Raw genomic sequence first — 57,671 nt, 5'->3', positions numbered from 1 at the left:
TATTGCAACTCAACTTTTTGAATGGAACTAAATTCATTGGTCGTAAAATCTGAATTGCAATAATCCTGCGCAGAGAGGAATAAAGGAGCCAGGATAATAATCAGTATTAATTGAAGGTCAAATTTGAAATGCATCTGAGGTATGTTTTAATAATTTGTTTTCGGTTCCATGTTTCTTTACCCTAACCATACTCGTAGCAGGGTCCAGGGCATACTTAATTTCGAGTCCCCTCGATGAACTGCGATTCTTGTTACCACCGGGGAAACCCTACAAGATATTTTTTCGAAGGTACTACCCCTGTCCGATTTATACGTATAGATGATTTGACATCTGGAACCCTCCCAGCGATCAAACCCAATTCAAATCAGTATATACCACATCGGTCAGTTTGCGCACATTTTCTTCAGCAGGGGAGCGCTCGCCAACCCAAAGGCTGGCTGCAAGTAACACACGCCGCACATCAGCAAATTACAACTTTTTCTCAGGATTCCGGATATAATTTCACCGTATCTCGCAAAGCTGGAATTTCAATGGGGCCAAACCCCCGTTTTTCAAGAAAAGCCTGCCAGGCCACCTGCACATCGTAATCTCCATGTACCAGGTAAAGGCCTTTCAGCGTTTGTTGGTTTTTCAGGAAGGACAACATCTCCCACCGGTCACCGTGAGCAGATAAGGCGTCGATCCGTTCTACCCGGGCTTTGACCTGCAACCACTGACCAAACAGCTTCAGTCTGTCCACGCCATTGATCAGCATCCCGGCCGGCGTGGAGGGAGTGGCATATCCCACCAGCAGGATGGTATTATCCGGATCTTCCAGGTTATTGGCAATGTGGTGTCGGACCCGCCCCGCGTTGGCCATGCCGGCTGCACTGATAATCACACAAGGGTCTTTTTTATCATTTAAGGATTTTGAAAATTCCACACTGCGTACATAGGTCAGACTATTGAATCCAAATGGATCATCATCCTCCAACAAATATTCATTGAGCTCATCATCATAGCATTCCGGGTGCGTGCCGTATACCTGCGTAGCATTGATGGCCAGCGGGCTGTCCACATAGATTGGAATATCTTTGGGCAACAATCCTTCGTTGAACAACTGATCCAGAATATATACGATATCTTGAGTTCGTCCGACGCTAAACGAAGGGATAATTACCTTCCCGCCTTTTTCCACGCAGGTTTCCCGAATAATTTTCAAAAACAATTCATCTTCGATGGGCTTACTGATGTGGTCCCGATCACCATATGTGGATTCACATATCAGATAATCGAGTGGCGGCATTGGCTCCGGATCCCGCAATATCGGTCGATCAGGTCGTCCTATATCACCGGAGAAACCGATGTATTTGTCACCATCCACACGCAATGTTACCGATGCAGACCCCAGAATGTGTCCGGCATCTTTATACATTACTTCCACGCCATCATGAATGGTAAACCATTGATCGTAGCCGACCGACCGGAATAGCTTCATGGTTTCGGTCACATGCTTGGTTTCATACAATGGTGTGATGGTGGTCGTGTCTCCTCGTGATTTTGCCCGTTCATTTTGATATCTGGCATCATATTCCTGAATTTTGGCACTGTCCAATAACATGATTGCGCAAAGACTCCGGGTCGCGTGTGTACAATAAATACTCCCTCTAAACCCACTTTTGACCAAAAACGGCAACCGGCCGGAATGATCGATGTGGGCATGCGACAGAACGACACAATCGATTTCCGAAGGATTGAAATACCAGTTTCTGTTGAAATCTTCCATGTCATCCTCATTCCCTTGATATAAACCGCAATCCAATAAAATCGTATAGCCATCATCCAATGTCACCAAGTGAGCGCTGCCCGTTACTTCCCGTGCTGCTCCACAAAATTTAATTTCCATATATTACGCCGTGTTTAGAATTCCAATATTACTAAAAATATGACAGGGGAAATAAAAATAATAATTATCTACATGGTTGTTTTATTTGTGACAAATAAATAGTAGTTTTGCGAGCAGTTTGGAAAAAGGTGAATGGATTTTTACACGACACTCACACCCCACACTCACACTCACACCCACACCCACACCTGTATGGGGGATTAGCTCAGTTGGCTAGAGCGCTACACTGGCAGTGTAGAGGTCATCGGTTCGAATCCGATATCCTCCACTTTTTTGATTTCAGATTTTATTTTTGTCCGCCGTAGTATTTGCGAAGAAAGATTACAGACCTAAGATGAATTCTGAAGCTTTCCTTTCTTCTCAGCGCCAGCCCGCGTTAGCACACCCATCTCTATTTTGATTCTCTACCTAAAAACCCCATCAACCTTACAAACCCCATCAACCCCATCAACCTTATCAACCCCATAAACCAGTATAAGCGACCGGCCGTTCGTCTCAAACAACAAAAAATTAGCGAATACTTTCCTTTCAAAATAAAGATAATTTCCCTTATTTTGCACTAGTTTAGTTTTTGTCTAAATAAAAATAACTATGTCGCTCACCACGCTTAATCACATTGCCTGCCACAAACCAGTCACCATAAAACGCATAGAAAACGCCTCGTGTTCGGCCCGGTTAACCGAACTGGGCTTTCTGCCCGGTACCACGACAACCGTCATACGGAAATCCCCTTTCGGAAGCACCTTGTATGTCAAACTTAACACAAGCCACATTGCTTTGCGTAAAAAAGAAGCCGCGCAGGTAATCATCCAGGAAAATTAAGCGGATGATGACAGAAAAAGCCATCCAGGTCCCGACGCGCCAGGTCGTTCTGGCGGGCAATCCCAACAGCGGAAAGAGTTCACTCTTCAACCGGCTGACCGGCATGCGGCAAAAAACCGGTAACTACCCCGGTGTCACGGTCGATAAAAAGACCGGCCGGATGATCCTGTCGAATAGGAAATCGTACAAAATTACCGATCTGCCGGGTTCGTACTCCATATTCCCGACTACGACAGACGAAAAAATTGCCGCCCGTGAAATCATTAACTCTGCAGATGGGCAAGACACTTTGTTCGTATATGTAGCAGACGTCACCAGACTGGACAAACAGCTTCTGCTCTTCACCCAGATGCTGAGTATGGGCAAACCCATGATTCTATGTCTTAACATGGCTGATCTGATCCAGACTGACCCGGTCGAACTAGAGCGAATTTTCAGCAAAAAATATGGCGTACCCGTCGTAAGCATTTCATCGAAAAAAGGTCTCGGTGTTGATCGGCTAAAAAAGAAAATAGAAACATATCATTTCAACCTGCCGTCACACCGTGATGACCCATTTTTCAATAGTCAGGATTTATCTTTCCGATCGGGTGCTTTCACGGCCAAAAGCTACGATTACATCACTTTTGTAAAAGATATTCATGCCACGAAAGAAGTTACATCCAAAAAAGAAGATCGAAACACAGCGAATGGAACTACCCGTAAACAGCAGATATTAAATGCACAAGTGCAGGATACGATGAAGCGCTATGCGTTGATCGAACCTTTCCTGCACAAGCTACAGCCTCTGATAACTTCAGACCCTTCCAGAACAGATCTTCTGGATCGGATTTTGACACACCGCTGGTGGGGTCCGGCGGTTTTTTTTGGATTAATGCTCCTCATATTCCAGGCCATATTCGCCTGGGCCCAATACCCCATGGCATGGATTGAAAATGGTTTTGCAGCGCTAAACAATATAATCTATGCCACATTTCCATCTGGATGGATGACCAACTTATTGACGGAGGGCATCCTGGCGGGCATTGGTGGCATTCTCGTGTTTATTCCTCAAATAGCCATATTGTTTTTCCTGATCGGCATTTTGGAACAGACGGGGTATATGGCACGCGTGGTTTTCATGATGGACAGTACACTACAAAAGTTTGGCATGAATGGGAGAAGTGTCGTAGCTCTGGTGTCGGGTGGAGCTTGTGCCATACCGGCAATCATGAGCACCCGGAATATTGCCGGATGGAAAGAACGCATGATCACCATCATGGTCACGCCCCTGATTAGTTGTTCTGCCCGAATCCCGGTATATGCTCTGTTGATTGCTATGGTCGTTCCCTATCAAAAAATTGGGGGTATATTTAATTTGCAGGGATTGGCCTTCGGACTGATGTATTTTCTGGGTGGCTTTATGGCACTGGCTGTAGCATGGGTTCTCAAAAAAATATTGAGAGCACCTTCAGAAAGCTTTTTAATGATGGAGCTTCCGGATTATCAATGGCCGGACTGGAGCACGATCATCTTCAATGTCTACAACAAGGTCAAAACCTTTGTCATAGAAGCGGGGAAAGTAATTTTTGTAATCAGTATTGTATTGTGGTTTCTGGCTTCTTATGGTCCTTCCGACCGCATGGCCGAAGCCACACAACAGGCAGAGCAGGAATCCATCAGTCAGAATCTTTCTCCGGAGGAAACAGCGAATCTCAAGGCGACCTATCAAATCGAAAACTCCTACGCCGGTATTTTGGGCCATGCCATCGAACCGGTCATCCGGCCAATTGGATTTGACTGGAAAATAGGTATTTCACTGATCACTTCTTTTGCCGCGCGGGAGGTGTTCGTGGGTACCATGGCAACCATCTACAGCATTGGTTCAGAAGAAAACATCAAAGGCATTCAGGAAAGCATGGAAAAATCCACGTTTTCAGACACCGGTGAAAAGGTGTACACACCGGCCACCATCTGGTCCCTATTGCTATTCTATGCCTTTGCCATGCAGTGCATGAGCACCCTGGCTGTGGTCAAAAAAGAAACCGGGAGCTGGAAATGGCCAGTGATCCAGTTTGTATATCTTACTCTTTTAGCTTATTTTTCGAGTTTTCTGATTTACCAGATATTGAGTTAGCAAATAAAATTCTGAAAATAAATCGTCATTGTCCAGAATCGCAACCCATTTTATAGCCGGATTGAAACTCACATTATTTTTTGGAGTATTGGTGGTTTCCATTGTGGTATTAAGTATCCGATTGATTTTTGCAGCGGAAAAGAACAAGCAAAAAATTAAATTCCTCGCTCGCCGGCGGTTTTGCAAACACGCCAACTGGATTTTGGGTGTCCGACTGATCGTTTTGGCCAAACGCCCACCGGAAGGGTGTTATTTATACATCAGCAATCACCGTTCTTTTTATGATCCGGTGGCATTTCTTTCCCATTTAGTGGCCAATCCGGTGTCCAAAGCCGAAGTGTCCCGGTATCCTATTATTGGCTGGGGAACCCGCCTGACCGAAGTGCTGATGCTGGACCGAGGCAAAAAAGAAGATCGGCAAAAAATGAAATTTCGCATTTTTGAAAGCCTGCGTGACGGAACCGACATACTACTTTATCCGGAAGGAACCACCCATACAGGGCCGGGCACGGGATCGTTTAAAAAAGGAGCTTTTGAATCCGCGGTTCGGGCACAGCGATCTGTCATTCCGGTAGCTATGGAATATCCCAATGAGACCTATTACTGGTCAGATCGTCCCCTGTATGACCAGTTTTTGTATCAGTTTATCACCGCCCGGAATCGATCCATTTATCTATCTGTGGGTGAACCGATTTCAGACCCGGATCCCATCACCCTGATGAACCGAACGAAAGAATCGATCAATCAGCAAATTATGAAGCTGCGACAGGTGCGTGCGCAAGATCAAGATGTAGATTAACCCTGAGCACCAATGCTACAGATCAATGTAATCCGCTTTATTCACCACGTCAATCTATTGCGATACATAATATACAGTGGATCAATTGCTTAAACTCCAAAATTGGCCCTATTACATCCCCCACTTTTGGATGACGTGTGACTTTTGCGGAATAAGTCCATGCACCCCCTTCGGAGATATCAGGTTCCTGCATAATCGCCCCGGATAATCGCTCGACTAAAAGAAGAACAACATTGCAAATTCAATAGTTGATTGAATGGTACCCAAAGACAGTACCTGTTTGGGTTCTTATCCTGCTTGCAAAAATAGATTGGAAATTGTCGGAAGACCTCCGGATGGGCTTTCGCGGTTCTTACCGCTTACTCAACCGAACGGTCTTGATCACCTGCTCTTTATCATCGATCAGTCTGATAAGATACAAACCCCGTATTAATTCAGAAACGTTGTACTTCGCTTTGTGTGAAGCTTTGAATCGCTTTACCTCCTGCCCCACGAGATTGATCACTATTACTTCTTTCAATTTATCAACACCATCCACGGAGAAATATTCCGTGGCCGGATTCGGATAAATCCGCACTTCTTCCTGGCCTGCCATGGGAGCTAAAGTCGTTGCCGCATCATTGATCGTAAAAGTCATTTCAGCTTTGTTATCCAGCTGGTCAACCTCTGCAACCGAGATCTTATACACAGCACTTCCAGCTTGTCCATTGGGATAATAATGAAAATCAAAATTACTGGAATCACGTGCTGCGATGGAGAATTCACTTTCAAACTTTGAAGGATTCCAGCAGACCACATTATCACAGATGGCAGCCTCAGCCATTTCAGGCTTTGACTGAGCTTTTTTGACCCACTTCAAGGTCAGTTCTGCATCGCTTTCATTGACCACATACCCCTGGGTTACGTATTCGCTATCCGGGTTTTCAACATCGATTGATGCATCCATTGGATACACGGAAAACCCTGTTTGTGAAAACAACACAGTAATCATCAGCGTAAAGAATGTGATAAGTAAAGTTTTCTTCATGAAATTGCCTTAATTGAATTAAATGTACTAATTTTTACCCGCACGACCCGGAATTTTGAGAATTTTAACGGTTTCATGACAATAAGGACGCATATATTTCCTTGTCATCACGACAAATATATTAATATTTTCCATAATATGATCGCTAAACGGAGAAAATGCAAAAAATAGTCATTATCGGGAATGGAATCAGCGGTATTACTGCTGCGCGACATATACGTAAGCGGTCACAATCCACCATCATTGTTATCTCCAAGGAAACGGATTATTTCTTTTCCCGTACGGCACTGATGTATATCTACATGGGACATATGCGGTATCAGGATACAAAGCCTTATGAGGATTGGTTTTGGAAAAAAAACAACATAGAGCTCCGCCGGGCCGAAGTAACCCATATAGATTTTGATAAAAAATCGCTTCATCTGATACCGGCAGGGCCACACACCACGAACGAAGAGTCGACTCGGATGAGGTATGATGAACTTGTCATTGCAACAGGGTCATGCCCCAATAAATTTGGCTGGCCCGGCCAAGACCTATCAAACGTATTTGGGCTGTATTCCTATCAGGACCTCGAACGCCTGGAAGCCATCAGTGAAGAAATAGAACAGGCCGTCATTGTAGGTGGCGGGCTCATCGGGATAGAGTTGGCAGAAATGTTGCACAGCCGGGACAAAGAGGTAACTATGTTGGTGCGTGAAGAAAATTATTGGGACAATGTTCTGCCGCCGGATGAAGCGCAGATGGTCAATGATCAAATCCAGCGCATCGGCATAAAATTACACTTAAACACCGAACTCGGTGAAATCGGAGGAAACGCATCGGGCAAAGTGACTGAAGTACGCACCACCTCCGGGCTGGTTCTACCGTGTCAATTTGTGGGTTTGACAGCAGGTGTACACCCCAATATAAAGTGGCTGGATTCGAATACTCCACTGGAGACCGACCGGGGCATTTTAGTGGATGAATACCTGGCGACCAATGTCCCACATGTTTATGCAATAGGAGATTGTGCACAACTGCGCAACCCACCGCCGGGACGCCAACCCATTGAAGCGGTCTGGTACGTTGGTCGGATTATGGGAGAAACCATAGCGCATACACTGACAGGGCACCGGGTCAAATATCAACCCGGCACCTGGTTTAATTCCGCAAAGTTCATCAATCTCGAGTACCAGGTCTACGGGGAAGTACCCCCGGTCATCGGTCCACCATTCGAGAGTTTTTTTTGGCAACACGCCACCAAAGATGCCGCTCTGAGAATGGTTTATCATACTGAGACTCGTCAAATTATCGGTTTGAATGTTTTGGGTATTCGCTGGAAAATGGATGTCTGCACCCAATGGATTGAACGAGGTGCGACCATCGATCATGTGGTACAGGAAATGAGACACGCCCATTTTGATCCTGAACTTCATAAAAAATATTACCCCGAAATCAAGCAGCAATTCGCTAAACGCCAAAATAGCCGCATCGCATGAAATATTCGAACATTTCTCTAGCCAACCCAAATCCTCATTTTGTCACCTGGCAGCAAAAAACCGCCGTTGCACTGGGAGGAGTAGGTTTACTGTTTATGGTTATTTCTTTGTTCAACCTTACCCAGGCTCTATACCAACCATTGTACTTGTATGGTTCGCTGACCTTGATGGCCATCGGTGTGACCTGGTATTCTGTAGAATTGTATAAGAATACCGAACCCGGTATAAAAAACGATGGGGTCTGGTTCGATTCACTGGTCAATCGGGGGCTTTTAGGCTGGGTACTGGGGGTAGTTCTCACCGCTTTTTATGTTCTTTTATATTGGTATCCCCAGGTGTTGGGACTGCACGAGGATGGACCAAATACAGGAATTGTCCACTTTTTTGATCCACTGAGTCAGGCGCTCAAAGGTCAGCCTTCTTCTCAATGGTTCGTATATGGGGTGCTATACACTTTTGCTATTTTGTTTTTTGGAATAAAATTTTTACTAAAATACCGACACAGTCGCTATCATACGATTCGCACGCTGTCGGTCATGTTTTTCCAATTGGTTTTTGCTTTTCTTCTTCCGGAAATACTGGAGGGGCTCAATGCTTCCACGCCGTACTACAACAAAGATTTTAAAAACATCTGGCCCCTACATTATTCTTTTTATTATGAATGGAACTTGAATGGCATGTTGGAGGGTGGAAAGCTCGGTATGTTTACGCTGGTGTGGGGAATCATGTTGACTTTTGTGATCACACCCATATTGACCTACTATTACGGAAAACGATGGTATTGTTCGTGGGTATGTGGTTGCGGCGGACTCGCTGAGACGGCCGGAGATCCATTTCGACATCTCTCCGATAAGTCCCTTAAAGCCTGGCAGATCGAACGTTACCTGATTCATTCGGTGTTGGTCTTTGTAGTCATTATGACGGGTTTGGTTCTATATACTTTTTTTAGCGGCAAGAGCCAGATTTTATTTCTCGATACATATCAGATCAGAGCCTGGTATGGATTTCTGATCGGTGCCACCTTCAGCGGTGTGATTGGCGTCGGTTTTTATCCGTTGCTGGGCAATCGCGTATGGTGTCGGTACGGCTGTCCAATGGCGGCCATCTTGGGCATCCAGCAAAAATATTTTTCCAGATTCCGTATTACATCCAACAGCGGCCAATGCATCTCTTGCGGGAATTGTTCCACGTATTGTGAAATGGGAATTGATGTCCGATGGTATGCACAGCGTGGTCAGGATGTGGTTCGTGCCTCCTGTGTGGGGTGTGGGGTATGTGCAGCTGTATGTCCGCGTGGCGTACTCCGGCTGGAAAATAAAAAAGACATATTTGGACGGGCGCAAAGATTGCGCGCAGAGGTGGTGACGGAAGATGTACATTATTCAGAGTAGCAATGATTTCTTTGTCACGGGCCGGATAAATATCATTCGAAAGTCTTGTGTATACTCCGGAAGTCTTTAGAAAGCTGTTTTGTCCCCGTGCTTTAGCCCAGAGTGTTAGATATCCTCCCAATATGGGTTTAGCCGATAAGAAAAGAAACACACTAAGAGCAAAACGCCTTACAATATACTTTCTGGAGCTGATTCAAACCTCCATTTCTAGCCCGCTTTATTCACTACGTCAATCTATTATGATCCATGATATGCAGTGCATCAATTGCTTAAATTCCAAAATTGGGCATATTTCATAGCCCAATGTTGGGTGACGTTTGACTTTTGCGGGCTAGGTGAAGAAGATTTACCCCAAAGAGCAAGTAGAGCAGCTGTTATCGACCCTGTAAATAAAAGATTAAATGTGATGTAGAATAAGTTCGGGTTAGTGGATATTATTCTTAATAAACTGGACAAAGTCTGGTTCGAGTTTGGGGCGGTCGAGCTTGTTTCGGATTAAAGACCGAAAGTGTTTTTCTTTTTCCACAGCTTTGCTCAGGGCAGGATCCTCTTGAATCTGATGTTGAAATTCTTGTTTTTGGTCCGGATCAAGCGCATTATCCAAATAAAGAGAAATTTGTTCCTGAACCTTGCTTTTCGGAAGGTTGCCATTATCCATTATTCAATTGTTTTATTTCTTTCTTTTAACCATGATTCTCACTCTTCCTCGGTAGACACCTCATCACCTGCCCGGTGTTCTCTTTCCAGGGCATTCTCGATCTTCCGTTGGCCCCGCTTATCCTCATACCCCATCCGACGGGCGTAGGACGCCAATTTTTCTTTGAGCATATTCCGTGCCCGATGTAGCCTGCTCCGCACTGTACCAATGGGAATATCAATAATTCTTGATATCTCTTCGTAGGTAAATCCTTCCACATCGCACAGGAGGATAACCGCTCGAAAATCCACCGGCAGTGAATTTACAGCCGAAGTAACTTCATCACCGATCAGATTGTCGAAGATCTCTTCCCGCAAATCCAGAAACTCAATGCTTGCCTGATCTTCCCGATCCTGATACCCGATGTAATCCTCATAATCAACTTTTGTGGGCCGCCGAACTTTTTTACGGTACTCGTTGATATAAGCGTTCTTCAGAATTTTGAACAACCAGGCCTTCGCATTAGTTCCAGGTTCGTAGGAATCTAGTGCGCGATAGGCTTTTAAAAACGATTCCTGAACCAAATCTTTCGCATCATCATCATTAAAAGACAGATGATAGGCAAACGTATGAAGTGCATCAATATTCGGCAAAAGTTCTTCTTCGAATATTTTATCTTTTTTACGCTTTGACAATTCAGGCATCGGATCCGTATAATTTTGGCAGGTGAAGATAAAAATTATAGTTTATAATATATAACACTCAGGGGCTGATTCCATAAGTTATTGACTGATGAATCAGCAGCCGGTCCGGCATCCAGGCACAAAAAAAGAAAGCCGGACATCTGACGACATCCGGCTTACCCATCTTTTTGTTAATTTCAGTGCTAATATACCACTTAATTATTTACTCAGGCTGCTTCACCCAGTTTTTTTATTTTTGATTTGTCAAATTCACGTTCAGCATATGCCCGGTCAATGACCAACTTATCAACATCTTCCTGGGATGGCATTTCATACATGGCGTCGGTTATGATCGCTTCACATATACTCCGCAAACCACGCGCCCCCAATTTATAATCCAGGGCTTTTTCTGCGATGAACTGAACCGCATCTTCCGTGACAACCAGTTCCACGCCTTCCAATTCAAATAATTTCTGATATTGTTTGATCAATGCATTTTTAGGCTCTGTGAGAATAGCAACTAATGCATCAAGATCCAGTGGGTTCAGATAGGTCAGTACCGGAATTCGCCCCAGCAACTCCGGGATTAACCCAAATTGCTTCAAGTCGTGGTGGTTTACATATTCCAGGATATTTTCGTTATTTCTCATGGCTTGATCTTTGGACTTGTATCCGATCACAGATGTATTCATACGCCGTGATATAATCTTTTCGACCCCATCAAAAGCACCACCACAGATAAATAAAATTTTCTCCGTATTGATCGTAATCATTCGCTGTTCCGGATGCTTTCGTCCTCCATAGGGTGGCACATTCACTTCAGCACCTTCCAGAAGCTTAAGCATGCCCTGTTGGACGCCTTCGCCTGATACATCTCTCGTAATGGACGGGTTGTCGTTTTTCCGGGCAATTTTATCAAGTTCATCGATATAAACAATCCCTTTTTCAGCCGCTTCCACATCGTAGTCACAGACCTGCAGTAATCGAGATAAAATGCTTTCCACATCTTCCCCGACATACCCCGATTCTGTAAACACGGTAGCATCGACGATCGTAAAAGGTACATTCAGTAATTTGGCGATGGTCTTGGCCATCAGTGTCTTTCCGGTACCCGTTCGTCCGACAAAGAGGATATTGCTTTTTTCGATTTCAATATCATCTTTGTTTATCATTTTTTGAGAGATCCGTTTGTAGTGATTGTAAACGGCGACGGACAAATATTTTTTAGCACTATCCTGACCGATGACATAATCATCCAGGAATGATTTGATCGATTTGGGTGTCATCCCAGCCGGAAGTTGGCCGTATGATTTTACGGAGGTGTCGTCCGACTTGGAGTCTTCCAGTTCGGAATGGATGATATCGTGCGCCTGTTCTACACACAACTCACATATATGTCCGTTGATTCCAGCGATAAGTACCAGAGCATCCTTTTTAGTACGTCCGCAAAATGAACATTTTACTTGATCTTCCATCGGAATTGATTATTGATTATCGAATACTATATTAATGGTCTTCGGGCCCATTCGTCCCGTTTACCGCACAGCTAAATGGTCGCTGTATCCTTTCTATGCATCCGGCAATGTGCGGCCGGATGCATCCGCATGCTGGAAATCCTTAAGACTGGGATCGCTCCAACACTTCATCCACCAATCCATACTCTTTGGCCTCCTTGGCAGTCATCCAGTTATCCCGGTCACTGTCTGCCTCGATTTCTTCAAAAGTTTTTTCGGTGTGTTTTGCCATGATCGTATAGAGCTCTTTACGCAACTGCTTGATCAGGTTGTACGAGATCTCCATGTCAGAAAACTGTCCTTGCATCCCTCCGGATGGCTGGTGAATCATCACACGGCTGTGCGGCAAACAGGTCCGCTTTCCTTTGTTTCCGGCACAAAGCAATACGGCACCCATCGATGCAGCGAGTCCTGTGCAAATGGTCGCAATATCAGGATTCACATATTGCATGGTATCGTATATCCCCATACCGTCGATCACGGATCCACCCGGACTATTGATAAACATCTGTATATCCCGGCTCGCATCAGTACTTTCCAAAAAAAGCAACTGTGCCTGCACCACATTGGACACATAATCATTAACCGGAACGCCGAGAAAAATAATACGATCCATCATCAGTCGTGAGAAGACATCCATCCCCACTATATTCATTTTTCTTTCTTCGATCACTTGTGGTGTAAAACCATGTATATTGGGAGCCAGAACACCCATTGCTTTGTCCAAATGTGCGGAATTAATACCTTGATCTTTGACCGCAAATTTTTTAAATTCTTCTCCGTAATTCATCAATATGATTTTAAATGGATAAAAACTGAGTGGCGAAATTGTTTATTCGTCCAGCGCCATACCCAGTCATTGTAGATACGAAACGAGTGGTCTCGTGAATGGTTTAGATTCCGTGTTAATTATTCTTCTTCCCCGATCTCCAGATCGTCCTGACTGGCTTGGGAGGCTTCCGCTTCCCGCTGTCTCGCTTCAGCGATATCTTTTAATTTGGCCTCAAAATCGTCCTGAGAAATCTCCTCTTTATCCAAATTGAGGTCTACTTTCAAAGCCTTGAACATTTTTGTTGTTCGGATCTGACCGTGCGCATCCTGAACTTGTTTTTCATCATTAGCCAACGACTGCAATATTTGATTGTAAACTTCTTGATTGAGTTGTTGTCCGGGCATATACTGCTGAATCCGTCGTCCCAACTCTTCCAATATCTCTTCTTTTTCTACGGTGACCTCATATTTCTTTAAGATCTTATCTGAGATCAGCTGCCACCGAAGTGACTCCCTGAATTGATCATCATACCGTTGTTCAATGTCTTCTGCTGTCATCGGTTCTGATCCATCCTCATTCTGATTATGCAGCATCCATCGTTTCAAAAACGCATCCGGCATATCGATTTCCGTTTCCTCCATCAATTTATCATGGACCTCCTGAAACAACAGTGAATCCGCCTGTTCATCCAGGTATTGTTTAAGATCTTTTTTTATAAATTCGCGGGCTTCTTCTTCTGTTTTGACCTCTTCTCCGAAGGCCGTGGTCAGGAATTCTTCATCCAGATCCGCTTTAATCAAGCGGGTTGCGTCCACAATTTCACCTCGAAATTCCGGATTGACTTCCTGGTCTGCTTCCTCTTCGTCCAGGTTCATCAGATATTTTCGCACCTTTTCGTCCGACATATCTTTTTCAACTTTGAATATATCAAACTCGATGGCATCCCCCACTTTCGCCGCCAGGACCTTTTCCTTAAATTCATCTTCCATCATACTTACCATCACCTCGAAGGTGGTTTCCAGTCCATTGTCTTTCACTTCACCCGCTTCCATCTCGCGCGCATTGAATGAAATCAAATCGTCTTCTTCAAAATCTGACTCCACGCTTTCCCGCGTACCTCCCCGACGACGCAGGGTATCGATCTGTTGATCTATAACCTCGTCAGAAATAACTGCATCGTAATAATGGTATGAATCATCGATTCCTGCCAGCTCAAAATCAGGAACCAGACCGAGATCAAATTTAAAGGAGTACGACAAGTCTTCTCCAACCTTAAAATCCAAAGGTTCCTGATCCTCGGAAGGAATGGGTTGCCCCAATACATCCACTTTTTCACTGTCAAGATATTCGAACAGGGCATCTTGAAGTTTTTTAGTCACAATCTCCGTCAGGACAGAAGAACCATACATTTTCCGTATCATGGATTTGGGCGTTTTCCCTTTTCGAAATCCTTTCAGATTTACTTTCTTCTGGTAACTTTTAATTTCCGATTCAAAGTCCTCTTTATAATCCTGAGGTTCAACCGTTACTTCGATCAAAGCCGTCTGATCATCGTTGTTTGTGAAGTCAATATTCATTAATGAAATTTTGTTTAGATGTTATTTTATTGAGAAGATCCGCAGGGTGTAGGCTTGTCGCTTGAAGTATACGTCTTCTGGTTTGAAACTTGTTGTATTCAAAAAAACATCTGATAAGCACATTTCTTTTAATCCAGAAGTGAAGAGTCCTAACCCCAAAAACAAAGCGTCCCAACTCCTCAAAGCGAAGCGCTCTAATATCAAAAAAGTGCGGGTGGAGGGACTTGAACCCCCAAGCCTCGCGGCACTAGATCCTAAGTCTAGCGCGTCTACCAATTCCGCCACACCCGCATACTATTTTTCAAAACAGAGCGCAAATATAAGATGATATTGCCGAATATAAAATCAAACGGCGAATTATTTTCACATCAACACACCGAAAAGTGAATGAATGGCTTGCAACATGGATCCTGCCGAGCACCAATGGCATAAATCGCAGCGAACATCTTCTACAAAAGTTGTTTTCCGGATACCGACCAAAATCTTACTCTGAAACGCTAGCAATTCTAATAATGGTTAATACCTTCGCCATCTTACCTACGTTTGATTTTATTTCTTTACTTTCAATCATACAAGTGAATCGGTTATTCTGGTGACGAATGAACTATTGCAAGCGGGTGGAGGTTTCACATGTAAGGATAAATGACTTAGAATTAATTTTATGGCTGTAAAGGTCACATATCAGGACAAAGAGTTATTGGAAGTTCAGGCTGCGTTTGACGGGCTGATGCAATCCCTCGAAGGCAAGATGGATGGCGAGGATGAGGTATTGATCCGAAAAGCTTTTGAAATTGCAAGTGAATCTCACGCGGATCAAAAACGCAAATCGGGGGAACTTTTTATCTTCCACCCCATCGAAGTGGCTCGGATATGCGTCGACGAAATGGGATTGGGCCCTACGGCCATCATGGCAGCACTCTTGCATGATACGGTCGAGGACACATCGGTCACCCTGGAAGACCTGGAAGCTGTTTTTGGTAAAAAAGTCAGCTTATTGGTAGATGGTCTGACCAAACTGGCTAAATCATACCAGACCGACACCCCACAAGCTGAAAATTTCCGAAAAGTACTCAGTACCCTTCTGTTTGATGTTCGGGTGGTACTGATCAAAATGGCAGACCGTTTGCACAATATGCGAACGATCAAAAGCATGCCTCGTGAAAAACAACTAAAAATAGCGGCGGAAACCAGTTATATTTATGCGCCTGTCGCTCACCGGCTTGGATTTTACAACCTCCGGACCGAGTTCCAGGACATCTCCCTAAAGGTAGTGGAACCGGACACTTATAAAGAAATCGCCAAAAAACTCAACCAGACCAAAACTGAACGGGACGAATACATCGAAGCTTTTATCGACCCCCTCCGTTCAAGCATTGATGGTCTGAATGTTCCCTACCGCATTACAGGCCGGCCCAAGTCCATCTCCTCTATTTACAATAAAATAAAAAAGAAGAATGTTCCTTTTGAGGAAATCTATGATTTATTTGCGGTACGGATTATTGTAGATGTTCCGCATGAACTTGAAAAACAAACATGTTGGCAGATATACTCGATCGTCACTGATGTTCACACCCCGATACCAGAGCGGTTAAAGGACTTTATATCCACGCCAAAATCCAACGGATACGAATCCCTACACACCACGGTGATCGGTCCGAAAGGCCGGTACGTCGAAGTCCAGATCCGGTCAGAACGTATGGACGAAGTGGCCGAAAGAGGGTTTGCTGCCCACTGGAAATACAAAGGAATCAGCAACCACAACCATTTCGATCCCTGGCTCGACAGCATCCGCGAAATATTGGAGGACAAAGAAAAAGATGCGATTGAGTTTATCAATGATTTTAAAAACAACTTATTCAGCGAGGAGGTTTTTGTCTACACCCCTATGGGTGAAGTAAAAGTCCTGCCCAAAGGAGCCACGGCACTGGATTTTGCTTTTAGTATTCATACCGACATCGGCTACCACTGTATCGCAGTCAAGGTCAATAAAAAGCTGGTTCCCATGGGCTATGAGCTTCAGAATGGTGATCAAATTCATGTCACCACCTCCAAAAATCAAAAACCGACAGAGGACTGGCTTAAATTGGTGGTCACCCCCAGAGCCCGGAGCCGGATCAAATCAGCCATCAAAGAAGAAAAGAAACGCATTGGGGAGCTGGGAAAAGAAGCTTTGCAAAGAAAACTCAGAAATCTGAAATTAGATTTTGAGAAAAACATTGATATCGTTGTTGAAGAAGCCGGCTACGACACCCGGGCCGATCTGTATTATGACATCGCACAGGACAACATTTCTATACCTCACATCTTTAAGAAAATAGAAGTAGAAGATGGCGAGATTCTGGAACAAGAATCGAAAGAGGAGTCAAAAGTCCATTCACCGCCGTTGACAAAAAAGTCCAGAAAAAAACGGGCTGAACCCGTAATTTTGCTGAACGACGAACCTGGGGAAAAATTTCAGTATTCGTTTGCCAACTGTTGCAATCCGGTGAATGGCGATAAAATATTTGGCTTCATTACCACCAAAGAAGGGATTAAAATCCACCGATACAATTGTCCCAATGCCCAACATTTACTCTCCAACTATGGATACCGGATTATGAAAGCCGATTGGGCAAACAATATGGACAAAGAGTTTGTTGCAGATCTAAAGATCGTAGGAATCGATCAAGGGGTGGGCGTGATTCAAAACCTGACCAAATTGATTTCCAATAAATTTAACCTCAACATCCGGTCCTTTCACATCGAGGGAGAGGAGGGTTATTTTGAAGCAAAAATCAGCCTTTTGGTTCACAACACACATCAACTGCAGCTTATTATGCAATCACTTAAAAGCATGGATGGGATATCCAACGTGAGTAGAATCGAATAAATGAATTAATATGGTATCAGAAGAAAAGAACAGAGAAATATACGAACAGGTTAAGCAAATCTTCACTACACACCTGGAAAAGAACAAACTCCGTAAAACTCCGGAGCGCTATGCCATCCTCAAGGAAATATACAACCGTGATGATCATTTTGATGCAGAAGCCTTGTATATTCAGATGAAAAATCAAAACTACCGGGTCAGTCGCGCTACGGTGTACAACACCCTGGAGCTCCTGGTGAGCTCCGACCTGATCAAGCGTCACCAATTTGGTAAAAATCTCGCTCAATACGAAAAATCATTTGGTTTTAAGCAGCACGATCACATTATATGTGTGGATTGCGGGAAGGTCATGGAGTTTTGCGATCCTCGTATTCAGGAAATAAAAAACATGATGGGCAACCTGATGGATTTCAAAATTACCCACCACAACCTCAATTTATACGGTCGTTGTAAAAATGGCTGTGATGAAAAACCTTCATAAAAACCATTTTTAAGCGGTATTCTGGTTTATATATCTTAAATTTGCGCTTTGATTTTTTTAATCAACTACTAATTCAATACCATATGTCGGTAGATGTGATATTAGGCCTCCAGTGGGGCGATGAAGGCAAAGGGAAAATCGTGGACAGTCTGGCCACGAATTATGATTTTATATGTCGGTTTCAGGGCGGGCCTAATGCTGGCCACACCCTGATATTTGATAATAAAAAATACGTTCTCCATACGATTCCATCTGGAATTTTTCGGGAAAATATCAAAAACATCATCGGCGCAGGGGTCGTCATCGACCCGGTCATCCTTGGTAAAGAAATCGCCAATGTGGAGCAGGAAGGCGTACAAGTGCGCAAACAGCTGCAGATATCGAACCGGGCACACTTTATCTTACCGACCCATCGACTGCTCGATAAAGCTTCTGAAGCCGACAAAGGGAAGGCTAAAATAGGATCCACACTCAAAGGAATTGGTCCCACTTACATGGACAAAACAGGACGGAATGGGCTGCGCTATGGAGATCTATTTGCGCCTGGATTTCGGGAAAAGTACACCAAACTGAAAGAAAAACATCTGCGACTCTACAAAATGTATGATGAAGTAGATTTTGATCTTAAAGGCGAAGAAGATCGGTGGTTCGAAAGCCTTGAGAACATCAAGGATATACCACACATTGACGCTGAGTATATTCTAAACCGCGCTTTGAAAGATCAAAAAGATATCCTGGCAGAAGGAGCTCAGGGAACCATGCTGGACATTGAATACGGCACGTATCCATTCGTCACCTCTTCAAATACGACAACCAGTGGTGTGTGCAGCGGGCTCGGAATCGCGCCTTCTCAAATCAAAGAAGTCATAGGCATTACCAAAGCCTATTGTACCCGGGTAGGCAGTGGCCCATTTCCCACAGAGTTGTTTGATGAGAATGGTCAGAAACTTCAGGAAATTGGCCATGAGTTTGGTGCGACCACAGGTCGTTCCAGAAGATGCGGCTGGCTAGATCTTCCACAGTTAAACTACAGCATCATGATCAACGGGGTCACACAGCTGGTTATTACCAAACTGGATGTGTTGAGCGAATTTGATCCATTTATGGTTGGGGAAGAGTACATCATCGACGGCCAAAAAACAACTGATCTCCCTTACGATCTGGAGGCACAGGATATTGAAGTCCAATACCGTGCCATGGAAGGATGGAATAAAGACATCACTGGCGTCAAGAAGTTTGAAGATCTACCAGAAAATGCCCGGAATTACGTTGAGCTTATCGAAGAACAAACAGGGGTTAAAGCATCTATAGTCTCCAATGGACCAGGCCGTGATCAAGTGATCCAAAAGGAAGCTTTGGTGGAATCGTAATTGTTTGAAATATTCGTGATGCCTAGATCGATATAGGCATCAGCATGGCCATGTAAAATGGCCGCCGTCCATAAAAGAGTACAAACAACGTATTTTAGTGCATCGCTAATCGTCCATCTTTTTATTCATTATGAACGGTAACATTAAGAATACTACTACTGCCAAAGATCTCGCACAGACGATGCAAAATTTGCAATAACCCCTTTAGCGGCTCCATATAAACAGTACAAGTCGGTTTTAACCGTCGTACCTTAAAGATTACAGATTCATTGGGCCCGATCAAAAACAGCCCGCTGGGTTCCCTGGCCTACTCCTTCAAAAACCCAAGCAAAAAACGTTCAATTCGCTGCCGCATTTTGGTTGACGAACACCCATAGTTATCCAGCATGACACAAAAGGCCAAGTGTCGTCCACTTTCGGTCACCATGTATCCGGCATAACTGCGCTGTCGGCCGATATAGCCACTTTTAGCATGGATTTTTCCAGCTCCCGTATAACCCCGTAGCATGTATCGCAAGGTACCCTCCTGCCCCATCACGGGCAACGTGGTTAAAAACGCGTCATACCATGCCTTGTCCTGATAGATGGATTCCAGTGCAGAAGTGAAGGCCATCGCAGATGCCGTATTGCGAGGACTTAAACCGCTACCATCTCGAAAAAACAGTTGGTCCCCTTCCACTTCCTGGCTGACCCATAATTTTCGCAGCGTCTTCAAGCCACACCCGAACTGCGAAGCCGACTTATCGGAATCTTTGCAGAGCAGTTTAAGCAGTGCTTCAGCATACAGGTTGACGGAATGATAGTTGGTGATCTGCGCAATGTCCAATAATCGCGGTGAAGAAATGACAAATAAAGGGGTCACTGTCTTCGAAGGATTAGCGTTTACCATTGGAGACCGGCCCGGAAGCACCCCCGATTCTTCCAGGGCTTTGTGTAGTTCGTCTCCCAATGCAAGTGGCGGGTTCGTCAGGCTCCCTCGAATTGAAAAACTGCCGTTTCCCGGAGGTATGGTTCCACGGATCGTCGCTTGCTCTGAGTACGGTGCGGCATACACATATGCCTGGTCGCCGCTCCCCGGCGGACCGGTCAGCACTTCATTCTTAATCTTCAGGCTTCCTTCAGGAACCACACGCAAGATCTCGGTCTCCTGACCGGGCTTTGCGTTTTGCTTAAAATAAATCTTATACTCGTTATCGTTGATATTGATCGCAAAGTGTCCCGCTCCGTAATAATTTCCCAGGTCCGACCAGGGCCATCCACCCGGCACATGCTGACCAGGGGATGCGTGTGTTTCCAGGATAATTCCGCCGGTAATAGCTTCAATGCCCAAATCTTTTAATACACGACACAAGCTGTCTGCTACCTGAGCGACCTGCCACGAATCCTCAAAGTAAGAAGAACCCAGTGTCGGATCTCCTGCTCCTACCACCACAACATCACCGTCCAATACACCATTCACTATAGATCCCGTGTAGCCCACAGTGGTGTGATACCGAAAGTCTTCTCCCCGCTGATGCAATGCCGCCGCAGTCGTCAAAAGCTTCATAATCGATGCTGTCGGCAAGGCGCGTTGGGCGTCGAAACTGTACACTTCTTCTTGCTCGTCCAGGTCATAAACAACTATACTCGCTGAACCCGCTTCCATGCAATCCGGGTTCAAAAGTTCGACTGCCGGATCCTCCTGTGCGTAACATCCGATCCGAACAATCAGACAGCTGGCTAAAAAAATTATTCTATTCATCTATTTTAGTTGTTGATTTTTGATTGTTGGAACGCTGCACTTTGGAGATCCCCCTTTCCCCTTTCCCCTTTCCCCTTTCCCCTTAATAAGCCAAGTTAAACAATGCATCTCCTATATTGACCACCGGAATATTATTGTGTGCGATTAAAAATCCAGGTTTGTGAGCTACAACAGTGGTCTTCTCCGTTCCGTTGGGATTATAGATTGATCCTAAAATATCGCCTTTTTTCACCGGTCTGCCAGACCCTTCGGACCATACGAATATACCAGACTGATGTGCCCGGATCCAGGTTGATCGCTTAAAGTCATGAAACCTGGCACCATAAGCAAATCCGGGATCGAGCATCGATTTGGCTTGGAGGATTTGCTTGATGCCATCCAGCCCAACCTCGATGCTGTGTCCATCCAACCGCAGTGATTCGCCTCCTTCATATACGATAACCGGAATTTTCCGGGATCGGGCTTCTGCGCGCAATGTCTTGGCAATCGTCGATTTTTCGAGCAAAACGGGTGCATTGAAAATGGTGGCTAGTTCACGGGATGCTTCGGACCGGATGGTATAACGCACCTGGGGATAATTGAAACGGCTATCCCCACCGGTGTGAAAATCAATTCCAAAATCGACCAGAGGTAATATCTTCTTCGTCATCATATGTGCCACCCTGGAAGCCAAGGAGCCGTTTGCACTTCCCGGAAAACTTCTATTGACATCTTTCCCATCGGGGACATAACGGGAAAAATTCATAAATCCATAAATGTTGAGGACGGGAATAGCAATCACAGTTCCTGCAATCAGATCATCGAACAAGCCTGAAAATATGGCTTGTCGAACAATTTCGATTCCGTTGATTTCATCACCGTGCATTCCAGCCAATACGAGCATGGTAGGTCCCGGTTTTTGAGACCTAAAAATGTGGGACTTGACATAAACACCGGTTCCGGTCGGCAATGCACCGACATATAGATTGATTTCTTTGTTTTCACCAGGGTTTATTTTATACTGACCGATTTGCATAGTTTGCTTTGTTTTTTAAGCGATAACCCTTTTCCACATAATCCACGATCCGCGCTGCTACATTGACGCCCGTAGCTCCTTCGATCCCTTCCAAACCAGGAGAAGCATTGACCTCCAGTACATAGGACTTGTCATTCCCTCGCAAGATATCTACCCCGGCGATGCCGAGCCCAAGGACTTCACACGCCCGCAAGGCAATACTTTGTTCCTGCGGTGTCAACCGGATCATGCGGGCTGTTCCTCCTCTGTGCAGATTGGACCGAAATTCTCCTTCCACCCCCTGGCGTTGCATAGCGGCTACGATTCGACCATCAACCACCAGCACGCGAATATCAGAACCAGCGGACTCTCGGATAAATTGTTGTAAAAGTGCTTTTTGTTTGAGATGATACAGTGTTTCCAGGATAGTTTCTGTACTCTTGGAGCTATTGGCTATCATCACCCCCAAACCATGGGTGCTATCCAGCAACTTGACAATTACGGGCAATTTCATATGTGCCTTGAAGAAGTGTTCATTGAACTGGAGGTAATTCATGACCATGGTATCAGGAATGGATATGTGTTGCGAGGCCAGGTACTGTAAGCAACTCAATTTATCCCGCGAACGTGTTAATGCATCCGAGGAGGTCGCGGAAAAAACCCCCATCATCTCAAACTGACGTATAACGGACGTACCTAGGCTCGTTACTGAACTACCTATTCGAGGGATAATTGCATCAATATGGCCGATCGGTAATCCATTGGACTTAATCTGTAATTTGCCTTCACAAATCAACAAATCGATGGACATATGATCGATGATCTCCACCTCATGTCCTTTTCTAAGACAGGCGCGGACCAAACTTTGAGTAGAATATAATGCACTACTTCTGGAAAGAATTGCTATTTTCATTCGCTGAAATTAATCAAATACCACAGCGCAGAGCTATTGCGGCATCTTAATTGATTATAAATAAATGACCCTGTCGTTGCCAGAGCGCTGTTCAATCAATTGAACTTTTCTCGTCCGCCAAAGCGCTCAATCCGTTTTGAGCGAGGGAGGATTAAAACGGAAAGGAAAATATAAATAAATTTTTGAATATAAAATTAAACGATAAAAGAATCATTCGTGCCTGGGCATTTTTTGACTGGGCCAACTCGGCATTTGCGCTGGTCATATCTGTGGCGATCTTTCCGGCGTACTTCTTACAAACCACCCCCGATGTCATTCCGATGTTCGGGATGCACATCAACAACAGTGCCTTATTTTCCTACACCATCTCCTTTGCTTATTTGATCATTGTTATTGCGCTGCCCTTTTTATCCGGGCTCGCAGATTATAGTGGCCGACGCAAAGCCTTTCTCAGAACATTCACCTGGTTGGGGTCAATATCGTGCATGTTACTGTTTTTTTTTACCGGTGTCCATACTTTGTGGATCGGTATATTGGCGTTTATGGGTGCCCAGATCGGTTTTGACGGGGGAAAAGTATTTTACAATTCGTATTTACCTATCATCAGCACGCCGGACCGGTATGACAAAGTAAGTGCGCAGGGTTTTGCTTATGGGTATTTTGGAAGTGTCCTGTTGTTGGTGGTCAATCTGATGATGATCCAGTTTCCTTCTTTTTTTGGATTGCCCGATGGTGATCTTCCAGCTCGTATTTCTTTTTTGATGGTGGGAGTTTGGTGGATTGGATTTGCTCAAATCCCTTTTCGTCAATTACCCCCGGACCGGATCAGACCGACCAAAAGTATAGTTCGAGAAGGTATGGATCGGATCAAAATAGCTTTGCGCGTTTTGTGGCCACAAAAGCAAATGACTCGGTTCCTGGCGGCTTTTTTCTTTTACAGTGCCGGGGTGCAAACCGTGTTGTTCCTGGCGGCTACGTTTGCCGAAAAAGAACTGGACTTTTCTACAGCCAATTTGATTATTCTTATTCTCATCTTGCAAATCGTGGCGATCGGAGGAGCGTATCTGTTTGCTTGGATTTCCAAAATAAAAAACAATAAAACAGCACTGATCCTAATGTTGATTATCTGGATGGGGGTATGCGTCCTGGCCTATTACGTCCAGGATCCCGTGCAGTTTTATTTGGTCGCTATGCTCGTGGGGCTGGTCATGGGTGGAATTCAGTCCACCAGCCGGGCAGCCTACTCCAAACTTCTTGAAGGTCAGGAAGAAACCCACCTCAATTCTTTTTACAGCTTTTATGAAGTACTGGAAAAAGCAGCGATCGTATTCGGAACCTTTTCATTTGGCCTGATCGATCAATTGTCCGGGAGCATGCGCAACAGTGTGCTGGCATTGGGCATTTATTTTATTATCGGACTGGTGTTGTTGATTGGGGTTCCGTTTAAAAAAGCAAGGGCCTAAGATTACAGCGTGCAGATTAATCCTGTCTCATTCACTCAAATTCATACGCGCCGGCATCCGGTGTTTGGATATCTCTAAGCCGACCGATCAAATCGTCGGTTACGCCAGGCAAAGGTTGTCCCAGATCACGCGCTATCGACATGGTATCCAGGGAAAAGTCATATTCTCCGGGATCGAAAAATAAAGGATCTCCATATTTATAGTTGGTCACGGTGGGATAGTCTTTGAGGAAATCGGGAAAATATTTGTCTTCAAGCAGCTGATCCATGCGAATCACAGAGTTTTTAAAATCCACCTTAAAATAGGAAGGATCATTGGTGGCATCGGACATCGCCAATGCATCAGACTTGCTGCTGTAAAGAATGCTGTTTCGCATTTCCAAATTGAGAATAGAAGCTCGGGGATCACTACATTGACCATCTTCCTGTCGCTGAAAACAGAAAAAATTCGTCAGGCCCACGGCTTCTTCTCCAAATCCCACATTGGCAAACGTACAGTAGTCAAACCGATAATACCCTCCATAGTCCACCCGGAGATTATTTCCTGCAGAGGAATGGAACAGGTTGTTGCTCCCCGTAACAATCCCCTTGAAGCCAGCCAGGGAAGCAGCTCCATTGTACCCGATTATCGTATGATCAATGGATAACTGTGCCAATGAATCGACCAGGATACCAATATTGGCGTGGCGCAGCCGGGCATGGGTAATTACATTGTTTTTACTTTCTGCTCCCAGCTGAATTCGTCCCCATTGTGCAATGCGATCCTGGTATTCTGCTTCCAGGCGATCCGACTGGAAGGTAACGGGATCATCGGCTGTCCCATTCAATTTGAGCGTTCCATTTTTTCCGATAAATAACACGCCATCATTATAAGATCCCTGGTCACTAAATACTTTTCCGCCGTGCACATAAACATCTGTTCCCGCCGGGATATCCAGGGTGCAACTGTCAATGATGACCACCCCGTAAATGACATATGGTTTCGGGTCATCCCAGGTCCAGGTATTCATATCGCAGGTAATCAACACCTGTCGCTGATCCGCTTTAAGGGCGGGAATGTAGTTCGCATTCTGTCCCCAGGCGGTCAGGGTGATCACAGACGACTCGCTTCCGGTAGATACTTCCACCTGATCGTCAATCACAAACGGACTGACGCTCAACGGTTGGTCAGGATCTACGGTTACCTCGACAAACACATACACACTATCGTTGGGCGGAATCTCAAGATCCTGAATTACAGGCCCCTGGTACCCATCCACATTCAGCCGAAATACCGATGATTTCTCCCCAAGACGGATTTCATCCAGGCGGGCATAGCGGTTGCTTTCATTGTATATTTTGAAGTAACGGGTCGTGGATCCCACCTGTGTAAAAACAGTATCAAAAGTCAACGTATCCGTCGAAAAATGGATCTTTACCGCTGCTCCGGTATCAAATTCGACCTTTTGACAAGAATAAAAAAGTCCTGCCCATACAGTAAGGACACCTACCCACTTCAGGAGGAAAACCGGATATGTCGTTTGAAGTTGAATCATAGAGGGTTTGATAACGAATAAGAGGATGCAAAGATTATAAAAATAATCGCTCCTTTGTTGTTTTTACATCCAAAGGTTTTTCGAAATAAAGAAAAGTAGTCCACATGATACCACTCCACATGACTGATTATCCAAAGAACGCAGTTGTTTTAGCGGATCTTGTACCGCATACTTTGCATCAGGGCATTCATTATCCCGCACAATTTATGGTCTTTTAAATTACCTGTGCGGTCTTGAATAATATCTGCAGGGGAATGAGACAGGAACAGGAGTAATAAATGCTTGAATACAGCCCCGAATGAAAGACAGACCACAGTTGATCAATCCACTTTTGTTGAAGATGAGCGAATCAATTTACAGTCAAGCAGAGATCACAATGCGGAGGACAATGGGCAATCTATAGGCAAGGTCCTAGGTGCACCGATGATTCTGTCCCCACCACGAAAGGTTCAGCAACACAAGCCGCAGTCAGTTCATCCGGCCACATTCTGTTTTAGCAACATATCCATCCATTCCAAAGGAATAAACTATTCATTAGTGGTACCTTTGCAGTCCGTAGACTATGTAAATATACTGATGTGAAAAACCCTATAATCGACGTCATCATACCGGCATACAATGAAGAACGGTCCATCGGGAAAGTCATCGATGACATCCCTCAGCATGTGGTACGACACATCATCGTCTGTGACAACAATAGCTCTGACGGTACGGGGCAGGTTGCGGAAGACCATGGTGCCGTGGTCGTTCATGCCGTGAAAAAAGGCTATGGAAACGCTTGCCTGACCGGGATGGAATATCTTAAAAATTTGAAACAATCCCCAGATATTCTCGTTTTTATTGACGGTGATTATTCTGATTTTCCGGAACAATTACCTCAGGTGGTGAACCCCATTATTGACCGGGACGTGGATATGGTGATTGGTTCCCGTGCTTTGGGCCATCAGGAGCGCGGTGCCATGGAACCGCATCAGCGATTCGGCAATTGGCTGGCCACCTACCTCATTCGGAAGTTTTATGGATATCATTTTACAGACCTCGGACCTTTCCGGGCCATTAAATGGAGAAAACTGATCGCACTCAATATGCAAGACACCAATTATGGTTGGACGGTTGAAATGCAGGTAAAAGCAGCAAAACAGAAACTAAAAACCACTGAAGTTGCCGTGAATTACAGGCCAAGGATTGGGGTTTCCAAAGTGTCCGGCACGATAAAAGGTTCAGTTCTGGCTGGCCAAAAAATTATTTGGACCATTTTTAAATACCTTTAGTAATCCAGTATGGAAATAGTGTATTATATCATTTTTATCGCGTATAGCCTCATCCTTATTTATATCCTACTGTACAACCTGATCCAGCTGGAGCTCCTGGTCACTTACCGCAAACATAAAACGCAACCCCAAGCCATAGAAAAATGCCAGGACCGCCTGGTATCTTCAGATCTTCCATTGGTGACCGTGCAACTTCCGATGTACAATGAAAAATACGTGGCGGAACGACTCATTGATAACATCTGTGCACTCCATTATCCAAAAGAAAAACTGGAAATTCAAGTACTGGATGATTCAACGGATGAGACCCTCGAAATCAGCCGGCGTAAAGTAAAGGAATACCGCCAGAAAGGATTTGACATCCACTTGGTACCACGAAAAAACCGAACCGGATTTAAAGCCGGGGCGTTGCAACACGGTCTGCGTACAGCACACGGGGAATTGATCGCGATATTTGACGCTGACTTCCTTCCAGAACCAGATTTTTTGCAAAAAACAATCCCCTGCTTTAATAATAAAAACGTCGGTGTGGTGCAGACCCGGTGGGAACATCTTAATCAAAATCACTCGCTAATAACCGAAGTCCAGGCTTTCCAACTCAACGTTCACTTCACGATCGAACAAAGTGCCCGATGCCAAGCCGATTATATGCTGCAATTCAACGGAACGGCCGGTATATGGCGTAAATCAACCATTGAGGATGCCGGGGGATGGCAGGCAGATACATTGACCGAAGATCTTGATCTGAGTTACCGGGCCCAACTCCGGGGCTGGAAAATTCTTTATCGCGAAGACATCGGGGCGCCCGCTGAGTTGCCTGCTGAAATCTTCAGCTATAAATCGCAACAGTTTCGATGGATGAAGGGGGGAGCGGAAACCGCACGCAAACTCATGCCCGTCATCTGGCATTCGAATCTGCCATTCTGGAAGAAAGTACATGCATCTGCCCATTTAACCGCTTCAACAATATTTCTGTTGATCTTTTCTATGGCAGTACTTTCAGTCCCCATGATTTGGGCGATCAATGGTCTGGGCATTGATATGGGCTATTATTTGATTTTTATCATTGGGGTCATTGCTATCACGTTCACTTTTTACCAAGCCAATGTAGGGAATGCATATAATCAAACAAAGATTTCTTATCCTCGCAAAATCTGGAGATTCCTGGTACTGTTCCCGGCTTTCATGGCACTATCCATGGGCTTGTCCCTGCACAATTCCCTGGCTGTTATTCAGGGTTACCGAGGTAAAAAAAGCCCTTTTATCCGAACGCCGAAGATTAGTCTAAAAAACAATGTATACTCCACTTCGGGGTACTTGAACGGTCAAATAGACAAAGGGACAATGTGGGAAGGATTTTTCTGCCTGTATTTTATTTTTGGCGTAATCATGGGCTTGCTGACACAAAATTACTCTATGATAGTGTTGCATATCTTTCTTGCAACCGGTTTTGGCCTGATCTTTTACTACAGTCTCCGCAGTAAAATTTCGGGGTATTGAGGTGAAAAGATGTTGGGAATTAGGGCGTTTCACGTTTAGGGATTAGCCCGCTTTATTAACCACGTCAATCTGTTATGATGCATCTTATGCAGTGCATCATTTGCTTACATTTCAAGATTGAACATATTACAAAGACCAATTTTGGGTGACGTTTGACCATTGCGGGTTAGGACCTCGTATTCTAGGCTTTAGGACGCTATGCCAATGATGGCAGCCGCTCATGGTCCTTTCAGCTATCCACTTGAGGCTTTCGGGCTTTGAGCTTGTGTCTTTGAACTCAGATCTTTCCTCTTCCTCCTAATTTCCTATCTTTACCCGAACAATTACGAATTCAGTGAAGTATTTCCTGGCTGTACTTTTTTTGCTTTGTATCTGGACGATCGGTTATACGGTGCCACGGACCGATATATTTCCTTTTCTAATGCTATACACAGTCACCTTTAGCTTGTTTTTGCTGATCTTTAAGAGAGTTAACAATCACCACGATTTTATTTTTTTTATCGGAGTAGGCCTTGTAAGTCGTTTCGGTCTTTTATTAGCCTGGCCGGGATTATCGGATGATTTATATCGGTTTTTTTGGGATGGTGTAATAGCGAATCAGGGCGTTTCGCCGTATGCATACACCCCATCAGAACTGATGGAGCAAGGGGCTGTGGTTCCTACCTATCTGGCCGAAACCATTTATCCCTACCTCAATTCAAAAGAGTACTTTTCGGTTTATCCCCCACTGGCTCAGTTGTTTTATCGGAGTGCGACCTTTTTTACACCCGACGACATCTATCAGAGCGCCATCCTCATGCGCATCTTTATACTAGCGGCGGAATCGGGTATTATTTATCTGTTGCTCAAACTACTCCCTGCGCTCAAGCACCCGCAAAAAAATGCCTTGTGGTATGTTTTGAACCCGCTGGTTATCCTGGAATTTACGGGTAACCTGCACGCAGAGGTCATTATGCTGGGATTTTTTCTTTACGGTTTTTGGTGGCTTATGAAAGGCCGATGGTTGTTATTTAGCGCGCTGTTCGCAGCGGGCATTCTCACGAAGCTTACGATTATCCTACTATTGCCTTTATTTTTGAAAAGACTGGGTATCCGTAGGTTTGTTGCATCCACGCTAATCATCATCGGTTTATCAGCATTGGCTTACGGGTCATTGGGGATCTTTGAATACACAGGAAACTACATAAAGAGTGTTCGACTTTTTGTCCAGACCTTTGAGTTCAATGCCAGTTTTTATTATTTCTTTCGATGGATGGGCTTTAAGATTTTCGGTTACAATATGATTTATTGGATCGGTCCTGTATTGGCTCTTGCTGCTGGTATGGGCTACGGTTTTATGTATATTCTGCAGTACCTCAATGACAAAGGAATCATGGTTCGAGCGCTTTTTATTTTTACTATTATGCTTTTAAGCAGTACGACTGTCCATCCCTGGTATTTGTTGCTGCCATTGACCTTTGGATTGTTTTCTCCCTACCGATATATGGTCATTTGGAGCTTTTTGATTACCTTCAGTTATTTGAGTTACAGCAGTTCGCCCTATCAAGAATGGATTTGGATTGTATTTATAGAATATCTATTATTGGGTCTGGTGATGCTCATCGAGTTTAAAATTATACCTTGGAAAAAATACTTCGTCTTTTTTGAAAATGGGGATTAGGAGGGGTGCAAAGAGTACGAGTATCGCAGTACATGGACGGGGGATTGCTTCATCCATGACCAACCACAAATGACAAATAATGAAAACAACATCTATTTTAATCACACTTAGCATACTGCTGGGTTTATCCTGTCAATCCGAGCAAAAAGAGTCCAAAAGAACTGCCTTTTCGGCAAAAGCTGAAACTAAAATCAGTTACTCCGACGCGGACCCCGCTGATCTTATCGATCAAATGGTGGTGATTCCGGCGGGTGAGTTTGAAATGGGAGCGAATAGTGACCAGGCGGATCCGGATGAATATCCCAAACACATGGTCCGTGTGGACTCATTTCTCATGGATGCCACGGAAGTAACCAATGCTGAATTTTCCAGGTTCGTAGAAGCCACCGGCTATGTGACCACTGCAGAAAAAGACATCGACTGGGAAGAAATGAAAAAACAACTTCCGGCGAACACACCAAAACCCGATGAGTCCTTACTCAAAGCTGGTTCGCTTATTTTTAAAAACACGGACGGTCCTGTTCCACTCAACAACCCCGGTTATTGGTGGGCATGGACCACCGGAGCAGATTGGCGTCATCCACAAGGACCCGGCAGCGACATCACAGGGAAAGATCACTTTCCGGTCACCCATATTTCCTGGGAAGATGCCCGTGCTTATGCAGAATGGGCCGGGAAGCGGCTACCCACAGAAGCAGAATGGGAATGGGCGGCTATGGGCGGTCTTTCCAATACGGTCTACCCATGGGGGAATGAGCTGGACACCGACAACGAAATTCATGCGAATTACTGGCAAGGAGACTTTCCGTATGATAACGAGGAAAAGGATGGCTACTATCTAAGTAGTCCGGTGGGGACCTTCAAACCCAATGGCTATGGGCTCTATGATATGTCGGGGAATGTATGGGAATGGTGTGCTGATCTCTATCACCACGAGTATTACGACACAAAAAAACCGGAGGAAATCGCATACAACCCACGCGGACCTGAAACAAGTTTGGATCCCGATGAACCTTTGATTCCCAAACGTGTACTGCGTGGCGGGTCGTTCCTTTGCAACGATTCGTATTGCAGCGGATACCGGGTCGCCCGACGGATGAAAGGAGACATGAAGTCGAGTTATAATCATACGGGATTCCGATGTGTCAAGGATTTCGAGTAATCTGATCTGGACATCGCAGGTAATTAATGGGTATCAATAAATACGCCTCATGGGGAGCGCACCGTTACCCAGGCAGGGAAACACGATATTCTTTTGATTTTTGAAAGATTTCATGGATCAGCGGAAGACTGAATCGCTGAGTTGTTTCCGGGAAAGCCCAAAGTATCTTATCTTTGCGTTTTATTGATCAGTTTTTTCGAACCAGAAGATCAAACAAAAAAAAAAACGAATGAAAAAGAATACCTTATTATTTATTATCGTCTTTTTATCCGGACTAATTCAAGTCCAAGCCCAGGAATTCAGTAAGTTTGATTTTGGGCGGATGTGGACCTTTGAAGATGCCCCGTTGGATTATTTTAATTCCACGTATGACCTTGATCTGGACCAGGCCTGGATGGACAAGGTACGCAAGTCAGCGCTTCGGTTTTCTACCTTTTGTTCGGCTTCTTTCGTATCAGACCAGGGTCTGATCATGACCAATCATCATTGCTCCCGTGGATTAATTCCTCCGTTGCAGAAAAACGATGAAGACCTGTTAAAATATGGGTTTTATGCCCAAAACCAAGAAGATGAACGAAAGGCTGAAGGACTATTTGTCGATCAACTCATCCGGGCAAAAGATATCACGGCAGAACTTAAAAACCTGCAAAACAACCTGTCCGAAAAGGAAGCACAAGACTCGCTGACCAGCCTGTATGAAGAAAAACCCGAGTGGAAGGACCTTCGTCTCCAGCTTGTCACCTATTACAGTGGTGGACGGTATGCCATCTACGGATACAAACGGTACTCTGATATACGACTGGTCCTCTTGCCGGAAAATGACCTGGGCTACTTCGGCGGCGACCCGGATAACTTCACCTATCCCCGGTATAACCTTGATTTTACATTCTGGCGCGCTTACGATGATCAAGGAAACCCACTGAACACAGCTGATTTCTATTTTCCATTTAACCCCGATGGTACAGCTGAAGGCACACCCGTCTTCGTGGTCGGTAATCCCGGGCGCACCGAACGTTACCGGACCATGACTCAGCTGGAGTATGACCGGAATGTCCGCCTGCCCGCTGTGCTTAGTTTTATCAAAAGCGGAATCAGGGCCCTGGAGCATCAAATGGAAACCAATCCGAGTGCAGAAACAGAGAATGCCATATTTAGCCTGAAGAATGGAGAAAAAGCGTATACCGGCATGTTGGGTGGACTGAATAATGAGGTTTATATGGCTCGCAAAAAAGCTGCTGAAAACAAAATCCGTGCAGCAACTGAAGATCAATTCACGGCGGAGAACAACCCCTGGGAGCAAATTGATGCCATCTATCAAAAATTGACGCCCTACGGCGGATTTTCAACCTTACTCAATGCCAGTCCATACCGGGGCGTCGTCACCAGGTTATTGCACAAAATCTACGACTACATGTCGAATGAAAACGATTCTGAGGTCACATCCATAGCCGCTGAAATTAAGACGCTGGCACCTCAAGCTACCGATGACGATCAGGAAATATACTTGCAGGGATTAATCGATGATTACAATAAATTTTCAGACGATGCCATTTCTCAGGACAAGGCATCCGTCATTCTCGACAATACTTTGTTTCGGGATTCGGATCAGATCGAAGATTGGCTAAAATGGGATAAGAATGCACAGCAAGAAGATCCACTCGTTGCTTTGGCAGTTCAACTCATGAGCGATTACGAACGATCCGTAGAGCTATCGCAACAGTATGGCAAAGAAATACAAGGATACAACGAAAACATCGCTTTGGCGGCTTTCCAGGTATTTGGGAATCAGTTGCCACCGGATGCTACTTTCACACTCCGCATATCGGATGGGTTGGTTCAAGGCTATGCATACAACGGCACAGTGGCTCCGGTGAATACAACATATTTTGGGTTATACAACCGCTATTACAGCCACCAAAAGGAATTTCCCTGGGAATTACCTCAAGCCTGGTTAAATCCAAGCATGGATCTACTCAAAACCCCACTAAACTTTATTTCTACCAATGACATTATCGGCGGGAATAGCGGTTCGGCTGTCATCAATGCCCAGGGAGAGGCGGTTGGTCTGGCATTCGATGGTAATATCCAATCTTTACCAGGCAACTTTATTTTTGATGACGCGGTAAATCGGACGGTCAGCGTGCATTCTGGTGGTATTGTAGGTGCAATGCGGCACATCTACCGTGCAAAAAGATTACTTCGCGAATTGAAAGTTGAGCATTAAAAATGGAAAATCGACACAAACAAAAAGGTGATAGATGTGAATCACTAACCAGTTAACCCGCTAAATTCACGGCTTTTGATTTACCTACCTGGCGTTGATTATTTTCTTAATGGCAGTTAGACAGGTGCAGATGCACGGAGGAATGACTGAATATAGTCGGATTGCAACGCAGACCAAAGATGGTAAATCCATCTTTGATGAAGATAAGCTAATGAAGCCTCGGCTTAGCCGGGGCAAAAGGTTTGGTGAACCTTGGATGAGTGTACCGACCTGTCCCCGTCTTGGCTGTGAGAGGGCTTTGTCCCGAGGATAATGTATGCATGAAAAGTCAAACATCACCTAAAATTAGGCGATGTAATATGCTCAATCTTGAAATGTAAGCAATTGATGCACTATATATTATGGATCATAATAGATTGATGTTGTGAATAAAGCGGGTTAATACCCAAAGCAACAATTGTTATAAAAGTCGGTTGTCGGTAAAAATGCTCGATACAGGGATAAAAAAAAACAAACCAAGCAGGCCTTTAATTGAAAAAACTGCCCAACTCAGGCTATCTCAGGACTTCCAGAACTAACCAGCCCCAAAACCATACCACAAAGCTTTGGCCATCGCCTTTTATACATTATATTCTACTACTTCACACCGAACAATGGCACATCTTTCGTCGCCTTGAACTCAGCCAGTCCGCACTCCAGAAAGTTTCTGAAATCATCGACCGAGGGGGTATAACCGACCGGCTGAGTAAGTAATTTTCCATCAGGGTGAACAAGGGCATAAAGGGGTTGTGAATTGTTCCGGAAATACTCAGTCTGAAAAAATTGCCATTTATCGCCTACCGTTCGCAGCGTTCGTTGTCCACCTGTATGCTTTGGCAAGCTCACCTGTTCCGCTTCCGGCAATTCTGTGCGGTCATCTACATACAACGAGATCAAAACAAAATCTTCGTGCATCATCTCTTTTATACCAGGATTGGGCCACACGTGTTCTTCCATTTTGCGGCAGTTCACACAGGCATATCCACTGAAATCTATAATGGCCGGAAGATTTGTTTTCTGGGCATAAGCCAGCCCTTCATTCAAGTCTTTAAAACAATTAATATTATTGGGACAATCATTGGGATGTATCCAGCTATATCCTACAGGAGGAGCAAGTCCACTCAGGAGCTTCAGAGAAGTAAAAGTTTTTGTCTCCTCGTTGTAACGAAACCCACTAAACAGATACACTGCAAATACAAAGGAGAGAACGCCCAACGCTTTACGCGATGTGGATATCTTCTGTCCTCGGGAATCATGAGGAAAACGAATAAACCCAAATAGATACAACGCAAGGCCTATTGATATCAGTGCCCAGATAATGAGGAATGGTTCTATTTTCAAGATGCCCCAGTGTTGTACCAGATCCGCGTTGGATAGAAACTTAAACGCCAGCCCCAACTCCAGGAATCCCATGACAACCTTCACCGTATTCAACCATGAACCGGAACGCGGCATTTTGTTCATAAACGAAGGGAAGGCAGCAAAAAACGTAAATGGTAAGGCCAAGGCGAGTCCAAAACCTCCCATGCCTATGGTCAACTGGGACGCTCCTCCGTCTGAGCTTAATGATCCGGCAAGCAGCGAACCCAAAATGGGCCCGGTACATGAGAATGAAACCAATGCCAGGGTCAGCGCCATAAAAAAGATTCCAACGAAGCCACCGATGCCTTCTGCTTTACTCACTTTGTTCGTCCATGAGCTGGGCAGGGTCAACTCATAATACCCGAAAAAAGAAAAAGCAAAAATCAAAAAGATAACAAAGAAGAAAAGGTTGAGGCCGACGTTGGTCGATATATTATTGAGTATATCCGGGTTGATCGTATCCAGAAAATGGAAAGGAATACTAAATAACAGATAAATGGCCAGAATAGACCCACCGTACAATACAGCTTTACCGACTCCGCCCGATTTGCCTTTGTCGCTTTTAGTGAAAAAACTCACGGTCAGTGGAATCATAGGAAACACGCACGGAGTCAACAATGCTACAAGCCCCCCTAAAAAACCAAGGATAAAAATACGCCAGTTGCCGGATCCTTGGATCATCGTATGATTGTCTTCCTGGGCTATGCAGTTCACAGCCTCTTGCTGTTCCAGTGCTTCCGGGTTGAGATTGTAATAGGCTAATAAACCGGCTGCTATTTCGGATTCCGTCGCCAGCATCTGCTGGTCATCTCCAGTCTGATTCAACAATATAATTTGGCCGGTAGCAGGTTCAAATCGAAAGATGACGTTTGGCGGAATAATACACTCTATTTCCGTGCAGGCCATGTATTCGATCTCACCTTCCATAGCCTCTGAGTCAGGCTCAAACGAAAGTGACTGCCTGAGGGTAACCTTTTCTTTAACTTTGGTTACATCGGTGCCAAAAACCTCATCAAATGCATCGATGACAATTTCACCATCCTCATGAAGGGGTGCCAATGTAGATTGATCCGCATTCACCAATGATAATGTAACCGGTATAGGTCCGGCATCGTCATCCATATGGCTGGAATAAATGTGCCAGCCTGGATCGATGACACCTTCAAAAATAAGAGAAGCAATACCTTCGTCTGCGTTATAGTTTTCTACCCGAGCGGTCCAACTGACCGGTTCTTTCATATCAGAAGATGAACCGGCTATGCCTGGTGTCATTTCGCTAAATCCAGCATCATCTATTGATCCAAATGGATTGGGTTCATCTTTTTTTTTTACATCGTCAGCGGCCCCCAAATCAATCTCTCCGGAGGAATCAAAAGAAAAGGTAAAGTTAGCAGGTGTAGGTGGCAGGCACCGGGTTTCATCACACGTCATATACTCCACAAAACCAGTGATGGTTCGGGTATCAGGATCCAGCTCGATTTCCTGAGTGAGTGTCATCTCATCATGAAATTTGACCACATCCATTTCAAAGATCTGATCGTACACTTCCTCTTTTGCTCCGGACTCGTGTGCATCACCGATCACTGTAAATCCATCGGTTGACTCAAAGTTAATGGTTGTCGGAACCGGCCCGCCCTCATCCAAAAACTGAGAATATACATTCCAACCATCTTCGATATGAGCTATAAATACTAGTTTCCATTTATTCCCCTGGATATGTGTCTTGGAAAATTCCCAATCCACGGGGTCCTCGATTTGGCCAAAAAGTGATATAGATAGACTAAGAAAAAGAAAAGTCAGAAAGCTTATTTGTCGAATCATGATAATATCCTCTTATTTACCCTGCAAAATAGTAAATTCCATTCGAAGAAAGTAGTTCATTATCAGTGATTTAACGCCACCTTAATGGTTCACACAGCTTCCATTGGAATTTTAAACAAATTTTCAAACAAGATTCGGCCGTCTTCCAACCCAACTATAGCTTCGGAAGCTCTTTCCGGATGTGGCATCATTCCGAAAACATTTCCAGCTTCATTGCAAATTCCGGCAATACGGTCGACACTTCCATTCAGATTGGTCGTATCATCCACTGTTCCATTTTCTGAACAATACCGGAAAAGAATCTGATCATTGGCTTTCAGATCCGCCAGCGTATTTTCATCACAGTAATACCGTCCATCACCATGGGCTACTGGCATGGTCAATACCTGACCTTGCTGAAGCGAATGTGTCAGTAAGCGGTTGGTTGTCTCCGTCCGAAGGTGTACATTCCGTGAAATATATTTTTGATTCTCATTAGCGAGCAACACACCTGGAAGCAACCCCGCTTCACATAATATTTGAAATCCATTGCATATTCCAAATACATATCCTCCTTGATTTGCATGCTTTATCACCGCCTCCATAATATGAGAAATCCGGGCAATGGCCCCACTTCGTAGATAATCCCCATAAGAGAATCCCCCAGGCAAAATGATGCAATCTTCGGGTCCAAACCCTTCCAGGGAATATTTTTTATGCCAGACTTTTTCTACTTGTCCGCCACACAGTTCTTCCAGAACATAGACCATGTCGTCATCACAATTGGATCCGGGAAATACAACTACGCCAAACTTCATTTATCAACTTATTTATGATTCAAAAGACTACCCCTGATAAAACCTGTGGTTTTACACTAAGGTTAAAATACAAAGATACAATCTTTTAAATGAAAAATGGTTTCTGATACGCTCGTGTTAATTTAAAAAATATTGGAACAGCATCACCAAAATGAGTAGCAATAAATGAAGACTTTCTGCAATATTTATTTTTTTGATGCTGACAGTATACAGCCCCATCAGAATCCCAAGGGGCAGTATGATTAACTGAATATCCTCTAGCCGGGTATGAAAGGTTAACGCAAATACAACGACAGCGAACAGCATCATGTAAAACAAAAAAGTCAGCTTGTTACGCACAAAAATATTTGTTCTGGTCACGACAGTATTAAACACGACCAACAAAAACAAAACCAATGCTCCAATAATTCCAGCCTTGATAATTCCATAGTTCTGGTAGATGAATTCATATTGAAAAAAATCAATCTGAACGGCAATATAATCTCTGCCTGCCTGAGTCTTTCGACTCAATCGCCAATAGGCAAGAAGAAAATAAGGTGGGGCCAGGAAACCGAGTACATACAGTAAAATATCACGAAAGCGAACCAGGATGATCGCATTCGCCGCAAAAATAAAAAAGGGGGCCAGGTAAATAAAATTCAGATCAAAAAACACGGCGATACTCGCAAAAAACCCAGCATTAAAAAGTCGTTTGGACCGCTGGTTCCGATGGATGGTTTGAAACATTTGAAAAAGAGCCAGGATGATAAAAGTATTCCCCACCAGTACAGAGCTCAGCGGATGGATGTCTGGAATCAGAGAGAGAATCAGCACATAAAACACCCCGGGGAACAGGGAATTATAGTAAGACAGATTGTTGAATGAAGACATTCTGTTGATCAGAACCACCTGATAAAGCACTAACAATATGCTTAATAATTTGCTCCAAATAGAATTTCCATCAAAAGAAAGACCAAACAGATCGTAAAAAATCGATGCTCCGGCAATGGGACCATAGTCAAAAAAAAAGGTGTGTAGCCTCAATAATACGACGTATACTAAGACAAAAAAATAGTTTTGAATTCTATTTTCTCTAAAGTGTTGTAGCACAATATCTATCCAATTTGGCCGCAAATGTAACGAAAAGGCTTTTATATATTTGCGTCATGTCTATATATAACATAACAACGACTATATTATTTTTTCTATCTTGCGCTACTTATAATTTCATCTATGCCCGGAAAGCTTAGTGACATAAAAAACCCTGTCAGCGAAGAGCTCAAATTCTTTGAAAAAGAGTTTAAGAACTCCATGAAGAGTTCTGTACCTCTACTCAATAGAATCACACATTACCTGACACGACACAAAGGCAAACAGATCCGTCCGCTACTGGTATTACTGAGCGCTGAGGTTTCGGGTGGCATTGTAGACAAGACGTATCGGGCGGCCAGTCTGGTCGAATTATTGCATACGGCGAGTCTGGTTCATGATGATGTAGTGGATGATGCACTGGAGCGCCGGGGGTTTTTTAGTGTATTTGCCCTATGGAAAAAGAAAGCCGCTGTCCTTATTGGAGACTATCTTTTAGCACAGGGTTTATTGCTTGCCGTACAACACAAAGACTATGATATCCTGGAAACAGTGTCTGATGCGGTTCGTCAGATGAGTGAAGGAGAATTACTCCAGATCGAAAAATCCAGGCAACTAAACATTACTGAAGAGGAATATTTCGAGATTATTGAACGCAAGACGGCCTCACTACTTGCAGCTGCCTGCAAAGCAGGTGCTATCTCTGCAGTGACCGACCCGGAGAATGCGGCGGTAAAGGATATGTGGCAGTTTGGTCATCACATCGGGGTGGCGTTTCAGATGAAGGATGATTTATTTGATTATGGCAATAATAAAACCGGAAAACCCACTGGAAATGATATTCGGGAGAAGAAGATAACCCTTCCCTTGATCCATACTTTGGCCAACACCGACAAAAAAGCCCGACGTCGAATCATTCGGATTCTTAAAAAAAGAAAAAAGTCCAACGAGCATGTCCGATTGGTAATAGACTTGGTTCTTTCGGGAGACGGAGTGTCTTACACCGAACAAAAGATGAATGAGCATCTTGATATGGCACGGGAAATTGTTCTCCGCTATCCGGAGGCCGGAGCCCGGGAATCCCTGCTGCAATTGATAAATTTCATCGGAAAGAGGCAATACTGAAAAAAGAGGTCACAAATCAGGCTAACTTTAGTATAAAAGATCTGCGGTGTATATATTGCGATGCAGGCCTATCACTGGCAACGGATAAAAGTATAGACTCAGGCTGGTTATGATATTGATCCATGAAGGTTATGACACAATGGGGTTTTCAGATAATCGGTCTTTTGTAGTCTGGTGGTGGATATCATCATCCCCATAGATACCCTCAGAATTCATAATGGGCACAGAAACTCTTAAATATGCGTTGTCAAAATTCTCAATGTAGCTGCGGCTGAGCTTGTGTTTCTCACCGTGCCATCCATCGGAATATCTACAGCGCATAAAAGTGGCACTATTTATCCGCGGTTCAACTGTCTGTGTGCCGGGGGCTTTTGATCGGTGGCTGGTTCCTGCATCAAATGTTATCCACGCGCTCGATCTGAGCACCCAGTGCTTGTAGTCGTCGATCTATATTCTGATATCCGCGATCGATTTGCTGCACATTGTGAATTTGGCTTTCTCCTTCTGCAGATAAGGCGGCAATCAGTAATGCGACACCGGCACGTATATCGGGCGAACTCATTTCTATTCCACGAAGTCTGGCTTTCCGCCCCATGCCTATTACGGTGGCTCGGTGTGGATCACATAGTATGATTTGAGCACCCATATCGATCAGTTTGTCGACGAAAAACAGTCGGCTTTCAAACATCTTTTGATGGATAAGTACACTGCCTGTAGCCTGAATGGCTACCACCAGAATAATACTCATAAGATCCGGTGTAAATCCCGGCCAGGGACTGTCATAAATGGTCAGAATCGATCCATCAATAAACTTTTGTATTTCATAGGGTTCACTGCCTTTGATCACAAGCTTGTCTGCGTGACTTTCCATCTGAACACCAATTCGTTCGAAGGTATCCGGGATTACTCCCAGTTCATTCACATCAATGCCGGTAATCTCCAGATCTGATCCCGTCATGGCCGCCATTCCGATAAAACTTCCTATCTCGATCATATCTGGAGAAATGGTGTGTTCGGTGCCGCTCAATTCTTCCACCCCCTCGATGACCAGAAGGTTTGAACCAATACCGGAAATTCGTGCGCCCATGCGGACCATCATGCGGGAAAGCTTTTGTACATATGGTTCACAGGCCGCATTGTAAATCGTCGTCCGCCCTGGAGTAAGAACAGCTGTCATGATCATGTTGGCTGTTCCTGTGACTGATATCTCATCCATCAGCACATAGGCACCTTTCAGATTGGTACCAGATAAAAAATAACTATCGTGTTTCTCATCATATTCAAAGGTGGCTCCTAGTTTTATGAAACCATTCAGATGTGTATCGATTCGTCGACGGCCGATCTTATCGCCACCAGGTTTGGGAACATAAGCCTTTTTAAAACGAGACAGCAAAGGTCCGAGCAACATGACCGAACCACGAATTTTCTTTGCATCTTCGAAATAGCGCGGACTGAACAGATAATCCAGATCCAAATCATTGGCCTGAAATTGAAAACTTTGATTGCCCTGATCTACTATCTTTACTCCGAGTCCGCTGAGCAAAGCCATCATCTTATTTACATCAATAATACCAGGAATGTTGTGTATCGTAACAGGTTCGGCCGTGAGTAAAACGGCGCTTAAGATCTGAAGAACTTCGTTTTTTGCACCTTGAGGCTGAATAGATCCACTTAATGGATGTCCCCCCTGGACGATAAATGACGGCATTTAAATATGAGTGTTATGTTAAAAATATTGATGTCAGATTTTAAAAAAATCTTTCTTATATCGCTTTAAAATGATAGATCGGGTATTGGAATTTGACACTTTATATTATGGGGTATTAGATCAATCAATATTCTCCAACCTCGCTCCACTTCTTCACGCTCTCAACCTCCTAAACTTCTATTACCTTCTTTTTCTCCGACGATTGTTATTATTATTATTCCGACTTCGTTTCCCTTGGTGCGGGCGGTTAGATGTTTTTCTTTTATTGTGTTTGAGGGCGTTGAACTGTGTATCTTCCAACACAGCTTTGATTTTCCCCTTAGTCATTCCTTCGATGTCATTCTTGATAATCTCATCATTGACAAATTGTTCCCGGTGCCAGGTGCGATAAGCCATTTTCATATAAGAACCAATCAACTTTACATAGGCTTCCCGATGTTCCGGGTTTTCCATTTCTTGTGCTTTCTTCAACATCTTCTGAACATTGAGTCCATAGTGTTTAAAGTCAATATCCATCTGTGGATATTCCATTGGTTCATGCACGAAAAGTTCTTTGGTCTCAGAAACTTCAACACCTTCAGGAACCTCCACATCGAGCTCGTTTTCTGACATGAAGAAAATATGCTTCCATGCCTTTGCCAGGCTATCTCCACTTTTATTACCCGGATCCGTCATATTGATCATAATATTAACGATCTCTTCGGCTACTTTTTGTCGCTCTTTTTTATCTTCTATCGTCGTCGCATAATCCACCATATTCTGGACGTGGCGGCCATACTCCTGAATACGAATATTTCGGTGCTTTGTATTATATTGAAAATTGTACATGCGTTTTTCTTTAATTAATGGTTGGTTGAACTGTAAGTAATTTTGATTGAGGGTTGTAATAAGGTGTCTGCTGCGCCCGGTCCATGGAGTACACTGCGGGCGATGCGAGAAACATCCTGAGGTGTAGGAACGATAAATATTTCAGGATCTGCAGAACCATCAACGATGTGTTGAAATTGATTGGTAATATTAAACGTATAAACGGGTTGATTTCCATTCGTAGTATTGTTGTCCTGAAGGACACCACCGAAGAACTGGCGATATGCTCCTCCTGACTGATAAAATAAGATGTCTGTGATCGGTGTCCGATCAGCAATTGATTCCTTTTCAAGTGCAAATAAAGCAGGCATTGGTTGATATGTACTGGTATCCCCCAGCGGATGTTCGGCCACACGCCAGGTCAGGGAGACGTCATTGATCACTTTATTTTGATATTTACTCACATCATCAAAAGCAATCCGAACACCTACGCCTGTGGGCTGAATATACATATATTCGGGATCTGCCGGTTGATCATTCAACACCGATTCGAGCACACTTCCTTCATACCGGTGCTCGACCGTAGTGAAGTGGTGGAGCGAACCACTCATTTTCAAATAAGCTTCTTTTGATTCTCCATCCTTCGTATAATAAATCCGAATTCCCGAATACGCTGCAACATCACTGTTATTGGACTGGCCGGCACTGCTTGTTGGATACGCAAAAAACCGATAGGCTCCGTTAAACGCGTTTTCTCTGGGTCGAACAACAATTCCAGCAAATTCATCCAGAAAATTCAGTACGCTGGCTGTCACCGAAGTGTCCAGGCTTAAAATTTTTTCACCAAACTCTTCCGTCATCGGTACCCGAATATGAGAAGGCGCCGACAAAGAGTCGCCCCGATTTTGATTCTTGAAGGCAGGTGCAAAAGTTAGTGAGCCAATCGTATTGGGCTCGATTTCAAATTCATCCTCTACATAGACTTTTTCCGGCATTTCACGGTTTGTCAATTCATACACATCCAGAGTTTGCATCGCTTCCGTTTCACCATACGGCGAAAAGGTGGTATCATAGCTGAGTAACAGGAATGCAGAATCAAAAGTGGCTTCAGAAAAATCAACCCCGACCGGGCTAAGTTGCATCTGAGCAGTCAGATCATACCGTGTATATCCAAAAACCGGGTCGTTGTATTGTCCAAGTATATGCGTGGAAGGCACAAAATCAGATTCCAAACCCTGTCGTACATACGCAAAAAGTGAATCCCGCTTAAATGTTTGAAGTTCATAATCCAGGATTGTATCGGTAGAAATCAGTAGTTTTTCATCATCCACCAAGTTTGATCCAATGTCTTCAAACTGTGTACAAGAAGAAATAGTCAGGACACTCAGAATAATGAGCGTCATTAGTTTAGTTATATTCATAAAATCACTTGTATTCCTTACTCAGGAACAGTCTCATCGGTCAATTCGTTGTAAAAATCCATGTATCCCGCGACGACCTCCTCCAGATTTTCTGATTGGGGCATATGATACGGAGCAGCCTGTGACTTCAAAAGTTCCAGCAACTTTTCGTCGTCCTCCAATCCGGGATCACCCAAAATGCTTGCATCCGCATATTTCAAGGCACCCAGGTGCAAATCAAGGCCTTCTCCATTCAAATATGATTTCAAATCTCCCTCCTCGAGGTTGTTTATGGAAGCTTTTTCCAGAAAACGATCTTCCAATTCTTTCTCAAAAGGACTCTCATATATGGAATAAATCAGCTTCGCATTACGAAATATAGGATCATCCTTATATGCTTTCTTAAGATAAAGTGGAATCAGACTCGTCATCCAGCCATGGCAATGAATGATGTCTGGCGGCCAACCGAACTTCCGAACAGTTTCCATAACACCTTTACAGAAAAACACCATTCGTTCTGTATTATCCTGGAAGATATTATCATCCTTGTCTTTAAAGATCTGCTTTCGTCTGAAAAACTCGTCGTTGTCCAGAAAATACACTTGCAATCTGGCGCCTGGCAACGAGGCCACTTTGATAATCAATGGATAATCATCTTCATCCACTATGATATTCATACCAGACAACCGCACCACTTCATGTAAGCGATGCCTTCTTTCATTGATCGTACCAAAACGAGGCATCAGAATACGAATATCCATGCCCTCTTTCGTTATGTGATTTGGTAACTCTCTGGCAATTTTAGAAACGATGCTTAGATTCGTATATGGCTCCATTTCTTGAGTAACAATCAAAACTTTTTTCTTACCCATGTCCCGTCTTTTAATTCATATAGATTTGAGCCCGTAAAAGTACGCATTTTTTATGGGTAAATGAAATATAGCTATCAATTGTTTATTTGTCCCAACTTATATTCTTTAACATCCCGGATCCGGCACACACTTTTATCGGTCAAGCCAAGCTGAACGCAATCAACTGCATGCTCCTATTCAATGTCAGATTTTGCATCAAACACCACTGGCTGATTGCATCAGCAAGGCACATACGATCGCAAAATAAGTTCCCAAAGCATACCCCATGACAGCCATTATGACACCAACTGCAGACAAAGACGGACTAAACGCACTTGCTACCACAGGCGCAGAAGCGGCCCCCCCGACATTGGCTTGAGATCCGACCGCCACAAAAAAGAACGGTGCCCGGATTAACTTTGCCACTAAAACCAACAAAAGTATATGAGTTAACATCCACACCCCACCCAATACAAACAAACCGGCGTTTTCGAAGATTTCCTTAAAATTCATTTTCATACCGATCGTAGCCACTAAAACATATATAAATATCGAACCCCACTTGGAGGCCCCATACCCCTCAAACCGTCTGACCCGAGTAAATGACAGCCCCAACCCTACCGAAGTAGCTACCACGATCATCCAAAAAAAAGGCGATAACAAGGACTGTAATTTCCACGCAACTAGTGTCTCTTCGAATACACGCATGGCGGGAACGATCACATCCGACGCAGCATGCGAAATGGCCACACCGCCAAAACCAACCCCCAATAAGACAAACATCTGCGTGGTCGTGGGTATCTGTTCGACCGCCGCGCGATAATCATCCAGGGTCTTTCTCAACTCAGTGATGGCACTGGAGTCAGCTTTTAACCACCGGTCGATCCGGTCCGACATGCCCGCACCATACAGCAACACGGCCATCCATATATTTGCAACAATGATATCAACTACCACCATTGAACTGAATACCGTATCATTTACATCAAATATTTCCTTCATAGCAGTCTGATTTGCGCCACCGCCAATCCAACTCCCCGCAATGGTGGACATCCCTGTCCACAGATCATGTGGATCCATCTCGATCAAACCAGGTGTTACATAATGTAAAAACAAAATAGCTATCGGTCCACCCAATACAATTCCCGCCGTCGCAGTGAAAAACATAATCAGCGCTTTTGGCCCCAGGCGAATAAGCCCTTTAAAGTCGATATTTAAACATAGTAAAATCAAAGCTGCGGGCAACAAAAACCGGGAAGACATATAATACAGACTGTCATCCGGGTCATCGATCAAACCGAGTGGCCATACCAACACCGCCGGCACAAAATAACACAGCAACAAGGGTGGAAAAAACGTATAGAAACGTTGCCATCCTTTCTGCGGAAGCCCTGAAGTATAAAATACCAGCGCTAAAACAACGATTAGAATTCCAAGTACAACGGCATCATTTGTAAAAATAGCTTCCATAAAAAAGTGTTAGGTGTCAGGTATTCGACTCATAGGCTGCTGCAATTCGAATAAATTTACGAATTGCATTAATCTGTGCTCTGCAATCTGAAGCACGAGGATACAAACCATCGATCTATTTGCTTCCTTTGATTCGATAGAGCCCTACATGTGGTATGGCCAGGACATTGCCTCCCATATCTCATCAACCGTAAACTTAACTAATTTAGCATAACCACAAGGAATATAAATAAATTTTATTGACACAGAAGATTGAGTACCCTCTGAACAGACAAGGCATGCCATGTTCCCTATAAACATTATAAACCCTATAAACCCTATAAACTATATTTGAAAATCTATTAAATCAAGCAGATTTATGCGACCTTTGCACTCATTTTCATATCTTTATTTTTACATATGAGCCAGTTTATAGTATCCGCCCGTAAATACCGTCCCCAACGATTTGATGATGTCGTGGGGCAGGATCATATTACGACGACCTTAAAAAATGCCATACGGCAAAACAAAGTCGCCCATGCATTTCTGTTTTGCGGACCACGGGGTGTAGGAAAAACAACCACAGCTCGTATCCTGGCTAAAACAATCAACTGTGAAAACATTACAGAAGATTATGAAGCCTGTGGGATTTGTGCCTCCTGTGTGGCATTTCAAAAGAAAAATGCGCCCAATATCATTGAGTTGGACGCAGCCTCCAACAACTCTGTGGAGTACATCCGGAATCTCAATGAACAAGTCCGCATTCCACCAGCTCAGGGAAACTACAAGCTGTTCATCATTGATGAGGTTCACATGCTCTCACTGGCGGCTTTCAACGCTTTCTTGAAGACATTGGAAGAACCACCGCCTTTTGCCATTTTTATTTTGGCAACGACCGAAAAACATAAAATACTGCCCACCATCCTGTCGAGGTGTCAGATTTATGATTTTAAGCGAAATAAGGTTCAGGACATCATCCCGCATCTGGCGAATATATGCGACGCAGAAGAACTTAAATATGACCAGGAAGCATTGCATCTGATCGCAGAAAAAGCAGACGGGGCACTTCGCGATGCATTGTCGATTTTTGACCGTATGGTTAGCTTTTCAGACGGAAACATTTCGTATGAGTCTGTTATTGACCAGTTAAACATTCTGGATTATGATTATTTCTTTACACTAGTGGATCACCTGATCGTTGGTGATCTTTCTTCATCATATCTTCTTTTCAATCAAATTCTCGAAAAGGGCTTTAACCCCGAAGTCTTTTTACAAGGGTTACAAGAACACCTGAGACAGCTGTTAATGATCCAGTTGGGAAATACTGCTTTTCTGGTCAATGGCTCTCAGGACCTGCTCAATCGATATACGAATCAAGCCAATCAGGCCACCAGGGATTTTCTATTAACCCTTCTTGACCTGGCGAATGAATGTGATGTTAATTACCGGTTCGCTCAGAACAAACGGCTGCATGTCGAAATATCATTGATGAAGATGGCTTACTTCCCTCATGCCCGGCAACAGGACATCTCGGGGTTTTCTTCCCCGGGAGAAACTGCACCTCCTTCAAAAAAAAACGGCACTAAGTCCCTTTCGTCACAACCCACCGCACGTACAACGCCCACAAGCGGGCCCCGGGCCAAAACGGTAGAAGAAACCAAAAGCGATTACAAAACATCTGAAAAAAATCCGGTCAAAACAGATCAATCTGCTCGCCGCGATGCACCAGCTCCGACTAAAGAAGAACCACGACCACCGGCCGCTTCGACTTCACACAGCCAACCCAGTTCTCCTGCAACAGGGGATGCCCCGAGTCCTACAGCTCCGGAATCCACCACACCATCTAAGAAAAGCAGACGCAGAGCCCGGAAATTACTTCCGACGCTGGATGCCATGGATGAAATCATCGAAGAAGTCGAGCAAAATGATGCCAATAACCAAGTCGTGCCGGATGATGACGAACTCATTGAAATGGTCCAAAAAACCTGGAAGAACTTTGCAGAAAATAATTCATCACCCTCGCTGGTCAGTTTTTTAAAAGATGCAGAATTAAGATGGGCTGATGATAAGCTTTTTATTACGGTCACGTCCCAATTGGCAAAATCCTCGATACTCGATCAACGAACCTTGTTCGAACAGCTTCGGGATGCCACAGCCCCCTTAACTCCTGAAATTGTTTTTGTTATAAAACCCAGTGATTCGGCGGCCAAAAAGGCTCCTAAAATTCTGACGACGAAAGATAAGTATGAAGCGCTCCGAAAGGCAAATCCTAATCTGGAGAATCTGATCAAAGAACTCAATATGAAAGTTGAAGATATTTAAACATCTACTAAGAAATTTTTCCGGGTGGTACTATTATGATGAGATCATTCCCAGTGCGCCACACATCCACGAAAGCTGAAAATAGGGTGGTGAATTATAGCTCGAATGCCATTCATTTTCAGGTTAGCTGACCACTTTTTCAAGTTCTTTCAGAAAATTAATCACCGTTTTCATGGATTTCATATTTTCTACGACTAAGATCAAATGGCTTCGGGATTGCTTCACGCGCATTTTCAATTTCTTCGGATTTTTATTGACATGATTTAAAAGCGTCCTAAAGGTCGAAGATTCATAATATGCGGATTGGGGGTCAGCCGGAAAGAAACAGCGCAGTTTGTTTTTTGTAAAGAGAATTCGTTCAAAACCCAGTTTTTTCCCCAGCCACCGCAATCGGAGTCCTTCAAATAGATTTTCAACTTCTTCTCCATAAGGGCCAAAACGATCTTGGAGGTCCGAAGCAAAGGTTTCCAGCTCTTTTTCATTGTTCAGATGATCCAGCGTGGTATACAAACTCAAACGTTCACGAATTTGGTTCACATAGGTATCGGGGATAAGCATTTCAGTGTCCGTCTCTATCACTACATCAGTTACAAACTCGGTCTGTTTTTGTAAATCATCCTTAAAAAGATCTTTAAACTCTGTCTCTTTCAGCTCCCGGATCGATTCTTCCAAAATTTTTTGATACGTGTGATACCCGATCTCTGAAATAAAACCACTCTGTTCTGCTCCCAGTAAGTTTCCCGCCCCTCGAATATCCAAATCACGCATTGCTATCTCAAATCCCGACCCGAGATCTGAAAATTCTTCAATGGTTCGGAGCCGTTTTCGAGCTTCCGTGGTTAGTACAGACAGCGGTGGACTAAAAAGATAGCAAAATGCTTTTTTATTGGACCGTCCGACGCGACCACGCAGTTGATGCAGGTCACTCAGTCCAAATTGATGAGCATTGTTAATAATTATCGTATTGGCATTAGGGATGTCAAGTCCGGTTTCAATTATATTGGTACAGAGTAACAAGTCAAATTCACCATTAATATAACGCACCAGGGTATCTTCCAGTTTCTTACTATCCATCTGCCCATGTGCCATTGCAATATCAATATCGGGACACAGCTTCGAAAGTAAGACCTTCATTTCAGGCAGGGCTTTGACGCGATTGTGTACAAAAAACACTTGGCCGCCACGATCGACTTCATGATATATGGAATCACGGATCAATTCATGGTTAAAGATTCGGATTTCTGTATGAATAGCCTGTCGATTGGGGGGTGCTGTTCGCAGTATGGATAAGTCACGAGCTGCCATCAGCGAAAATTGCAAGGTTCTCGGAATAGGTGTAGCAGTCAATGTCAGAGTATCGACATTCACCTTTATATTCCGCAACCTCTCTTTGGCGGTAACACCAAACTTTTGCTCTTCATCAATGATGAGAAGCCCCAGATCTTTGAATCCGACCTTTTTACTTAAAATAGCGTGGGTTCCAATGACTATATCGAGCTTTCCTTCCTTCAACTTCTCATATATTTCCGCCTTTTCTTTGGGAGTTTTGAATCGGTTCACGTAGTCCATCTCCACTCCAAAATCAGACATCCTGTCCTGGAAGGTCTTGTAGTGCTGCAAAGCCAGAATAGTTGTCGGCACCAACACTGCCACTTGCTTGCCATTGACCACGGCTTTGAAAGCGGCACGAATTGCAATCTCAGTTTTACCAAATCCCACATCGCCGCAAATGAGCCGGTCCATCGGACCCTCTTTTTCCATGTCCTCTTTCACATCAATGGTAGCCTGTGCCTGATCGGGTGTATCCTCATAGAAAAAGCTTGCTTCCAGTTCATTTTGGAGATAACCATCCGGCTTGCAAGCAAATCCTTCTGAAGCTTTGCGTTTGGCATAAAGTTTTATCAGCTCAGAAGCAATGTCTTTAATCTGCTTTTTGGTCCGGTTTTTCAGTTTACTCCAGGTATCCGATCCCAATTTGCTCAGCGTCGGCTGCTTTCCCTCCTGTCCTGTAAACCGTGCTATTTTATGGAGCGAGTTGATGCTCACATAGAGTACATCATTATTTTTATACACTATCCGCAGAGACTCCTGGGTTTGCCCTTTCAGCTCGATTTTTTCCAACCCGGAATATTTACCCACCCCATGATCGATATGTGTCACATAATCACCGGGTTGAAGTTCCCGAAGCATCTGTGACGTCATGGCCTTGCTCTTCGTAAATCCCTTGCGCAGATTATACTGATGAAAACGTTGAAATATTTGATGATCGGTATAACAAACCAGCTTTTGCTGATGATCAATGTACCCTTCATGCAATGCAATAAGAATGGTCTGAACCGTCACTCCCGCTCCCAGATCCTGAAAGATGGAATGAAGTCGGCGGGACTGCCGTTCGCTTTCGGTAAAGAGATACAACTTATATCCTTCTTTCTGATGCTTTTTCAGATCATCAATGAGCAAGGTGAAGTTTTTATTGAAACTGGGCTGGGGGCTGGTCCCCATAACAAAACGATCACTCAATGGCACCTCCAGCTTGTAGGTACTTTCAAAATACAAACCGCCAAAACCTCCGAGTTCATCGATGATGTGAGCAGGAGTTAAAAACTTTTTATGATCGAAAAACGACATAACATCTGCCGGATAATCTGACTTTACTTTTTCTTTTTGGAATTCCTCCATCAGTTCGTATACCTTTTCCAGACGACTGACAAAAAGGGGGTGATTTAAGCTCCAGATAACCGCATCATTTTTGATCAAGTGAAAGAAGGATGCCCATTCCTCTACGCTTACTTTTTCCTGAATATCGGGTACAATGGAAATAAAATCTACTTTTTTCCGAGACAACTGACTCACCGGATCAAACAACCGGATGCTTTCGATTTCCGTATCAAATAATTCCACGCGATATGGCCAGTCATTGCCGTACGTAAAAATATCTACAATCCCGCCACGTATAGAAAACTCACCGGGTTCATACACAAAATCAACGTGCCGGTAACCGTATTCCACTAATTCACTCATCAGCAGGTCTGCATCCATTTCCTCCCCGATATGGAGATCAATTCTATTCTTTTGAAGCACCTCTGGTGAGACGATTTTCTCAATCAGTGCTTCCGGATAGGTGACGATGATATGTTGCCGGTTCCGGTCACTATATATCTGATTCGCGGTTTCGGTCTTGAGCAAAAGATTATTGCGATCTATTCTGGAAAAATTCTGCGCTTGACGAAAGCTATCCGGAAGAAAGTGAATAGGTTTACCGGGCAGCAATGCTTCCAGCGTATTGAATTGATACGCTGCTTCTTCTTTATCTCCACAAAGGATAACAAAGTGCTTGCGTTGGTTCTCATAGGTCGCCGCGATCAAAACACTCTTACTGCTACCGGCCGCAGATTCGATCCCCACATGCTCTACCACCCCACTAGCGACCCAATCGTTCACCTTTTGAACGACCTCACTTTTACGATAAATATTTATAAATTGTTCTAAATTCTCCAATCCTGATGCTTGTCTAAATGGGTCATAAAACCCAACTATTTCCAAATAGTTCAACCGAAATTAATGGAGACCAAAAACCCCCATTCATTTTTTCGGTCCTTCACAAAGGTAAAGAAAAGTGACCTTATATACCCAATTCACATCTTTCTACACCTACACAGCGGAAAAGAAGGTCGGAATGATGGATAAATGAATTGAAGTGCCTATTTTGCGCATGAAAAACCTGAATTAATATGCGACACACCTTTCCCGGAAAACTTTTATTGTTCGGAGAATATCTGGTTCTGCAGCAAGGAGCTGCACTGGCTTTACCGGATAATCGATATCATACTCGATGGGAAAATAAAAACAACACCGATAAAGATCTGATCGATTACCTGCAATACCTTAAGCAGATCGATAGTTTGGCTGAATACCTGAATTTAACCAGACTCGAAAAACACGTGCATGCCGGATGGCATCTCGAGTCAAATCTTCCTCAGCACAAAGGTCTGGGGAGTTCTGCATCCATTGTAGCGGCCCTATATGATCGGTATAAAATCAAAAAGGACAGCGAAGTAACTATGGATGAATTGCAGGAGGTATTCGCCTCAATGGAGCATTATATGCATGGTAAAAGTTCGGGCTTTGATCCGCTTCCCATCTATTTTAATCAACCCATTCTACGTAAGAACAACCAGTCCGTGATCGTTAATTCCACCCTACCGTGTCTGGATAACTGGCGGATAGAATTGGTGGATAGTGAAACAGAACGCCAGGATGGAGCGGGCGTTGACCGTTTTTTGACCCGGATAAAAGAAGACAAGGACTTTGCGAGCAAAGTCGACACACTGACAAAAGTCAACAATAAGCTGGTCGAAGCCATTATCAAAAATGAACAAAGAATTGCTGAAAACTTGCTCAATACGTTTTCAGAAAATCAATTCTTCTTATTTGCTGATTGGATCCCGGAAAATATCAAAGAACGCTGGGATCAAAACAGGCAAGAAGAAAACTCAGCTTTTAAAATGCTTGGTGCCGGTGGTGGCGGTTTTTTCCTGAAGATTCATTTTTAGGTGGCATACAGCAGATTGCGAATTGCTACCAGATCTTCTTCAGTAAATCGTAAGACTTGATCTCCTGGTTTGCGTGACTATGATATCTGATATAATCAATCAGGCCATCTGTCAATTGTTGCCGGTGGGACCGTTCCATTGAAATAGAAGACAATTCATCGATATCGATTTGAAGAATACGTTGAAGCAATGCGCTGATTTCAGGCCCCAAAACCAGAGGATGTGATGGCTCTTCCTTCAGAAAGTGTCCGGATTTTAGATCAAAGAACACCATTCCTTTCAATTCCGGTTCTTTGGGCCCGAACCCCATTTGAATGGACATCTGCACCAAAAAATGCATAAACAAATTCCCGGACTTCTCGATCTGGTCCAATGCCAGAAAGTATGTCGTCAGTAAATAATACAAGGAAGAATTTGGGTCATAAGGATGTACGATCTTTTTGATCACTTCGCACATGCACAATGCTGTGTTGCCGCGGATAATGTCAAAAGGTGTCCTTTCAAGCTGTTGTTCGATACTGGCCTCCTTGATGCGCCATAGTTGATGCGGATCCCGCTCATAGAACACCAGGGACAATTGATAGCCGGGTGTAAACACCACGGGTGAAATTTTCGGTTTGGATTTGCGTACACCGGATATGATAAACCCCGATAAGCCATGCGTCTCCGTATAGATATCCACGATCATACTGGATTCACCGTAATTCATTCGGCGGATCACTACTCCGCTGGACTGGACTATCCGTGACATCTAGTTAATTCTTGTGTAGCAAAATTTTAATTTTCTCTCCATCGATTAACTCTACTTCCTGACCTTCCAGATTTTCTGTGATGATCAACTCATCAGCCAAAACTTCTTCTTTGATGTAGGCCGAAAATTTTTCTACTGCCGGAAGTACGGTTGCATTGCGACTCATCTCTACTTCAATACGGTCCGTAACTTCATACTCGGCCTCTTTCCTTAAGTTTTGAATTCTATTGACCAGCTCACGGGCAATTCCTTCAGCCATCAAGTCGCTGCTAAGTTGAATGTCCAAAGCGACGGTGATTTCATCGTCTTTGGCGACCATCCACCCTTCTATATCTTCCGATCCGATGATAAAATCTTCTAATGTCAATGCATAGTCCTCTCCATCAATCTGAAGCTGATACCCGCCTGACTTTTCAATTTCTGCAATCTCTTCTTGCCCCAACTGATTAATTAAAGCGGCGGCCGCTTTCATGTTTTTTCCCATACGCCGCCCCAGGGTTTTAAAATTAGGCCTGATACTTTTCTTTATTATTCCGGAAGTATCCGTCACATATTGGATTTGTTTGACATTGATCTCTGCCAAAATAAGGTCTTCCACCGCGCGCACTTGTGCTTCAAAACGTGGATCGAGAACTGGCAGAATAATTTTTTGCAACGGTTGACGAACCCGGATTTGCTCTTTCTTTCTCAGTGAAAGTCCCAGGGAGCTGATTCGCTTGGCGTAGCCCATTCGTTCTTCGAGGGCTTGGTCGATCTGGTCCTCCTTTACCGTAGGCATCAGACTGAGATGAACCGATTCATACGGCTCCAGCTGACTCACATCATTCAAATTCTTATACAACCATTCGCCAAAAAACGGAGCTATCGGTGCGATCAGCTTTGCAGTCGTCGTCAGACACTCATACAAAGTCTGGTACGCAGCGATCTTATCCGCCCCATATTCTCCTTTCCAAAATCGTCGTCGACACAACCGGACGTACCAATTGGACAATTGATCATCCACGAAATACATGATTTTACGGGCTGCCTGCATCGGCTCGTAGGCTCCGAATAGCTCATCTACTTCTTTGGTTAACGTATGCAAACTGGACAATATCCATCGGTCTATTTCAGGACGCTCTTCCCACGTCATATCAGGCTCCTCGTATTTAAATTTATCAATATTCGCATACAAGGCAAAAAAGGAGTACGTGTTATAAAGCGTTCCGAAGAATTTACGGCTAACTTCATCGATTCCGGCGAGATCAAACTTCAGATTGTCCCACGGCTGGGCATTGGAAATCATGTACCATCGTGTGGCGTCAGCACCTTTTTCCGAAAGGGTCTTAAATGGATCTATCGCATTACCGTGACGCTTGGACATCTTCTGACCATTTTTGTCCAACACAAGACCGGTTGAAATGACATTTTTAAAAGCCACACTATCAAACAGCATTCCCGCTATAGCATGCAAGGTAAAAAACCACCCCCGGGTCTGATCTACCCCTTCGGAGATAAAGTCAGCCGGATAATTCTCTTTAAATTTTTCCTCATTTTCAAATGGATAGTGCCATTGGGCATAGGGCATCGATCCACTATCGAACCAAACATCGATCAAGTCGGTCTCTCTTTTCATGGGCTCACCACTTTCTGATACCAACACAATTTCATCAATATAAGGACGGTGAAGATCCTCCGGAACGCTTTGTTCTAATCCCAGAGACTCGTTCGCTACCGCTATTTCTTTGTCCAATTCTTCGATGCTGCCAATGCACTTTTCTTCCGATCCATCGGCAGTCCGCCAGATGGGCAACGGAATCCCCCAAAAACGAGACCTCGATAAGTTCCAATCTTGCAAATTTTCAAGCCAGTTCCCAAATCGTCCTTCGCCGGTCGATGCTGGTTTCCAATTAATGGTCTTATTCAATTCGACCAAGCGCTCCTTCATCGCTGTTGATCGGATAAACCATGAATCAAGCGGATAATACAAAATAGGCTTATCGGTACGCCAACAATGCGGATAGCTGTGTACATACTTCTGGATATTAAATGCTTTATTTTCTTTTTTCAATTTAACCGCAATATCAATATCCACCGCGGTGAATTGATCGCCTTCATCCTGATAATCCTTTACATATCGGCCCGCAAATTCGCCAGCTTCCTCCACAAATTTCCCTTTCTTATCTACCATGGTTAAGGAGCCTATTCCATATTTCTGTGCTACCCGACGGTCATCGGCACCAAAAGAGGGTGCCAGATGGACCACGCCGGTGCCATCTTCTGTGGTCACAAAAGCATCGACCAACACCCGAAAAGCATCTCCGTCATCAGGTTGGAGGTAGGGCAATAACTGTTCGTAACGCACCCCATCTAATTCTGATCCTTTCCACTCCGCCTCCCTAACCCAGGGGACGGTTTTATCACCAGCCTTATAACCCCCAAAATCACCATGCTCCCCGGCCGGGTCAAACCATTTTGAAATCAAACTTTCGGCCAGAATCACCCGGATTGGAATTCCGGTATAGGGATTCATCGTTCGGATCCTGACATAATTGATAGCGGGTCCAACAGCCAATGCAGTATTGGAAGGAAGCGTCCACGGTGTGGTAGTCCACGCCAATAAATACAAATCGGTACGGTCCTCCATGTCATCCCATAAAAAATCCGATGTATCATCCCGGACCACTTGAAACTGAGCCACAACCGTCGTATCGGTCACATCCCGATACGCTCCCGGCATGTTGAGCTCATGGGTGGATAACCCTGTTCCTGCTCCTGGACTATAAGGTTGTATCGTATAGCCTTTATACAAGAGGTTTTTCGTGTAAAACTTCTTAAGAAGATACCAGACCGTTTCGATGTATTCGTTCTTAAACGTGATGTATGGGTCATCCAGATCAACCCAATAACCCATTTTGACAGTCAAGTCATCCCATACGCTCTTGTACTTCATGACGGTTTCACGGCAATGCGCATTATATGCTGCCACAGAAATCTTGTTGCCGATGTCATCCTTGGTAATCCCCAATTCTTTCTCCACCTGAAGTTCTACCGGCAATCCATGGGTATCCCAGCCTCCCTTTCGTTCTACTCGCTTGCCCTTCATGGAGTGGTATCGACAAATAATATCTTTGATGGCCCGAGCCATTACATGATGTATCCCAGGCTTTCCATTGGCTGAAGGGGGGCCCTCATAAAAAACAAAAGCGTTGTCCGGATCCCGGCCTTCTACACTTTTATCAAATATTTCTTCCTTCTCCCAAAACTCCAAAATCGCCTGATCTATTTTTGGCAGATTAAGATGATCATACTCGCTGTACATATATTTCCATTTTTCGAAATGCAAAGATACAAGAAAAGCTATACAAATTAATTTCTACACCCGGGGGATCTGTGAAATTCCATGTACAAAAAAACCTCCGGAAATTTAGCTTTCCGGAGGTCTTAACCATTCGATGTATTTACGCTATTCGCAAATACAACCAGTTACTCAATCACGATCATCTTCTTAGTCGCTGTATATGTTTTGGTATCTAATTGATAATACAATACGCCGGTCACACTAAGATCTGAACTTTTTAGCGCTACTTCGTTGTAGCCTTCGCTGTATTCACCTTCTACGATTTTCAACACCTTACCAGTTACATCGTACACGCTCAAGGTCGCTTTGGATGCTTCAGGCAATTTAAATCCAATCACAGTCTGACCCGCATAGGGGTTTGGTGTGTTTTGGTACAAGGCAAATCCGGAATC

At 44.1% G+C, this 57,671-nt stretch carries 42 protein-coding genes and 2 tRNA genes (1 of these 44 running past the window's edge); 19 read left to right on the top strand and 25 right to left on the bottom strand.

Annotated elements, in window-relative coordinates; all coding sequences use genetic code 11:
* Together KUV50_RS17275 and KUV50_RS17270 are read right to left on the bottom strand one after the other, a co-directional pair.
* A protein-coding gene (locus tag KUV50_RS17275; protein WP_222581443.1) for an alpha/beta hydrolase crosses the window boundary here: on the bottom strand, window positions 1-134 show its 5' portion. 1,108 nt of this gene lie to the left of the window's left edge; the window shows 134 of its 1,242 coding nt (coding positions 1-134); it begins with the start codon at window positions 132-134; the stop codon falls past the left edge of the window.
* Window positions 135-481: 347 nt separating this feature from the next.
* Window positions 482-1,885 (bottom strand): MBL fold metallo-hydrolase, encoded by a 1,404-nt coding sequence (locus KUV50_RS17270; protein WP_222581442.1) that lies wholly within the window; start codon window positions 1,883-1,885, stop codon window positions 482-484.
* Window positions 1,886-2,079: 194 nt separating this feature from the next.
* On the opposite strand from KUV50_RS17270, the gene KUV50_RS17265 reads away from it, so the two are divergent.
* From KUV50_RS17265 to KUV50_RS17250, 4 genes are all read left to right on the top strand, one after another.
* Window positions 2,080-2,153 (top strand) — tRNA-Ala (locus KUV50_RS17265).
* Window positions 2,154-2,476: 323 nt separating this feature from the next.
* Window positions 2,477-2,707, top strand: a complete 231-nt coding sequence (locus tag KUV50_RS17260) for a ferrous iron transport protein A (RefSeq protein ID WP_222581441.1) — start codon at window positions 2,477-2,479, stop codon at window positions 2,705-2,707.
* 4 nt (window positions 2,708-2,711) lie between these two features.
* Window positions 2,712-4,823, top strand: coding sequence for a ferrous iron transport protein B (feoB, locus tag KUV50_RS17255; RefSeq protein ID WP_261395362.1), 2,112 nt, complete (start codon window positions 2,712-2,714; stop codon window positions 4,821-4,823).
* Between the two features lie 28 nt (window positions 4,824-4,851).
* The gene (locus tag KUV50_RS17250; RefSeq protein WP_222581440.1) at window positions 4,852-5,622 is read left to right on the top strand and encodes a lysophospholipid acyltransferase family protein; all 771 of its coding nucleotides are present in this window, start codon (window positions 4,852-4,854) and stop codon (window positions 5,620-5,622) included.
* A 352-nt stretch (window positions 5,623-5,974) separates the two neighbouring features.
* Here the strand turns inward: KUV50_RS17250 and KUV50_RS17245 are convergent, their stop codons facing one another.
* A complete protein-coding gene (locus KUV50_RS17245; protein ID WP_222581439.1) occupies window positions 5,975-6,649 on the bottom strand; it encodes a T9SS type A sorting domain-containing protein in 675 nt (224 codons plus the stop codon).
* A 158-nt stretch (window positions 6,650-6,807) separates the two neighbouring features.
* On the opposite strand from KUV50_RS17245, the gene KUV50_RS17240 reads away from it, so the two are divergent.
* Window positions 6,808-8,130: an NAD(P)/FAD-dependent oxidoreductase gene (locus KUV50_RS17240; RefSeq protein WP_222581438.1), complete on the top strand. Its 1,323-nt coding sequence runs from the start codon at window positions 6,808-6,810 to the stop codon at window positions 8,128-8,130.
* Entirely contained in the window at window positions 8,127-9,521 is a 1,395-nt protein-coding gene (locus tag KUV50_RS17235) for a 4Fe-4S binding protein (RefSeq protein WP_222581437.1), read from the top strand. The genes KUV50_RS17240 and KUV50_RS17235 overlap by 4 nt, the downstream gene beginning before the upstream one ends.
* 424 nt (window positions 9,522-9,945) lie before the next feature.
* Here the strand turns inward: KUV50_RS17235 and KUV50_RS17230 are convergent, their stop codons facing one another.
* The 6 genes from KUV50_RS17230 to KUV50_RS17205 form a co-directional block, all read right to left on the bottom strand.
* Window positions 9,946-10,179 (bottom strand): anti-sigma factor family protein, encoded by a 234-nt coding sequence (locus KUV50_RS17230; RefSeq protein WP_222581436.1) that lies wholly within the window; start codon window positions 10,177-10,179, stop codon window positions 9,946-9,948.
* Window positions 10,180-10,217: 38 nt separating this feature from the next.
* A complete protein-coding gene (locus tag KUV50_RS17225) occupies window positions 10,218-10,862 on the bottom strand; it encodes a sigma-70 family RNA polymerase sigma factor (RefSeq protein WP_222581435.1) in 645 nt (214 codons plus the stop codon).
* Between the two features lie 206 nt (window positions 10,863-11,068).
* Entirely contained in the window at window positions 11,069-12,316 is a 1,248-nt protein-coding gene (gene clpX, locus KUV50_RS17220; protein WP_222581434.1) for an ATP-dependent Clp protease ATP-binding subunit ClpX, read from the bottom strand.
* Window positions 12,317-12,458: 142 nt separating this feature from the next.
* A complete protein-coding gene (locus KUV50_RS17215) occupies window positions 12,459-13,145 on the bottom strand; it encodes a ClpP family protease (RefSeq protein ID WP_222581433.1) in 687 nt (228 codons plus the stop codon).
* A gap of 119 nt (window positions 13,146-13,264) precedes the next feature.
* Window positions 13,265-14,704, bottom strand: coding sequence for a trigger factor (gene tig, locus KUV50_RS17210; protein WP_222581432.1), 1,440 nt, complete (start codon window positions 14,702-14,704; stop codon window positions 13,265-13,267).
* A 209-nt stretch (window positions 14,705-14,913) separates the two neighbouring features.
* Window positions 14,914-14,995, bottom strand: a tRNA-Leu gene (locus tag KUV50_RS17205).
* Window positions 14,996-15,365: 370 nt separating this feature from the next.
* On the opposite strand from KUV50_RS17205, the gene KUV50_RS17200 reads away from it, so the two are divergent.
* From KUV50_RS17200 to KUV50_RS17190, 3 genes are all read left to right on the top strand, one after another.
* On the top strand, window positions 15,366-17,573 hold the full coding sequence (locus tag KUV50_RS17200) for a RelA/SpoT family protein (RefSeq protein ID WP_222581431.1): 2,208 nt from the start codon (window positions 15,366-15,368) through the stop codon (window positions 17,571-17,573).
* A gap of 10 nt (window positions 17,574-17,583) precedes the next feature.
* Window positions 17,584-18,054 (top strand): Fur family transcriptional regulator, encoded by a 471-nt coding sequence (locus KUV50_RS17195; protein ID WP_222581430.1) that lies wholly within the window; start codon window positions 17,584-17,586, stop codon window positions 18,052-18,054.
* Window positions 18,055-18,137: 83 nt separating this feature from the next.
* Entirely contained in the window at window positions 18,138-19,424 is a 1,287-nt protein-coding gene (locus KUV50_RS17190; RefSeq protein WP_222581429.1) for an adenylosuccinate synthase, read from the top strand.
* A 307-nt stretch (window positions 19,425-19,731) separates the two neighbouring features.
* Here KUV50_RS17190 and dacB read toward each other — a convergent pair whose 3' ends face one another.
* From dacB to KUV50_RS17175, 3 genes are all read right to left on the bottom strand, one after another.
* Window positions 19,732-21,165, bottom strand: a complete 1,434-nt coding sequence (gene dacB, locus KUV50_RS17185; protein ID WP_222581428.1) for a D-alanyl-D-alanine carboxypeptidase/D-alanyl-D-alanine-endopeptidase — start codon at window positions 21,163-21,165, stop codon at window positions 19,732-19,734.
* An 82-nt stretch (window positions 21,166-21,247) separates the two neighbouring features.
* Window positions 21,248-22,180 carry a succinylglutamate desuccinylase/aspartoacylase family protein gene (locus KUV50_RS17180; RefSeq protein ID WP_222581427.1) on the bottom strand — a complete coding sequence of 311 codons (933 nt, stop codon included), beginning with the start codon at window positions 22,178-22,180 and terminating at the stop codon, window positions 21,248-21,250.
* Window positions 22,161-23,072 (bottom strand): RimK family alpha-L-glutamate ligase, encoded by a 912-nt coding sequence (locus KUV50_RS17175; RefSeq protein WP_222581426.1) that lies wholly within the window; start codon window positions 23,070-23,072, stop codon window positions 22,161-22,163. Before KUV50_RS17175 ends, KUV50_RS17180 begins: the two co-directional genes overlap by 20 nt.
* Window positions 23,073-23,254: 182 nt before the next feature.
* Here KUV50_RS17175 and KUV50_RS17170 point away from each other — a divergent pair, with 182 nt between their 5' ends.
* The gene (locus KUV50_RS17170; protein ID WP_261395359.1) at window positions 23,255-24,535 is read left to right on the top strand and encodes an MFS transporter; all 1,281 of its coding nucleotides are present in this window, start codon (window positions 23,255-23,257) and stop codon (window positions 24,533-24,535) included.
* Window positions 24,536-24,566: 31 nt separating this feature from the next.
* Here KUV50_RS17170 and KUV50_RS17165 read toward each other — a convergent pair whose 3' ends face one another.
* Window positions 24,567-26,069 (bottom strand): hypothetical protein, encoded by a 1,503-nt coding sequence (locus KUV50_RS17165; protein ID WP_222581425.1) that lies wholly within the window; start codon window positions 26,067-26,069, stop codon window positions 24,567-24,569.
* A gap of 578 nt (window positions 26,070-26,647) precedes the next feature.
* On the opposite strand from KUV50_RS17165, the gene KUV50_RS17160 reads away from it, so the two are divergent.
* The 6 genes from KUV50_RS17160 to KUV50_RS17135 all read left to right on the top strand — a co-directional run bounded on the left by KUV50_RS17160 (window position 26,648) and on the right by KUV50_RS17135 (window position 34,199).
* The gene (locus KUV50_RS17160) at window positions 26,648-27,340 is read left to right on the top strand and encodes a glycosyltransferase family 2 protein (RefSeq protein WP_222581424.1); all 693 of its coding nucleotides are present in this window, start codon (window positions 26,648-26,650) and stop codon (window positions 27,338-27,340) included.
* Between the two features lie 9 nt (window positions 27,341-27,349).
* The gene (locus KUV50_RS17155) at window positions 27,350-28,840 is read left to right on the top strand and encodes a cellulose synthase family protein (RefSeq protein ID WP_222581423.1); all 1,491 of its coding nucleotides are present in this window, start codon (window positions 27,350-27,352) and stop codon (window positions 28,838-28,840) included.
* A gap of 421 nt (window positions 28,841-29,261) precedes the next feature.
* On the top strand, window positions 29,262-30,500 hold the full coding sequence (gene mptB, locus KUV50_RS17150; protein WP_222581422.1) for a polyprenol phosphomannose-dependent alpha 1,6 mannosyltransferase MptB: 1,239 nt from the start codon (window positions 29,262-29,264) through the stop codon (window positions 30,498-30,500).
* Window positions 30,501-30,579: 79 nt separating this feature from the next.
* Window positions 30,580-31,662, top strand: coding sequence for a formylglycine-generating enzyme family protein (locus tag KUV50_RS17145; protein ID WP_222581421.1), 1,083 nt, complete (start codon window positions 30,580-30,582; stop codon window positions 31,660-31,662).
* A 229-nt stretch (window positions 31,663-31,891) separates the two neighbouring features.
* Complete coding sequence (locus KUV50_RS17140) at window positions 31,892-33,886, top strand: S46 family peptidase (protein WP_222581420.1); 1,995 nt, start codon at window positions 31,892-31,894, stop codon at window positions 33,884-33,886.
* Window positions 33,887-33,995: 109 nt separating this feature from the next.
* Window positions 33,996-34,199, top strand: coding sequence for a hypothetical protein (locus KUV50_RS17135; protein WP_222581419.1), 204 nt, complete (start codon window positions 33,996-33,998; stop codon window positions 34,197-34,199).
* A gap of 323 nt (window positions 34,200-34,522) precedes the next feature.
* Here KUV50_RS17135 and KUV50_RS17130 read toward each other — a convergent pair whose 3' ends face one another.
* From KUV50_RS17130 to KUV50_RS17120, 3 genes are all read right to left on the bottom strand, one after another.
* The gene (locus KUV50_RS17130; RefSeq protein WP_222581418.1) at window positions 34,523-37,108 is read right to left on the bottom strand and encodes a protein-disulfide reductase DsbD family protein; all 2,586 of its coding nucleotides are present in this window, start codon (window positions 37,106-37,108) and stop codon (window positions 34,523-34,525) included.
* An 89-nt stretch (window positions 37,109-37,197) separates the two neighbouring features.
* Complete coding sequence (gene purQ, locus KUV50_RS17125; RefSeq protein ID WP_222581417.1) at window positions 37,198-37,905, bottom strand: phosphoribosylformylglycinamidine synthase subunit PurQ; 708 nt, start codon at window positions 37,903-37,905, stop codon at window positions 37,198-37,200.
* A gap of 117 nt (window positions 37,906-38,022) precedes the next feature.
* Window positions 38,023-38,928, bottom strand: coding sequence for a hypothetical protein (locus tag KUV50_RS17120; protein ID WP_222581416.1), 906 nt, complete (start codon window positions 38,926-38,928; stop codon window positions 38,023-38,025).
* 189 nt (window positions 38,929-39,117) lie between these two features.
* Here KUV50_RS17120 and KUV50_RS17115 point away from each other — a divergent pair, with 189 nt between their 5' ends.
* A complete protein-coding gene (locus KUV50_RS17115) occupies window positions 39,118-40,098 on the top strand; it encodes a polyprenyl synthetase family protein (RefSeq protein WP_222581415.1) in 981 nt (326 codons plus the stop codon).
* Between the two features lie 394 nt (window positions 40,099-40,492).
* On the opposite strand, the gene murA is transcribed toward KUV50_RS17115, so the two are convergent.
* The 5 genes from murA to KUV50_RS17090 all read right to left on the bottom strand — a co-directional run bounded on the left by murA (window position 40,493) and on the right by KUV50_RS17090 (window position 46,334).
* Window positions 40,493-41,806: a UDP-N-acetylglucosamine 1-carboxyvinyltransferase gene (gene murA / locus KUV50_RS17110; RefSeq protein ID WP_222581414.1), complete on the bottom strand. Its 1,314-nt coding sequence runs from the start codon at window positions 41,804-41,806 to the stop codon at window positions 40,493-40,495.
* A 180-nt stretch (window positions 41,807-41,986) separates the two neighbouring features.
* Window positions 41,987-42,634 carry a DUF4290 domain-containing protein gene (locus tag KUV50_RS17105; protein WP_222581413.1) on the bottom strand — a complete coding sequence of 216 codons (648 nt, stop codon included), beginning with the start codon at window positions 42,632-42,634 and terminating at the stop codon, window positions 41,987-41,989.
* A gap of 14 nt (window positions 42,635-42,648) precedes the next feature.
* Complete coding sequence (locus tag KUV50_RS17100) at window positions 42,649-44,034, bottom strand: DUF4270 family protein (RefSeq protein WP_222581412.1); 1,386 nt, start codon at window positions 44,032-44,034, stop codon at window positions 42,649-42,651.
* Between the two features lie 17 nt (window positions 44,035-44,051).
* Window positions 44,052-44,885, bottom strand: a complete 834-nt coding sequence (locus KUV50_RS17095; protein ID WP_222581411.1) for a glycogen/starch synthase — start codon at window positions 44,883-44,885, stop codon at window positions 44,052-44,054.
* A 195-nt stretch (window positions 44,886-45,080) separates the two neighbouring features.
* Window positions 45,081-46,334, bottom strand: a complete 1,254-nt coding sequence (locus KUV50_RS17090; RefSeq protein WP_222581410.1) for a DUF819 domain-containing protein — start codon at window positions 46,332-46,334, stop codon at window positions 45,081-45,083.
* Window positions 46,335-46,733: 399 nt separating this feature from the next.
* Between KUV50_RS17090 and dnaX the strand changes: the two genes are divergently transcribed.
* A complete protein-coding gene (gene dnaX / locus KUV50_RS17085; protein ID WP_222581409.1) occupies window positions 46,734-48,635 on the top strand; it encodes a DNA polymerase III subunit gamma/tau in 1,902 nt (633 codons plus the stop codon).
* 123 nt (window positions 48,636-48,758) lie between these two features.
* Here dnaX and mfd read toward each other — a convergent pair whose 3' ends face one another.
* On the bottom strand, window positions 48,759-52,133 hold the full coding sequence (gene mfd, locus KUV50_RS17080) for a transcription-repair coupling factor (protein ID WP_222581408.1): 3,375 nt from the start codon (window positions 52,131-52,133) through the stop codon (window positions 48,759-48,761).
* A gap of 233 nt (window positions 52,134-52,366) precedes the next feature.
* On the opposite strand from mfd, the gene KUV50_RS17075 reads away from it, so the two are divergent.
* The gene (locus tag KUV50_RS17075; RefSeq protein ID WP_222581407.1) at window positions 52,367-53,188 is read left to right on the top strand and encodes a mevalonate kinase; all 822 of its coding nucleotides are present in this window, start codon (window positions 52,367-52,369) and stop codon (window positions 53,186-53,188) included.
* Window positions 53,189-53,213: 25 nt separating this feature from the next.
* Here KUV50_RS17075 and recO read toward each other — a convergent pair whose 3' ends face one another.
* The 3 genes from recO to KUV50_RS17060 all read right to left on the bottom strand — a co-directional run.
* Window positions 53,214-53,939: a DNA repair protein RecO gene (gene recO / locus KUV50_RS17070; RefSeq protein ID WP_222581406.1), complete on the bottom strand. Its 726-nt coding sequence runs from the start codon at window positions 53,937-53,939 to the stop codon at window positions 53,214-53,216.
* Between the two features lie 4 nt (window positions 53,940-53,943).
* Window positions 53,944-57,240 (bottom strand): isoleucine--tRNA ligase, encoded by a 3,297-nt coding sequence (gene ileS, locus KUV50_RS17065; RefSeq protein ID WP_222581405.1) that lies wholly within the window; start codon window positions 57,238-57,240, stop codon window positions 53,944-53,946.
* Window positions 57,241-57,404: 164 nt separating this feature from the next.
* A partial coding sequence (locus KUV50_RS17060; RefSeq protein ID WP_222581404.1) for a T9SS type A sorting domain-containing protein occupies window positions 57,405-57,671 on the bottom strand: 267 nt, incomplete at its 5' end.

The organism is Membranihabitans marinus (assembly GCF_019802045.1).
GTDB lineage: Bacteria > Bacteroidota > Bacteroidia > Chitinophagales > Saprospiraceae > Membranihabitans > Membranihabitans marinus_A.
The sequence above is the reverse complement of the archived record's forward strand: the minus strand, read 5'-3'. Positions and strand labels throughout refer to the sequence as shown.

Bases quoted from the DNA above. Each gene is read 5' to 3' on its own strand.
- KUV50_RS17155 (WP_222581423.1), top strand. From the start codon at position 27,350: ATGGAAATAGTGTATTATATCATTTTTATCGCGTATAGCCTCATCCTT.
- KUV50_RS17075 (WP_222581407.1), top strand. From the start codon at position 52,367: ATGCGACACACCTTTCCCGGAAAACTTTTATTGTTCGGAGAATATCTG.
- KUV50_RS17235 (WP_222581437.1), top strand. From the start codon at position 8,127: ATGAAATATTCGAACATTTCTCTAGCCAACCCAAATCCTCATTTTGTC.
- KUV50_RS17190 (WP_222581429.1), top strand. From the start codon at position 18,138: ATGTCGGTAGATGTGATATTAGGCCTCCAGTGGGGCGATGAAGGCAAA.
- KUV50_RS17095 (WP_222581411.1), bottom strand. From the start codon at position 44,885: ATGGGTAAGAAAAAAGTTTTGATTGTTACTCAAGAAATGGAGCCATAT.
- KUV50_RS17105 (WP_222581413.1), bottom strand. From the start codon at position 42,634: ATGTACAATTTTCAATATAATACAAAGCACCGAAATATTCGTATTCAG.
- tig (WP_222581432.1), bottom strand. From the start codon at position 14,704: ATGAATATTGACTTCACAAACAACGATGATCAGACGGCTTTGATCGAA.
- KUV50_RS17090 (WP_222581410.1), bottom strand. From the start codon at position 46,334: ATGGAAGCTATTTTTACAAATGATGCCGTTGTACTTGGAATTCTAATC.
- feoB (WP_261395362.1), top strand. From the start codon at position 2,712: ATGATGACAGAAAAAGCCATCCAGGTCCCGACGCGCCAGGTCGTTCTG.
- KUV50_RS17200 (WP_222581431.1), top strand. From the start codon at position 15,366: ATGGCTGTAAAGGTCACATATCAGGACAAAGAGTTATTGGAAGTTCAG.
- purQ (WP_222581417.1), bottom strand. From the start codon at position 37,905: ATGAAGTTTGGCGTAGTTGTATTTCCCGGATCCAATTGTGATGACGAC.
- KUV50_RS17115 (WP_222581415.1), top strand. From the start codon at position 39,118: ATGCCCGGAAAGCTTAGTGACATAAAAAACCCTGTCAGCGAAGAGCTC.
- KUV50_RS17100 (WP_222581412.1), bottom strand. From the start codon at position 44,034: ATGAATATAACTAAACTAATGACGCTCATTATTCTGAGTGTCCTGACT.
- KUV50_RS17130 (WP_222581418.1), bottom strand. From the start codon at position 37,108: ATGATTCGACAAATAAGCTTTCTGACTTTTCTTTTTCTTAGTCTATCT.
- KUV50_RS17240 (WP_222581438.1), top strand. From the start codon at position 6,808: ATGCAAAAAATAGTCATTATCGGGAATGGAATCAGCGGTATTACTGCT.
- recO (WP_222581406.1), bottom strand. From the start codon at position 53,939: ATGTCACGGATAGTCCAGTCCAGCGGAGTAGTGATCCGCCGAATGAAT.
- ileS (WP_222581405.1), bottom strand. From the start codon at position 57,240: ATGTACAGCGAGTATGATCATCTTAATCTGCCAAAAATAGATCAGGCG.
- KUV50_RS17245 (WP_222581439.1), bottom strand. From the start codon at position 6,649: ATGAAGAAAACTTTACTTATCACATTCTTTACGCTGATGATTACTGTG.
- KUV50_RS17175 (WP_222581426.1), bottom strand. From the start codon at position 23,072: ATGAAAATAGCAATTCTTTCCAGAAGTAGTGCATTATATTCTACTCAA.
- clpX (WP_222581434.1), bottom strand. From the start codon at position 12,316: ATGGAAGATCAAGTAAAATGTTCATTTTGCGGACGTACTAAAAAGGAT.
- KUV50_RS17225 (WP_222581435.1), bottom strand. From the start codon at position 10,862: ATGCCTGAATTGTCAAAGCGTAAAAAAGATAAAATATTCGAAGAAGAA.
- KUV50_RS17180 (WP_222581427.1), bottom strand. From the start codon at position 22,180: ATGCAAATCGGTCAGTATAAAATAAACCCTGGTGAAAACAAAGAAATC.
- dnaX (WP_222581409.1), top strand. From the start codon at position 46,734: ATGAGCCAGTTTATAGTATCCGCCCGTAAATACCGTCCCCAACGATTT.
- KUV50_RS17260 (WP_222581441.1), top strand. From the start codon at position 2,477: ATGTCGCTCACCACGCTTAATCACATTGCCTGCCACAAACCAGTCACC.
- KUV50_RS17230 (WP_222581436.1), bottom strand. From the start codon at position 10,179: ATGGATAATGGCAACCTTCCGAAAAGCAAGGTTCAGGAACAAATTTCT.
- KUV50_RS17145 (WP_222581421.1), top strand. From the start codon at position 30,580: ATGAAAACAACATCTATTTTAATCACACTTAGCATACTGCTGGGTTTA.
- KUV50_RS17270 (WP_222581442.1), bottom strand. From the start codon at position 1,885: ATGGAAATTAAATTTTGTGGAGCAGCACGGGAAGTAACGGGCAGCGCT.
- KUV50_RS17215 (WP_222581433.1), bottom strand. From the start codon at position 13,145: ATGAATTACGGAGAAGAATTTAAAAAATTTGCGGTCAAAGATCAAGGT.
- dacB (WP_222581428.1), bottom strand. From the start codon at position 21,165: ATGAATAGAATAATTTTTTTAGCCAGCTGTCTGATTGTTCGGATCGGA.
- mptB (WP_222581422.1), top strand. From the start codon at position 29,262: ATGCTATACACAGTCACCTTTAGCTTGTTTTTGCTGATCTTTAAGAGA.
- KUV50_RS17195 (WP_222581430.1), top strand. From the start codon at position 17,584: ATGGTATCAGAAGAAAAGAACAGAGAAATATACGAACAGGTTAAGCAA.
- murA (WP_222581414.1), bottom strand. From the start codon at position 41,806: ATGCCGTCATTTATCGTCCAGGGGGGACATCCATTAAGTGGATCTATT.
- KUV50_RS17135 (WP_222581419.1), top strand. From the start codon at position 33,996: ATGGCAGTTAGACAGGTGCAGATGCACGGAGGAATGACTGAATATAGT.
- KUV50_RS17165 (WP_222581425.1), bottom strand. From the start codon at position 26,069: ATGATTCAACTTCAAACGACATATCCGGTTTTCCTCCTGAAGTGGGTA.
- KUV50_RS17140 (WP_222581420.1), top strand. From the start codon at position 31,892: ATGAAAAAGAATACCTTATTATTTATTATCGTCTTTTTATCCGGACTA.